Raw genomic sequence first — 57,671 nt, 5'->3', positions numbered from 1 at the left:
AATTACTGCAACGCGAACGGGCCGCCCGGGCCGAAGCCGAAGCCATCAACCGCCTCAAAGACGAGTTTTTAGCGACTCTTTCCCACGAACTGAGGACTCCTTTAAATGCGATTTTGGGCTGGGCTCAGGTGCTTCGCAGTCGCCCCTATAATGCAGCCACCTTAAGCCGTGCCCTGGAAGCGATCGAGCGTCAGGGAAGGGTACAGACCCATTTGGTGGAAGATTTGCTCGACGTTTCCCGGATCATTCAAGGTAAGCTGTCTCTGAAAACTGGCTGGTTAGATATAGTCAAGACGATCGAGGTGGCGATGAATTTAGTCAGTTTTGACGCCCAGGCCAAGTCTGTCACCCTCAACTCACAACTTGACCCCGCACTCGGATTGATCTGGGGAGATCCTCACAGGTTGCAGCAAATAATATCGAATTTGCTGACCAATGCCGTGAACTTTACACCGTCGGGGGGCACTGTGGTATTGCGCTTGTCCAGGGAGTTGGGAGGTTGGATTCCGAATTTGACAGAGTACGGCGAAGTTGCCACGAATTCGCCGCTACCAATGACTAATTACCTGCAAATTCAAGTCATCGACACCGGAAAGGGCATTTCTGCTGAGTTTCTGCCCCATGTGTTCGATCGCTTCCGCCAAGCTGACGGCTCAATTACTAGGGCTAATAATGGTTTGGGACTGGGATTGGCCATCGTCCGCCACTTGGTGGAACTCCACGGCGGGAGTGTCACAGCAGAAAGTCCCGGTCTAGATCTAGGTGCTACATTTACGGTGAAACTGCCACTAAAACAGCCGAAAAGTCAGAAGTCACAGTTGAGAGGGGACAGGAATTCCGGGTTTTTGCCTCCTGGAATTCTGGCGGGTTTGAAGGTTTTGGTGGTTGATGATGAACCTGACAATCGCGAACTTTTGACTGTGATGCTTTCGGAATGGGGCTCCGTGGCGATCGCTGCTGGTTCCGCGGCGGAGGCGATCGAGATTTTAGGCAAGTTCCAGCCCGATATTTTGGTGAGTGACATCGGTATGCCGATCGAGGATGGTTACTCTCTGATCCGCAAAATTCGATCGTCCCCATCTGCTCTCACCAAGCGCTTGCCGGCTATCGCCCTGACAGCCTATGCTAGGGAAGAAGACCGCGCCAAGGCGATCGCCGCCGGCTATGACGAACACTTAACCAAACCCATCGAACCAGCTCAATTCGTGGCAGTTTTAGCCAAATTAGCAGGTTTGAATCTAAACGATTTTCAGTAGCTTAGTTGTTACCAGGGTCTGCCTTTAACTGAATTTTCTCCGTGTAACTGCTCTAGATGGATGACAAAATCCATCTAGATTTTGCATATATAATTATTCTCAACATATTACCAAAAGTCAAGCGGAGAAAAATTGACCAATGGATGCTAACGATGGCGTGACAGAACTAGCAAATTCCTTCAATATAATGACATCCAAAATGCAAAATAATTTTGCAGAGCTCGACTCTGTAAATCAAGCTTTAGGGCTGAGTGAGAGCCAACTCAAACAATTTATTGAAGGTATGCCTGTGGGGGTAGCTATCCATGATGCCACGGGCAAATGTATATATCTCAATCAAATAGCCAAGGATGCCCTCGGTATCGTAACCATCCCCGATATCACTACCGAAAATCTTGCCCAAGCTTATCAAATATATCGTCAAAACCAGCTATATCCCCAGGAACAACTACCAGTTATACGAGCGCTAAAGGGCGAAACAGTATGTCTTGATGATATAGAAATTCATCGAGATGGAAATATTACTTCCTTTGAGGTACGTGCTCGACCAATTTTTGATGAACCAGGACATATCAGCTATGCGATCGTCGCTTTTACTGATATTAGTGAACGCAAACAAACTGAAAAAATATTGAGTGACTACAATCGGACTCTAGAAGCCGAAGTCATTGAACGTAGCACAGCATTAGCTCGTACTCACGAACAATTACAAACTGAAATGAGAGACCGTCAATTACTAGAAGGTAAACTGGATAGTTCTACTCAGCAAATTAATACCATCTTCGACTCCATTGCCGATATTGTACTGATTCTGGATGAACAAAAAAATTTACAAATTATACCGACGAAGGCGACTAGCTTTTACGCCTGCGATATGAATGAGTTTTATTTAATAGTGCTCAATTTTTTTCAAGAAGAAAACGAAGATGTTTGGTTTGCTAAAGTTCTAGAGGCGTTGGCAACCCAAAAAACTGTTAATTTTGATTATAGTCTACGTATTAATCAGCAAGAAGTTTGGTTTTCAGCTAGTATTTCGCCACTCCCAAATCGTTCTGTGGTGTGGGTGGCTCGTGACATTAGCGATCGCAAACGGGTCGAAGCTAACCTGCTGGAAGCTCAAAAGATTGCTCATATTGGCACTTGGGAATACGATTTCGCCACAAAAACAACTATTTGGAGTGAAGAACTTTATCGCATTCACAGAATTGACCCCAGTCAACCCCCACTAGAATTGGATGAATTAGTGAAAGTTATTCATCCTCAAGATCGCCATCGCTATCTCAAACTGGTTAATAAAAAAGCTCTCACTGGACTAGCCTTTGAAACAGATTTGCGGCTGCTTCAAAAAGATGGGTCAATCTCTTATATTGAAGTCAGAGGTGAACCTGTTTTTGATGAAAAAGGGCAGTTGCTCCGTTTGTTTGGTACTGTCTTGGATATTAGCGATCGCAAGCAGGCAGAAGAAGCCTTACAAGATAGCATAGAACGGGAACAAGCCCTCGCTCGCTCCATCGAACGAATGCGCCATTCCTTAGATATTGACACGATCTTTAATACCACCACTTCTGAACTGCGAGCAATCCTCAAGTGCGATCGTGTTGCTATCTATCGCTTTAATCCTGATTGGAGTGGGGAATTTGTTGCCGAGTCTGTGGGGAAGGATTGGATACCTCTGCTTGAGCGAGGGGAAACTGCTAATTTTTCGGGAAATATCATCACCGACCCTAGTTGTCAAGCAAACACCCTCCAACCCTATGGCGAACAAGTCATCGATACCTACATACAACAAAATAAAGACAGTTTGTACAGTCAAGGCCTTCTTTACCGCACAACAGCAGATGTTTACCAAGCTGGGTTTACTCCTTGTTACCTCGAACTTTTAGAGCGGTTTCAAGCCAGAGCCTATTTAATTGTTCCCATCTTTTGTGGCAGTCAAATTTGGGGTTTACTCGCCAGTTATCAAAATTCCATGCCCCGCACTTGGCGCAAAGCAGAAATCCATATTGCGCTGCAAATTAGCACTCAACTTGGAGTTGCGCTGCAACAAGCTCAATTACTCGAAGCTACTCAAAAACAGGCAATACAACTCCAAGAAGCCGCCGTCGCAGCAGAAGCCGCTAACCGGGCAAAAAGCACTTTCTTGGCAAATATGAGTCACGAATTGCGTACACCCCTCAACGCCATTCTTGGCTTCTCCCAATTGATGCAACACTCTACCAATCTCAATCTCCAAGATCAAGAAAATCTCCGCATCATCAACCGCAGCGGAGAACACCTGCTGACTCTGATTAATCAAGTATTAGATTTAGCAAAAATAGAAGTAGGGCGCATTACCCTGAATCCCATAGAGTTTGAATTAAAGAGCTTGTTGAACGAAGTTGAAGAGATGTTCCAACTCCAGGCTCAGGAAAAACAATTGCAGTTAATCTTTCACTGTTCTAGTAATGTCCCCCCATACCTACGAGCTGATGAAGTCAAGTTGCGCCAAGTTTTAATTAATCTGCTTTCTAACGCCATGAAGTTTACGAAAGAAGGAGGAATTTCCCTCAGAATAAGTTCAGTTTTCAGCAATGAAAATCAGCAATTCCTTCCCCCATTCCCTCCAAGGGACGGGCGAGAGGGAGGTAGCGGGTTGCCCAATTCCCCATCACCCAATTCTCCATCACCCAATTCCCCATCATCCATTCCCCCCTTGGGGGGGGCAGGGGGGGGTGGGGGGGCCAGGGGGGGGTTGCCCAATCACCAATTACATTTTGAAATAGAAGACACTGGCTGTGGTATGGCTCCTGATGAGCTAGACAAACTATTTCAAGCCTTTGTACAAACCCAAACAGGGGCATCTTACCAGCAGGGAACGGGTTTAGGATTGGCGATTAGCCAACAGTTTATCAAACTCATGGGGGGTCAAATTGCAGTGCGCAGTCAAGTCGGATGCGGTACTACTTTCACCTTCGATATCCCAGTAACCGTTGTTGATGCTAGTACCGTTAAACCCAAACAGCTATCTCGTCAAGTCATTGGTCTGGAACCCAACCAGCCCACTTATCGTATTCTGATTGTGGACGATCGAGCCGATTTGCGCCAACTGCTAATCAAAATGCTCAACCGTTTTGAGTTTGAACTTCAAGAAGCTAGTAATGGCATAGAAGCCATTGAAGTATGGTCGAGTTTTGAACCCCACTTAATCTTCATGGATATGCGGATGCCCATCATGGATGGGTATGAGGCGACAAAACGTATTAAAGCTAACGTTAAAGGTCAAGCTACCGCCATTGTGGCGGTGAGTGCTAGCACTGCGGAGAAAGGGCGAACCATGGTTCTCTCTGATGATTACGATGACTTTATCCGCAAACCGTTTCGAGAAGCAGAAATCTTTGATGCCCTTCACAAACATCTAGGAGTGCGTTACATTTACGATGAACCTCAGAATGCACAGGAGTTAAATCAAACCGAAGCCTTGACTCCAGAAGCTCTGGCGGGTTTGCCCACGGATTGGCTGATGTCCTTAGAACAAGCTACAATTGAGTGCGATCTAGAGTTAATTCTCACTCAAATCGATCAAATTCGCGATCGTCATGAATCTTTAGCCAACGCTCTTACAGCTTTAGCTAACGAATTTCTGTTCAATCAAATACTAGATCTGATCAAGCCAGACATATAATTAGGCATGAATCATCAGACACCTCATTCTTTTAAAGGAAATATTTTAATTGTTGATGATATTTCCACGAATTTACAACTTTTAGCTCAAATACTATCTGAGCAAGGATACAAAACACGCACTGCCCCTAATGGTCAACTAGCCCTACGTTCCATCGATTTAATTCCTCCAGATTTGATTTTGCTGGACATCATGATGCCCGCCATGGACGGCTATCAAGTTTGCCATGCCTTGAAAGCTTCGCCAAAAACCAAAGACATTCCCGTTATCTTTATTAGTGCTTTAAATGAAGTTTTTGATAAAGTCAAAGCTTTTGAAGTCGGCGGAGTCGATTATATTACCAAACCCTTTCACGATCAAGAGGTTCTGGTCCGTGTCTCCAATCAACTCATTCAACGTCGGTTATTTCAGAAAATTCAACAACAAAATCAAAGCCTGGAATCAGAAATCCTGGAGAGAAAAGTTGCCCAAGAAGAAACCGATTTTTTGCTTCACACTACCTTTGCCATGGCCGAAACTAACGATTTTGAAGAGTCAATATCCGTCATGCTGCGGTTGTGTTGCGACTTCATTAATTGGGAGTTAGCAGAAGCTTGGATACCCAGTCCTGATGGAAGTTGTTTAAATTGCGGTCAAAACTCTTATACCAAAAAAACAAATTTATTCGAGTATATAAACCAAAGTTTGCCCATAAAATTTGCTGCCAATATAGGACTACCAGGGAGAATCTGGTCATCCAAACAACCAGAGTGGCTAGAAGATATTTCCCTAGCACCCGATGAAGTTTTTATCCGCAATAAAATGGCGGATAGAGTTGGTTTAAAAGCCTGTTTTGGTGTGCCAATTTTAGTTGAAGATCGGGTAATTGCGATTTTAAGCTTTTTCAATACAACACCCATTTTGTGTCAAATCCGCATCATGGAATTGATGAAGGCTCTCGCAACTCAACTAGGTTCAATACTTCAGCGAAAAATGGCAGAAGAAAAATTGCAACAGCAATTTCAAAAAGAGCAATTACTTAATCAATTAACTCAATCTATCCGCAGTTCTCTTAATTTAAATACTATTTTTGCTACCGCTGTCCGCGAGATTGCCCTTAGCCTAGGCGTAGACCGTGTTGCTATTGTTAAATATTTCCCGGACAGAAAACTATGGGTCAACATATCAGAGTATTATGATTCTAATCTGTTAGAGACAAGTTTAGGGCTAGAAACTTCCGAGGAAAATAATGAAATTTCCGAGCGGCTTAAGCAATCAGAAATTGTGAAAATTGATGATGTTAATACTTGTTCTGATGAAATTAAACAACGCTTAACTCAACTATCTCTTGGCGCATGGTTATTTGTACCGCTCAAGGTTGACTCACAAGTTTGGGGTAGTATCTGTGTGGTGAAAGAAAATCGATCGTACTACTGGCAAGCTTTTGAAGTAGAATTACTGTGTGCAGTGGCTGACTCGGTAGCAATTGCGATTAAGCAAGCCCAAATTTATGAAGAAATTCAATCCTACGCACAGCAACTTGAAGACACCTTAACGGAACTCAAAAATACTCAATCTCAGTTGGTACAAAAGGCAAAAATGGCTTCTTTAGGTCAGCTAGTGGCTGGGGTTGCTCACGAAATCAATAATCCCGTTAACTTCATCTACGGCAACATTACTGTAGCGATGGACTATGCGCGAGATTTGCTTGATATCGTTACATTGTACCGCAAAACTTATCCCCAACCAGCGGCAGAAATTCTGAAAATATTGGATCATATCGATCCCGATTTCATCGCCGATGATTATCCAAAATTGTTGAAGTCGATGAAAGAGGGTGCATCTCGGATTAGCAAGATTGTGTTGTCTTTACGAAACTTCTCCCGCCTAGATGAAAAAGAGTACAAGTTAGTGGATATTCATGAAGGTATTGATAATACTTTATTGATTTTGCAACACCTAATCAATGGTTCAAATAATGGCAAGGAAATTGAGATAATTAAAGACTACAGTCCCTTGCCAAAGTTTACTTGTTATGCGTCGCAGTTAAATCAGGTATTTATGAACCTGATAGCTAATGCTATTGATGCTGTGGAAACTCAATCCTCACGGCGCAGAATTACCATCAGTACAAAAATGGATAGTTGGCAATCTAATTCACCCATTTCTAATGGCATTGTGATTAGCATTGCTGATAATGGTCATGGGATGAATGAAGAAGTGCGTTCTAAAATATTTGATCCGTTTTTTACTACAAAACCCGTGGGAAGTGGTATAGGTTTAGGGTTATCTATTTGTCACAATATTATAGTGGAAAAACATCGAGGTCAAATTAGTTGTATTTCTGCGCCTGGTGAGGGGACAGAGTTTATTGTGCAGATTCCGATCGATGTCAGTACCTCTCGTTCAAATTGTGTTTCTGCGATGAGTAAGGTATAGTGGGAAGAAATTAGCTAACTATCAGAAATGCCAGGGATGCAAGTTGTAATTGTGGGAGCGGGGCCAACTGGTGCGGCACTTGCCTTGCTGCTGGTGAAACGAGGGATTAGTGTTACCTTTGTTGAGGCTGCAAAAGATTGCTACCGAGTGTTTCGTGGTGAAGGATTGATGCCGAGTGGATTGGATGCGATCGCCCAAATGGGCTTATCCTCCATGCTCCCAAGTGTACCACACCGAAAAATAGATGGTTGGGAGTTTATTGTAGGCGATCGACTATTATTTCGAGTTGATGAGCCCATGGGTTCAAATCAACCTTGTACCCTAGTTTCTCAGCCGCCTTTGCTGGAAGCACTAATTGCCGCAGCTCAATTACATCCAGAGTTTGAATTGATCCAAGGTGTTCCCGTAAAAGATTTAATTTACAGCAACGATCGCATTTCTGGCGTCAAATTAGCAGATGGGCGAGAGATTTATGCGGCACTTGTCATTGGTACTGATGGTAGAAACTCCGTGGTACGACAACGGGCTGGATTGGAGTTGGTGAAACAGCAGAAGAGTATCGATGTGCTGTGGTTTAAACTGGCTGCTCATCCTCGGTTTGTGGCGGATAATGTCTTTTATTCTATCCTTAATGATGGTAGTGCATTCAGTGTTTTTCACGGCGCAGAAGATGGCAAACTGCATCTGGCTTGGGTGTTATCAGCCGAGGACAAAACCGATCGCAAACACACAGATTGGGCGGAAACTTTCGCATCGCGATCGCCTTTATGGATGGCCGAGCATTTCCGTAACCATAAAGATACCATAGAATCTCCCCAGCGACTATCTGTAGTAGTTGGTTGTTGTCCGCGCTGGTATCAGCCAGGAATCCTACTTTTGGGGGATGCCGCCCACCCCATGTCTCCGGTGCGCGCCCAAGGAATTAATATGGGTTTTCGTGATGTAATTGTGGCGGCAAATCACCTTGTACCTTTATTGAAAGCAGGGGCTAATGATGAGGATATTGATTTAGCATTATCGCAGATTCAGGCCCAACGGGAACCAGAAATTAGGCGCGCCCAACAACTGCAAGCACAAGAAGCATGGAAAGGCGAACAATTGCGAAATAATGGATTTGTGCGTTTATTGATGATGCAATTGGCTCCGTTTTTGAGTGAAAGAATTAAACAATTTTGGGTGAAAGGACAGTATGAGTTGCGCCAAGGAGTAACAGAGGTAAAATTGGTTGTTTAAAAACAGGAAGATTAAAATTGAGGAGAAAATTTTATGCGATCGACAATTATTCAAGGACCGATCGGCCCGATTCACATTCAAGAAGCCAGCCCCTCTGTCACCAGTGGGGAGTCGGAAGCGCTACCCGATCGCCCCTACAAAACACCACAGCTCAAGATTGATTGCCAAACATTAAATTTTTGCGGCGGAAACTTGCAATTTAAAGATTTATACTTTACGATCGGGCCATGTAAATAAAAACTCAATCAACAATCCTGCAAACACTAACCTGAAATGGGTCGAAAGTGCCAGAAAGCAGGAACAGTACATTTTTTAACTAACTCAACAACAAAGCATTTGCGGAAAAACTCAGGGATTGACGATCGGCATCTCGGAACGAATGCTTTTCCCACACTACTACAGATGTATCAAAATTTGTTTACCAAAAATTAGCCCCGACAGATACCTGATGCTCAAACGGGCGCTGTCAAAAGTTTCTGCAATTAATTTTGCGGTTTTTGTTGTCTTTAAACTACTTGAGGATTCGATCGAATGGTTTCCATTTCTCAGACTAAATCCGATCGGCTCAGTTTCTCCGACACACGGGAAACAACGGCCGGAACCCAAAACATGGTGGCTACAGCCACAGGAGTATGCGTGACGGTTCACGGTCACTTCTACCAGCCACCACGGGAAAACCCTTACCTAGATGCGATCGAACGCCAAGCCAGCGCCCATCCCTTCCATGACTGGAACGAACGCATCGACAAAGAGTGCTACCGCCCCAACGCCTTTGCGCGCATCCTCAACGATCGCGGCGAAGTCGCGGGGATCGTCAATAACTACGAATATCTCAGCTTCAACATCGGACCGACCCTGATGAGTTGGCTGGAACGCTACGACGAGGAAGTATATCAGCGGATTCTGGAAGCCGATCGCAAAAGCTGTCAAAGACTCAATGGTCATGGTAACGCGATCGCCCAAGTATACAATCACATCATCATGCCGCTGGCCAACGAGCCAGACAAACAAACCCAAATTCGCTGGGGGATCGCAGATTTCCGTTCCCGGTTCGATCGCGCCCCCGAAGGAATGTGGCTGGCCGAAACTGCGGTAGACTACGCCACCCTCGAAGTTTTGGTAGCTGAGGGCATTCGCTTCATCGTCCTCGCCCCCTCCCAAGCCGAACGCTGCCGCCAACTTCCAGGCCATGAGAATAGCGATCCCGAATGGCGCGAAGTCGGGGGAGGTCAAATCGATCCGACTCGCCCCTACCGCTGCTACTTGAAACCAGAACTGCGGCTGGCAGTTTCCCACCAACTCTCCCCCCTTAGCAGTCACAATTTGAGTCGCGCCAACGGGCACAATTCCGAACCGACAACTAATACTCCCTACATCGATATCTTTTTCTACGATGGCCCAATCTCGCGCGATATGGGCTTTAATGATGTTCTCAGCAGCAGCAACCACCTGGCTGGGCGCTTGGGTCAAGCCGTGCGGGGGGACCACCGAAAATCCCAATTAATCTCCGTCGCCACCGACGGCGAAACCTTCGGACACCACAAAAATAGCACCGAAAAATGCCTAGCCTACGCTTTCACAGAAGAGTTTCCCCGCCGCGGCTGGACTGTGACGAATTTTGCTCACTATTTAAGCCAAAATCCTAGCGATTGGGAAGTGGAACTCAAACCAGTGACAGCTTGGAGTTGTTCTCATGGGGTCGATCGCTGGCAAGATGATTGTGGCTGCGGTGGTGGCGGTGGATGGCACCTCAAATGGCGCAGGCCTTTGCGGGATACTCTGAATTGGTTGCGCGATCGACTCATACCAATTTATGAGGAAGCGGGGCGCAAGTTATTTCGCGATCCCTGGGCGGCGCGAGATGAATATATTGATGTTATAGGCGATCGATCGCAGGCTAATGTTGACAATTTCCTGTCCAAACATCAAATTCACCCTCTCAACGCAGCCGAACAGGTAGACGCACTGCGACTGCTGGAAATGCAGCGCCACGCCCTGTTGATGTTCACTAGCTGCGGCTGGTTTTTTGAAGAAATATCTCGCCCTGAAGGTGTGCAGATTTTGCGCTACGCAGCTAGGGCTGTGGAATTAGCCGGGGAAGTGACAGGTATTCAGCTAGAACAGGATTTTGTCGATCGGCTTGACTTAGCACCAAGTAATGTTGAATGCTTCAAAACTGGGGCAGAAGTTTACCGCCAACTCGTTACCACAGCCCAAGTCAGTCTCAAACAAGTTGCAGCCCACTACGCCATCAGTTCCCTGTTTGCCAAATATCCCCGCGAACAACGAGTTTACTGCTATCAGGCCCAGCAGCTAGATTTCCAGATTCAGCGCATGGGATCAATGACTCTGGGTGTGGGTCAATTGCAGTTAACATCGGAAATTACGCGAGAAACAGAACTTTTTGTGTTTGCGGCATTCCACCTCGGCGGCTGGGACTTCCACTGCTGTATTCAGCCTTTTGGTAGCGATCGGTCTTACACTATGCTCAAAGAACGGCTGTTTGGAGTCTTGCAAGAAGCTTCAGCGGCCCACGCCATTCTCGAAATGGTTCGCCTGTTTGGAGATCAGTCTTTTAGTTTACGAGATTTGTTCGCTGAAGAACGTCACCGGATTGTGCGACTGCTAAGTCAGGAAAATTTGACCAGATTGGATCAGCTTTACACTCAGGTTTACCGCGAAAATTACGGGGTGATGATGGCCTTCCACCGTGACGAATTGGTCGTACCTGTGGAGTTGCAAGTCGCGGCTGAAGTGGCTTTGGGACACCGCTGTTTGACGGCGGCAAAGGCCCTGGAACGGGAAACGGCTGACTCGGAGTCACTGCTGGCGGAAATCGAGGCAATTTCGACTGAAGCGAACAACCTCCGCTGTTGGCTGAAAGTTCCTGAAGTCAGGCACATTTTGGAAAAGTTGATTTACCGGTCTCTGAAGGCGCTGCTGCAAGAGGGTTCTGATGTGACGCTGCTGTCTCCTGCCGAGTTAGAACTTGATATTCGCACCATTGAGCGTTTGATTGCTGTGGGTCATCGGCTGGGGCTGGATTTGTGTTTGGATCGATCGCAAGAATTGTATGTTGATTCGATGCACAGTCAAATTGTGCCTCTGTGTTTGGGCTGGCTGCAACGACAAACTGGTTCGACGACCAAAAGCGCGATCGACCTTACCGAATTGGATATCGTTAACTCAGAGAGTGGCTGGGAGTTGCCTGTGATTCGACAGTTGCTGGAGTTGGGTCAAACCCTCGCGGTTGATGTTGAGTGTTGGTTGGATCAATTAGGGCGATCGTTTTCCGATTAACCCCACATCCTGTAGGGGCGGGTTTCACCAACAATATATAAGAAGAATCAACAATCTCAATAAACCCGCCCGCCCCCAACGGTAAATTCAAATGTACCTCTTTCAAGATATAGCAGAAGGAAGAAGGCCCAACGACTGCGTTTATCCTGAGCCGAAGGGCTCAGGAACCGCTTCAGGAAGAAGGAAGAAGGAAGATGCAATACTAGCAATAGTTTCAGCGATTAAGGATGTCCTAACCGTCTTGGCGGTTGCTATACAAGGGGCGGGTTCACCGAAAATAATTGCCTAAAAGCGACAATCTCGTAAACCCGCCCCCACTTGGGTGGCAAATCGCTTTCTTTAAATTTTAGTTCAGCTTCTGTGAGAAGATGAACAAACCGTTCGCAAAGCATACAAGTTTTAAGCACAAGTAAACTTTGCACAGTTGTGAAGAAAGAGCACTAAATTTTATAACCTATGAAAGTTGGCGATCGCGTTTGCATTAAAAACTCTGTTGTTGTCTACCACCATCCTCAAAATCGCAATCAACCATTTGATGTCAAGGATATGGAAGGAGAAGTAGTAGCCATCGTTAAAGAATGGCACGGTAGACCTGTCAGTGCCAATTGGCCGATTTTAGTACAGTTTGACAAAAAATTCAAAGCTCATCTCAGAGAAGATGAGGTTGAATTGGTATCTTCTGAAGTCTAGCTTTAGCATTGTTTTTTTCTGTTAGAACCCCGATTTCTTAAAGAAGTCGGGGTTCTATTTATTATGTTTTTTTCGCTCGCGAAAAACATTCTTCCTTCTTCCTTCTTCCTTCTTCTTTTAACCAGTAGTTTTAAATTCCAAAGAATTGCCGATCAAATTTGTAGGGGAATCTGATTGCTTCAGACGATAGCCCATGCTGTGAACCGTCTCAATTAAATCTTCAGTTACTCCAGCAGCTTTCAGCTTTTGGCGCAGACTTCTGATGTGAACTTTGACGGTATTTTCTTCAGGAGGAGATTCCAACGACCAGACGTGTTCAATCATCACACTTCGACTAAGAACACGCCGACCATTTCGCAAGAGAAGTTCCAGAATTGCGTATTCTTTGGGTGTCAGATGAAGTGGATTGTGTCCATAGCTGACTTCATAGGTACTGGGGTTGAGGCGAATTTCTTCCCATTCTAAAATCGGCGGGGAAGTGCTACTTCCTCGACGTAATAAGGCTCGAATTCGAGCAAACAGCTTTTGCAAATCTACAGGCTTGACAACATAATCATCGGCCCCAGCATCAAGCCCATTAATTTCATCACTGAGGGTGTCACGGGCTGTGATCATGAGGACGGGCATAGTATAGCCATGCGATCGCAATCTATGACACAAACTAATGCCATCGAGTTCTGGTAACATCAAATCTAGCAGCAGCAAATCATAATTGAGCATATTTGCTTGATGCCACCCAGATTCCCCATCGGTAACAATATCAACAACATAGCGCTGGTCTGTCAGGGCTTCTGCCAAGGTTTCTGCAAGGCGCAGATCGTCTTCAACCAAGAGAATCCTCATATGAGAGAGGCTGGGGGAGAGTAAAAAGTCACTTAGTTAGTGACTTTTAGAAAAGATTGAGTGAGCCAACCTCATCAGCTTAATCGAAATAGTGCGATCGGCATCACTCACTTCTCAACATTTTATTAGAATTTGGCACCCAAATTTTACGGATCGTCGATCGAGATGTCAACAAGTTTTGACTCAAGGGAGACTCAGAAACCATCGGCCAACGCTTTCTTAAAAAATATTGCTAAAAATCAAGATTTGTTACTTATTAAGAATCTTTCCGATTTCTTTACCGTTTTCTGACTCATTCCTTTACTTGTGATATGTAATTCTGGGTCGCATAAGCAATTGGATGGGTCAAATTCTCCCACCCTTTTTATTCTTAATTTTGGAGATTACTGTTAAATGGCTTTTGGACCTGCTTCAAGATTGGGAGTCAGCCTGTTTGATGAAACCCCACCGCTCGAATGGGTTACAGGCAACTCAAATGAAGACCTTGAAATCATTATTAAGGCAGTCTACCGACAAGTGTTCGGAAATGCCTACGTGATGGAAAGCGAACGCCTCAGTGTTCCTGAGTCGCAGTTTAAGCGTGGTGAACTGACGGTGCGGGACTTTGTGCGACAGATGGCAAAATCTGAGTTGTATCGATCGCGATTTTTCGACAGTTGTGCGCGTTATCGAGCGATCGAACTCAACTTCAGACATCTGCTGGGTCGTCCTCCCCTAGATCTCGAAGAAATGCGGGGCAAAAGTACGATTCTGGATACCCAGGGCTTCGAGGCTGAGATCGATTCTTATCTCGACAGCGATGAATACCAGAATACGTTTGGAGACGACATTGTTCCCTACATCCGGGGATACAAAACCGAAGCTTGCCAAAGCATGGTGCAGTTTACCCATACCTTCGAGTTGGTGCGAGGTGCTTCTAGCAGTAGCCTGAAGGGCAATCTGGCAGGTAAGAGTCCACGCTTGAATTCCTTGGTGATTCAGGGCACGCCAACCGCCGTCATTTCTCCAGCCAGCAGTGGATCGACATTCCGCAATCCATTGGGTAGTGCCCGGACTCGTCATGGTGCCGGATCGGATGAAAACGGGAAAGTCTACCGCATTGAAGTTACGGGTTATCGCGCCAATGTGGTGAATCGGATTTCCAAATTCCGTCGCAGTAACCAGGTTTACCTAGTGCCATTTAACGATCTATCCCAAGCTTATCAACGGATTCATAAACAGGGTGGCGTGATCGCTAGTATCACTGTTGTTTAATCAAGAGTCGATAGATTTTAGATTTTAGATTTTAGATTTTAGATTGAAGAATTATTCGGGGCTTGTAATGAGAATTCGGAGCTTTGCTTCAATCAACAATCAACAATCAACAATCAATCATCAAAAATCAACAATCATTCCGGTACAAGTTTGGGAAGAGGGCGAAGCATTCCGGCACATAATTTATTAGTTATAAGCAAGGACTTATTGCCGGAATGCTTCGCCCCTACGGATATATTTGCAAAAATGGGATGCTCCCAAATCCACTCTTTGTGGAACAGGCATCTTGCCTGTTCTTGACCGTGCTGCAAGATTTCAGCTACTACCAACTATTTGTAAAGGAGATTAATTGCAATGACAGATTCGACATATGAACTGTGGCCAACCAGCGGTGTAGATGAAGTGCAAGCTGTAATTCGCGCCGTCTATAAGCAGGTTTTGGGCAATCCCCATGTGATGGAAAGCGAACGTTTGGTATCTGCGGAATCTCAATTGAGCGATCGCAGTATATCCGTCCGTGAATTTGTGCGATTAGTGGCTAAATCTGACTTCTATAGCACTCGCTACTTTCAAAAATGCGCTCCTTACCGATTTGTAGAACTCAATTTCCTGCACATACTAGGCCGTGCGCCCCAAGATCAAACTGAAATTTCCGAGCACATTATCCGCTGTGTTGAACAAGGCTACGCTGCCGAAATAGACTCCTATATCGACAGTGATGAGTATCAATCTGCGTTTGGTGAAAACGTTGTTCCTTACTACCGAGGCAGAAGCAGCGAGGCAAATACCAAGCAAGTGGGCTACAACCGGATGTTTGCTCTCGATCGCGGTTTTGCTCAAATCGACAGTGCCGTCAAAGCATCTCAGTTAGTCTACGCCGTTGCCACCAACAGCGCCAACACGATTAAGCCTGCAACCAGTCGAGGAGGGGCTTATGTCGCAACTGAAAAGATGTTCAAGATTGTGGTAACAGGGTCTAAGTTCGATCGACCTCGGCGCCGCAGTACCACGACATACATTGTGCAAGGCAATCATATGAGCTCGCAAATTCAGCGGATTAATCGCACTTCTGGAAAAATTGCGAGCATCACGGAGATCAACTAAATCAAACCAAAACAAGAGGTGTAATAGATTTAATCCATCTAAAGCTATTACACCTCGATCGATAAACTGACTTGACAAAATCCAATCTGAAATCCTCATCACCTTTTGCCGTTCAACCATGAGTCTCACGCTCAACCGCATTAGAATGTTGCCACCACAAGCCCAAAAAAAATTGCAATGCTGGATTCGCAGCCGTCATTTAATTTGTTCTGGCAACTTTTATCTCTTTGAGACTATCGACTATAGCGCGATTGAGCGATTTACCGAGTCTATTAGGGCTTTAGGAGGAACATTAATTTCGGTTGATGCGATCGACAAAATTTGGATGGGCGATCATCGTCAAGTCATTCTATATCGTGCCAAAGCCAGTTTGCATACGCCTTGTCATAACCTCAAGCAATACTGGTTTAAATATGGCAGTTTTCATACTCGATTCGATCCAAGTTGTTGATCTAGGAGATAGCACAATCGGAATGTTTTCGAGATGAAGCTTGCACAATCAATCCACTTTGTCTAAATTTAAAACACAGGAAATTTCATGGCTCTTCCCCTTTTAAGCTATTCACCATCCTCTCAAAATCAGCGCGTCGCAGGCTACGAAGTTCCTGGTGATGAACAACCGAGAATTTACACCACCGAAAATACGCTCTCACCGGGTGAGATGGATACTCTCATTCATGTGGCCTACCGCCAGATATGTAACGAACAACAGATGCTTGCTAGCAATCGGCAACGGTTTTTGGAGTCTCAACTAAGAGTTGGTCAAATTACAGTCAAAGATTTCATTCGAGGACTGGCTGTTTCTGATTCATTTCGGCGGCTCGTCTACAATAGCAATAATAACTATCGCTTTGTGCAGATATGTATCCAGCGGATTTTGGGTCGTGAAGTGTATAACGATCGCGAAAAGATGGCTTGGTCGATCGTTCTGGCAACCAAAGGATTGCCAGGATTCATTGATGATTTGCTCAATAGCGAAGAATACTCGATTAACTTTGGCGAAGACATCGTTCCCTATCAACGGCGACGGATTTTGCCTCAGCGCAGTCAAGGCGACTTGCCCTTTGAGCGCATGGCTCGTTATGGCATAGATTATCGCAACAAACTCCCCAAATCCAGTCTCAGTGGTCCTTGGGGTCCTATTCAGAGAGCCGATGGTTTGTTTACTCAAAATGAACGATTTGATTTTGCGACTTTCGTTGAACGTGCAAACGGGCCAATGGTTGCAGCATTATTGTTGCCTGTTTGTGGCATCGTAATTGTCATGTTAGCCATTGCGATCGGCAATCAGTAACTGGTAGCATTGGTGACAACTTAAGTTTAAACCCATTCATAGACTTGCTGTTTAACTATTAAATTTAGATCCCCCCTAACCCCCCTTAATAAGGGGGGAACAAGATTCTACTCAAAGTCCCCCTTCTTAAGGGGGATGCGAGGGGGATCTAGACTCGACTAAAAGCGACATTTATTATGGGTTTCAGTCTTAATTTGTCACCAATAAGCTGGTAGTAAGAATGCGATCGGTTCCCTTATTCCTATTCCCATGCTGAATGGCACTTTTCTCGTTGCGATCGGCGTTTTATTTCTGGTAGTAATTTGCTTCTACTTCAAGCAGGAAGTAGCCCGACGGCGACGGGCAGAAGGGGTGCTGCGACAACAAACCGATCGCGAACGGTTAGTCAATCAAATTGCTCAACACATTCGGCAATCTCTGGATTTGGATGAAGTGCTAGAAACCACGGTGGCAGATGTGCAGCGCTTTCTGGAAGCCGATCGCGTTCTCATTTACCGTATATGGCCAGATGGAACGGGTAGCGCCATCAACGAAACAGTGTTACCCCCTTACCCCGTCATTTTAGGAACATCTTTTCCAGAAGAAGTATTTCCGAGGGAGTACCATCAGGCTTACTCTCTGGGGAAAACCCGCCTGATTACCAATGTTGAACAAGCCGATGTCGAACCTTGTCTGACGGATTTTGTCCAACAATTTGGAGTCAAAGCAAAATTGGTTGTACCCATCCTCCAAGAAAATCGGGAGGTTGAAGGGAGTCATTCCGTCCCTGATCTTTGGGGGTTATTGATTGCTCATCAATGCGATCGCCCCCGTACCTGGGAAACTTGGGAAGTCCAGTTAATGCAGCAACTAGCGACGCAAGTGGCGATCGCCATTCAACAATCTGAATTATACCAACAACTTCAACAACTCAATGCCGAACTCGAACAGCGTGTCCAGCAACGCACCGAAGAATTAGCTGAAGCCAACGTCGCCCTGCGGGGCGAAATTGCCGAACGACAGCGCACCGAAGTAGAACTGCGCCACACCAACCACACCCTGCAAACCCTGATTACCGCATCTCCTCGCGCTATTTTCACGTTGGATGTAGAGGGGTACGTGAAGATTTGGAATCCCGCCGCCGAACAGATGTTTGGCTGGACTGAAGCAGAAGTTATCAACCATCCCAACCCTATTTTTCTCGACGATCCATTAGAAGACTATTCCACACTCCGCACCAATCTCCTGCAAGGAACCACCTATAGCAGAGTCGAACTGCGTCGTCATAAAAAAGATGGAAGTGCGATCGATATTATCTTCTCCGCTGCCCCTTTAAAGAATAGTGAGAATCAGATTGACGGCATTGTGGCAGTGATTGCCGACATTACCGAACAAAAGCAACAAGCAGAACAAGTGCGACTTCTCCAGTCAGTTGTCGTCAACACAAACGATGCCGTTGTCATTACCGAAGCGGAACCCATTAATGAACCTGGCCCTCGTATTATCTATGTCAACGAAGCATTTACCCAGATTACAGGATATAGCCCAGAGGAAGTGTTGGGAAAAACACCTCGGATTTTGCAGGGAACAAAAACCGATCGCGTAGAATTAGACAAGATTCGGACTGCACTTTCGCGCTGGGAACCAGTCACCGTTGAAGTGATTAACTACCGTAAAAATGGCTCGGAATTTTGGAATGAATTCAGCATCGTCCCTGTTGCCGATCAAAGAGGTTGGTATACGCACTGGATCGCCATCCAGCGAGACACAACCGGACGAAAACAAGCAGAACAAGCATTACGACAAAGCGAAGAAAGATTTCGATCGCTAATTGAAAATGCTCTCGATATCATTATGATTTTAAATACAGAAGGCACTATCCGCTACGTCAGTCCTTCTGTAGAAAAAGTCTTAGGATATTTAGTATCTGAACTCGTGGGTAAGAAAATATTTGAGCCAATTCACCCAGATGATTTTACCACTACTTACTACAGTTTTACCAATACCCTGCAAAGTGCAGAAATAAACCGTCCGATTGAGTTCCGCTATCGGCACAAAGATAATTCTTGGCGAACCTTAGAAGCGATTAGCCAGCCTTTTATCGACAATGCAGCCACGACACAAATTATAGTCAATGCTCGTGACATTACCGAGCGAAAACGACTGGACGAAATTCGGTTAGCCCTAGAGCGTGAACAAGAACTCAGTATTCTGAAAACCCGCTTTTTTTCAATGGCATCCCATGAATTTCGCACCCCACTCAGCACCGCTTTGGCAGCAGCTCAAATCCTAGAAAACAGTCCAGACGAATGGAATGATTCCCAAAAGCGACTGAGAAATCTGCACCGAATTCAGGATTCTGTGAGGAATATGGTGCAGTTGCTGGATGATATTTTAACCATCAATCGCGCCGAAACAGGGAAACTAGAATTTAATCCAAAACTTCTGATTTTGGACAATTTTTGCTATCAATTTGTGGAGGAAATGCGACTCAGTGCTGGCAGTCAGTATACCCTCACGTTTACCTGTGAGGGAAATCCAATTCCCGTTTGTTTGGATGAAAAGTTGTTGCGTTCTATTCTATCGAATGTGTTATCGAATGCGATCAAGTATTCGCCCAATGGAGGTAATGTTCATCTTGGTTTAGAGTTTCAGCCATATGCTGTTATCCTCCGGGTTCGCGATCGAGGAATTGGCATTTTCCCTGAAGATATAAAGCAGTTGTTTGAGCCATTTCAGCGAGGTAAGAATGTCCGAACTATCCCTGGTACGGGATTGGGGTTGATCGTGGTCAAAAAGTGCGTGGACTTACATCAAGGTAGCATTCAGATTACCAGTGAAGTTGGTATTGGTACAAATTGTGTCGTGACACTTCCGTTGGTATAGCCGAAGTTCGGCAACGGATTGTGTAGTGACAATTTTGAGGGGATCGAAACTCTAAAGATAGACCGTAATGTTTACTTGGGGAAGCAGGAAAATGCTTTTAATTCTTATGCCGTCGCCGACAAAACCAACCAAAAATGTTCAAATCTCCCTGCATTTTTTGCACTTCCTGCTGGTGCTGCTTGGCTGTAGCATAGTACCATTGACAGTGTTGTTCTAGTTCTTGACGGTACTTAACTTCGGAATAAAAATCCCGAACAATTTGGTTTTGTTGTAAACTTTCGGCCGCGGGAGTGGATTCTGGGACAATACCTTGCAACTCGTGAGGCAACATAATTGTTTGGGGCGATTATGCCAAAGATTGGCTGTAATTACTCTAAACTAACACACTTTCTTCCTTCGTGTCCTTAGCGCCTTCGCGGTTCAATTAATCTTAAATCCAAAATCCAAAATCTAAAATTCCCCTAAAGCCATCCTAGCAGGCGATATACAATTAAGCCAATATATTCTTTCAACGCTGTGGTTGACTGGTGTAACTGATAGGAATCCGGTAGACAATTGAGTATCACTGCTTGCCAATTGCTTTGAGAAGTTGCCATATCCTGTTGAGTAATATGAAAATCTGTGGGTGCAGCAATTGCTTTTATTCCCTGACGCTGAAAAATTAAAAGCGATCGAGTCATGTGCATCGCCGATGTTACTAACAAAATTGACCCTTTGATATTTTTAGCATCTAAAATTTTTCGCACATTTACCGCATTTTGATAAGTGTTATTTGAATCGGGATCTTGCAGAATTGCTGATGCAGGTACGCCGGAAGTTTGGGCGATTTCTGCCATGTCTGCCGATTCGGGAGATCCGCCACCTTTCCACTCTACTCTACCGCCACTGAGAATTAGCAGAGGGGCTTTTCCTTGACGATACAGTCGGGAAGCGTAAATAATGCGATCGCCAGCTTCGCCCAATTCCACCCAAGGCCGTGGCGGTAAAGCAGCTTTGACACCACCACCCAAGACAATAATAGCATCAGCTTGGGGCAATTCTGTTGTTGGTAAATTTTGCCATTCGAGGGATTTAACTAGAGACTTGGAAACCCAACCGCTACTTCCCAAGAGTAAAATAATTACAGCTACAGCCATTGGCAAAGCCGACCATTTCCGACGCTGCAACACCATGATTAAAGCCGCCATCATTAACAAGCAACTCAACCCCAAAGGATAGATAAAAAGTGGTAGTAGCTTTGACAAAAATACAAACATTAAACTTCTCCAATCATGCTTGTGGAACAGGCCATCCAGCCTGTTCAAGACAAGCTTTTTGGGGAATGTCTATCAGTGTCACAACCATAAGTAAGGTGTTCTACTATCGACAAACCATGGATAATTCGTTCATCCTCAAATTAGTAGAACACCCTAAGAATCGATAGTCCTGTGCCACTTAGCATCAGTCCTAAACTTGTATTAAAAATCAAAATTTATCCTCTGGTGCTGACAACCAGCCTAGTAATGTAGAAGCTTGACGGGTAGACCCTTTACCGTATTTGCCCTCGGTTTCTACTACTTCTTTATTCAGGATAGCATCAGAGGGTTTGTCCTTGGGACGTTTATTGGGGTTGAGTACCAGTTCATTATGCCACCAAGCTACGACCAAACCCACGGCTCCACCTCCCACCAGGCCGAAGATAATACTTATGGGCAAAGTAGAGCCTATTAAGCGAAAGCCCACAGTAAATAACACAAACCAAATCAATGCGGGGTTAAACCCCTTGGTATCTCTACTAAATTTTGGCATGGGCTTCCAAGTCCTTTTTCTAATATAACGGAAAGATATTTACCAGATTAGCATCAAATTAAAATCAACGGGATATATTAGACTTCAGCAGAAACGCAATATTTAAACAGACATCCTGCTGGTTCCACAATAATTATTGGAGATTGCTATTATAGCTCAAAGTCTGACATTGTATCTATAATTTTTACATAACTTTGCTCAACTTCTGTGAATGGTTCAAAGGCTGTTTGCTGGGCATTCAATAGTTCTGCTGTGGCGTCAGTAATATCGCCCTTGCGCCGTTGCAGACGTTCTCGCAATACTTCTGTTGGCGCAGTGCAGTAAAGGATTTCCAGTGGCAAATTGTGAGATTGAGTCAGATCGATCGCGTCTGTTCTCCAGGAAGCGCGATCGAACTTGGCATCCAAAATCACTTTCCAACCTCTGTCTGCCAACATTACCCCCAACTCTAACAATCTACCATAGGTCTTGGCAGTCATTTCATCCGAGTACAAATCTTGCCCGCCCCGCTCATGTACAGGAATTCCACCTAAATGTTTGCGAACAGCATCGGAACGAAGGTGAATTGCACCGGTGTGACGAGCCAAATATCGACCCACTGTACTCTTACCAGCACCGGATAAACCTGACATTAAAGTTAACTTTCCTTGACGCGGTTTTGTATATTCCCAAGCTAATGTATAGTAATGAGCTGCTGTTTGTGAAATCTGCGTTTTGTCAGCAGTTGAAATACTAGCATCATCCAACATCAACGAAGTTACTTTGGCTCTCACATAAGCTTGACGACTTAAGTATAGTGGCAGCACTTGCAGTCCTTCCCAATCCCCTGTTTCTTCAATATAAGTATTGAGAAAAGCATTGCCTAATTCTCGGCAGTCCCGCGATTCCAAATCCATCACGGTGAAGGCAATATCGTACATCACATCCACAAACCGAAAAGGCTCGTTAAATTCAATACAATCAAATAGCAATATTTTATCTTGCCACAAGGCGATGTTTCGCAAGTGCAAATCTCCGTGGCATTCGCGAATTTTATGATTGGCTATGCGGCGGTTAAATAACTCTTGATTTTCGGCAAAAAATGAGTCTGTATAATTTTGGGTTTCCTGATATTGTGCTTGAGTCTGCGGCCCACCGATATATTTTTGCGAAATCAGGTAATTATTATCTATTGCCTTGCGAATTTGGTTGACTTCGCCAAATTTGCTGATATACTTATTGGTAAGTGTAGTGCCGTGAAATTTGGCAACTTCCCGCCCTAAATCTGCCATCAGTTCCTCCGTCAACTCTCCCCGTTCCAATAAACTCAGAAACAGCGAAGTTTGGGGAAATTCACGCATTTTCAAGACGTATTCCACAGGAATTTCAGCCGAATTTGTCGCTCCTGCATCCTTGGCAAATTGAAAGCGATCGCCTATTTGAACAATGGGCAAAACTTCCAGGTAAATTTCCGCTGCTGTTCGCTGATTCATTTGCAATTCTTGATGGCAAAAATGCTTTCTTTTCTCTAAGGTTGAATAATCCAAAAAGCCAAAATTGACTGGTTTTTTGATTTTGTAAACATATTCTCCGGTCAGGAATACAAAGGAAATGTGAGTCTGAATTAACAGGACCGGTTCTGTGACTGTGTGGGGATAAAATCCTGGCTGCAACATTTGCTGAATCAAAGGGGGAAAAGTCATATTGATTTGGGATTTTAGATGGGGATGAGAGAAATTTTTTAGTTTTGATTCAAGTTAAAGAAAATCTATGTTGACTTGAAGCCGATTTATTATAAAGTTGATAATTAGTGTCAACCAAAATTTAGCGATGACTGAAAACAATCAAGATTTGGGTTCCGTGGATGTGTTCGGCGTGGGCAATGCCCTCGTAGACATCTTAGCATTAGTGGAAGATGATTTTGTCCTGAAACACGGACTGAATCGTGGCGGGATGACGCTGATGGATTCGGAAATCCAGGGGGGGATTTTGCACGATTTGGAACACACTTCGCTGCAAATGCGATCGGGGGGTTCTGCCGCGAATACGATGATTGGTGTGGCTCAGAGCGGTGGTAAAGGCTATTATTCAGGGAAGGTTGCTAAGGATACTAATGGCGAATTTTATCGGCAAGATTTGCTGGAGGCGGGGATTGATTTTAACGTCCATCCTGCTGAGTCTAACGGACCTACTGGTACTTGTGTGGTGCTGACTACTCCTGATGCGGAACGCACTTTGTGTACTAATTTGGGGGTTTCTACTACTCTGGCGGCGACGGATATTGATGTCGATCGACTATCTCATTGCAAGTATAGTTATGTTGAGGGCTATCTGTGGGATGCTCCCGATCCGCGAAAGGCTAGCATTGAAACGATGGAACAGTCTAAGCGCCTGGGCGTGAAGGTGGCTTTTACTTTTTCTGATGGCTTTTTGGTCGATCGATTTGCGGATGATTTTCACAAGGTGGTTTCGGAATATTGCGATGTCATCTTTTGCAATGCTGATGAAGTTCGCAGCTTTTTTAAGGAGGAATCTTTGGAGGAGTGTGCTCGGAAAATGAGCGAAATTTCGGACTTGGCTTTTATTACTAATGGGGATAAGGGCTGCGTTGTTGTGGAAAATAAACAGATTGTTGATGTGGCTGGATTTCCGGTAAAGGCGATCGATACTGTGGGTGCTGGCGATGCTTTTGCGGGCGGTGTTTTGTTTGGGATTACTAATGGTTTGAACTCTGTACAAGCGGCTCGTTGGGGCAATTTTTTAGCTTCTCTGGTGGTGCAGGTTTATGGGCCTCGTCTTGAGGGTTCTCAGGCTCATCTTTTGAGTCAGGTGATTTCTGGTTAGGAATTGAAAAGGGCGATCGCACTTTTTGTCATCAAGGGCGATCGCACTTTTTGAAATCTATAGCAGTCCTTGCAGGAGTCGTAAAGTTTTTTACCCCACCCCAACCCGGACCTTAGTAAGGTCCGGGAGTAAGAAATTCACAAATGATTTAGGATTGCTATATCCACTGTGGCACTGGCTTTTTGGCCCGTGCCACAGTGGATAGGAGTCACTTCCCAAGCACAGGCTATTTTGCCAGTACCACAGTGGCAGCAGATGAAAAAAGGATATGTTAAAATAAATAAAATCCTAACTAATTGTAGCTCAAATGGTAACAACCACATTGACTCCTCCTCTACAAAGTAGCGAGGAAAAATTAATTACCTTGACCGCCATTAAATGGCAAACATTTAAAGCGATAATGTCCGATGTCGGCGATGGTAGAGCGTGGAGAATTGCTTATGCTGAAGGAGTCTTAGAAATCAGAATGCCACTAACTGAACATGAAGAACCAGTAGGAATGATAGAACACTTTGTTGGTGTTATAGTAGATGAAATGGAAATTGAAATGAGGCAGATCGGTGCATTGACTTTAGAACGGGAAGATTTAAATCGTGCTATTGAACCGGATAGTTGTTTTTACATTCAAAATGAATCGGTAGTCCGAGGTAAAAGCATCAGTTTACCCGCCGATCCGCCACCGGATTTAGTGGTAGAATCAGACTACACGAGTTCTTCTTTGAATAAGTTCTCAATTTATGCCGCTCTGGGAGTTCCTGAAATCTGGAGATATCGCAATCAATCTCTTGTAGTGTATCAATTGGTTGAGGGAAGTTATCAGGAGAGGGAGAATAGTTTGGCTTTTGGGTTTTTGCCGATCGCCGAAATTCCAGCTTTTATTGAGCAAAGTAAAACCATCGGGCCAAGGGCGGCGGTGCGTTTGTTTCGGCAAAAAGTTAGGGAATTTTTGAACCGTAGATGAAGACAGCGATACTTGGAATAACAAAGTTTTATTGAAACTTCAAAGCATCCCTGTTTAAATTGCCATAGTTTGCAGCAGTTTTCCCTGTGAGAGGCGATCGCCCTCAGCCTTTATTGAAGATTTATTAAAATATATAAAATTATATAACAGATCGATCCAGTAATCTATCGGTAGATTATAATTTTTATTGATTTTTGATTTTTAGGAAGCAAGTTAGATTATGGGAATTTCTTTGGGCAAAGGACAGGGCCTCTCACTTAGCAAAACCAACCCCGGTCTTTCGGAAGTCTTTTTCGGTTTAGGATGGGACGTTCCATCTAATAGCGATACTAATTACGATTTAGATGCCTTTGCATTACTTTTAGACGCTAACGAAAAGCTAATTTCTGACGATCATGTAATTTTTTACAATAATCTCACCAGCCCCGATCCAAGTCAATCAGTTCAGCACATGGGGGATAACTCCACAGGTGAAGGTGAGGGGGATGATGAAGTCATTAAAGTTAATTTAAAAAGAGTGCCTGCTGAGGTAACAAAAATTATTTTTACTGTAATGATTTGTGACGGAGAAGAACGCAATCAAAATTTTGGACAAGTAGAAAATGTGTTTGTGCGCTTAGTTAACGCTCAGACCCAAGAAGAAGTTCTACGCTGCAATCTTGCAGATAATTACTCTGTTGAAACAGCAGTGATCCTGGCTGAATTATACCGCCAAGATGGAGGATGGACGGTTAAGTCTGCAAGCAAAGCCTATAATGGTGGCGCTCAAGAATTAATTGATAGTTACACTGCTCCTCCTCAAGAAGCTGCAAATAATGTGCGTAAGCCGGTTGTCAACTGGCGCTATCGTCTACAGCATCAAAACAATAATTGATATGCTGTTTCTTAACTTTCATCAAGTCTAGAATCAGCTCGGTGGTGATATTCTGGCGAGTTTATTTGTGTTAGGATAGTTAGGTTTTTATGCACCCACTTACTCGTCTAGAAGAACAGCGATCGAGGGCAGGGGTTTGTTTTAGAGGGCGATCGCACTTTTTGTCGTAAGGGCGATCGCACTGGGAGCATCCCGATTTTGTAGTAGGGGCGAAGCATTCCGGCAGATCAGATTATGACTGTTATTGAACAAATTTACGCAATCGTCAAAACTCTTCCCCAAAATCAAGCTAGCGAAATTCTCACTTTCGCTGAGTTTATTCGTGCTAAGTACCTGAATGCAAACCAATCCACCGACACAGTAGATGCTTTAACTCCTTGGCAGGAAGTGGTTTATTTCCTCGCTGGAACCTGGGCAGAAGACTTTCCTACTCTGGAAGAGATTCGTGCCGAGTCGGGGGAAGACATTTTGCGGGATAGCTTTTAGATGTATATTTTGGATACAAATACATTAATCTACTACTTCAAAGAATGCTGGTTTTTGTCAATTTTCCAAAATGTATTGACTGATAATATTTTTGAGTTCTTGAGGAGCTTCTTTGGCGATCGCAGCTCCTAAATCGGGACGCACAACCCACCACCAAACCAGTTGTTCTAAACGATCGGGTAGATTTTCATTAGGACACAATTCGATCGTACTTTCATTGACACCAATAATGTTAGCACAAAGGTCATTAGCAATGGCAACGCGATCGTCTAGCTTTTCAAACTGTACGATATCTTGCCAGCTAATTTCATTGGGAATAGAATTGAGAATTGATTGGATATCTAGAGTCAGCATTAAACTGTTCCTCCGAAAGCTATAATAACTCTAATGCCAAAGTCTTGTTGTTATGCAAAAGATTGAGTGCTGAGCCATCCTCTAACTGTTATACAGTCCGTACCTGTGAGTTCAGGTTGGAGGGAGTTGTAGAAATTGGTAATTTCTTGATGAATTGACCCCGTACTTTAAGGGTGAGGCGTAATTGCAATAACTGTGATTACACCTTTCCCCGGGCCATAATACCAGAAGACTCGAAATGCTGCTGGGGTTTTATTTTCGACGTAAGCCTCAAATACTTCCTCTTCATTAGGGCCAGATAATGTATCGTATTTATGAGTTTTCAAGCTGGGATGGCGTAAATTAGTTGCCATTAATCCAAGTGTTTTAAGCACTTTATTGTATTTTTTAGCATCTAATTCCTGAAGATTAACCAAGCTATCTCTAGCTGATGAAGAAAATTCTATCCGAAAATTCATTCCTCTTCAATCTCCAAATCAGCATACTCAGAGAAGTCACCCAAATCGTGTACTTCACCTTTAGCTGCTTGGGCGAGGCCGCACTTAACGGTGGCTAATGCTTGGGGGTTTTGCCACAACCACTGTTCGCGATCGGGTATGTTGGTTATTGGGTCTAATAGAATTTGTCCGGCTTCGTTGACGAGAACGCGATACTCTGTTGACTTGGGTTCGAGGTTTAAACTTAGGTGTCCTTGAGTATCTGTGCTGATTAAGTTTTTCAGAATCCAAAACATATTTTTCAGCTATTATAAAATTAGGTAAAACTCTCTAGGGTAGAGTTTCACTCAATTATAACAAATTAGATGTTGTTTGTCTATTATGAATTTAAGGGCGATCGCCGCAGGTCGTCGCGGACTTGTATCCCTGTAGGATGAGCCATAATAGACAAAGCTGCAACCCTTGTAGTGCGATCGATTAACCAGCAACTATTGGAGTGTTTGATTTATGCTAATTCAGAAGATCGTTCAAGAACTACAAGACATCCCCGAAGACAAACTCGCAGAAATCTATGACTTGATTCACTACTTTCGCCTCGGATTAGGACGAGAACAGCCACAGCCTCGCACCCCTGGTTTACTGACGGGAAAACTCGGTGATGCTTTTTTTGAACCCCTACCATTCGAGGAACTCGAACAATGGGAATAAGCTACCTCATTTCGCGCTTACTTGACAAAAGAAATTAGCTTAGCTAAGATAAAACTTAGTTGAAATTATCTATAGCATATGCACATAATCAGCTACCGACGGATGCGTGAATATAGCGAAAGTCATGCTGATTGTCTGGAAGCCCTGGATAACTGGTTTAAAATTTCTAGCAAAGCTAAATGGTCACATTTAGTTGAAGTGCAATCTGTTTTCCCTAAAGCTGAAGCCGTGGGAGGTTTTACGGTTTTCAATATCAAAGGTAACAACTATCGATTGATAGTTAGTATCGATTATGAAAGCCAGTTAATTTATATCAAATACATTCTTACTCATGCTGAATATGATAAGGAAAAATGGAAAAATGACCCTTATTTTTAATCCAGATAAATACAAAGAGTTATTGTCTCAGTATCAGCCAAAAATAATTAGAAATGAAGCTGAGAATGAAAAGGCTTTGGTGATGGTGGAAGAGTTGATGCACCGTCGCGATCGCACTCCTGAAGAAGATGAGTTATATGAATTGTTGATTGCATTGATTGAAAAATTTGAGGAAGAATACTACGCACCGGGAGCAACGGCTACACCTCGTTCACTGTTATTGTTTTTGATGGAACAGCGATCGCTAAAACCTGCGGATTTAGTGGGAATTATTGGCTCTGAAGAAGGAGTATATCAACTGGTTAACGGTGAGGGATATTTCAGCAAAGAGCAGGCGTTGATTCTGGGTAGTTTGTTTCATGTAGAGCCGAGTTTATTTACTAACTAACACATAGGGCCCAGAAACCGGGTTTTTGTGAAAATACTTCGCCGCAGCCAACAGATTCGGTAAAAACCCGGTTTCTTTAGTCGGAGTGCGTATCGATCGCCCTATTATGAACTAGAGAGCGAGCGCCTGCGTTCGGCCAGTCGCTCATCGCTGTTAAGCTGTAGCAAATTGACAGTTGTGCGGCCTTCTGGGGTTAACCCAATAATCCTGCCATTATCTAAGGTAAAATGTTCGGGCCAGTTCTGCGTCCGGGGGTTGAACAGGAAACTAAAAGCGCTAGTCTGGGGATCGAAAGAACCGAGGTCTGTCCCTTTATATCGGTTGCACCGCCAGCAAGCCAAGGCGAGATTATCCGCATCAGTTGTACCTCCGTGCTTTAGAGCAATTATGTGGTCAACTTCGTGAGGGAAAAAACTCAAAGAAATTCCCAGCAGACAATACTCGCAGCCGTAGGAAGCGCGTTCTTCAATATATCGGCGAAGGGTGGCAGAAATATAAGTCACAAATCAAGATTGGCGGGTGATATAAGGTAGGTTGCCCATTTTGAGCATGATTACTAGATGTTCAATCCGCTCGTATTCATCTAGTTCTAGTTGTTCTGCGTTCGTGAGTTCACCGGCTTTGCTGCGGGCTACCAATATCCGCAGGCGTTCTTGCATTTCAGGAGTGGGACGGAAGGCTGCGATTTCTGCTGCTGTGGGCGCGCTAGCAAGAAAGTTTAAAATATAGCGGTAGGTGCGGGACGGCAATACTGGCTGCTCGACGCACAGGCGCAAGAGTTCTGGCAGTTGTTCGCCCAAGAGTGCGAGTTGCTCTGAGAGCTCGTCGGGAACTTCAATGGTGATGGTTGTCACTGGTAAAACCCTCAAATTGCAGGAGCTATTACTTATTCTAAGGCTTTTTGTCGAAAGGGCGATCGCACTTTTTGTCGTAAGGGCGATCGCACTTTTTTTAATCGCAGATGAACAAGGATGGATGTGGAGGGATTAAGGGCGATCGCGCTTTTTTTCGTAAAGGGCGATCGCCTGTGGAACTAAACCGATTATAATTGCTAAAATAAAACTGAACTGCTCTTTATCTATAATCAGATTATGACTGTTATTGAACAGATTTATGCGATCGTAAAAACTCTTCCCCAAAATCAAGCTAGCGAAATTCTCACTTTCGCACAGTTTATTCGTGCCAAGTACCTGAATGCGAACGAATCCACCGACACAGTAGATGCTTTAACTCCTTGGCAGGAAGTGGTTTATTCCCTAGCTGGAACTTGGGCAGAAGACTTTCCTACTCTGGAAGAGATTCGTGCTGAGTCGGGGGAAGACATCTTGCAGGAGAGCTTTTAGATGTATATTTTGGATACAAACACATTAATCTACTACTTTAAAGGACAAGGACAAGTTGCCCAAAACCTTCTGTCAGAGTGAAAACAGCTTTATGGTGGAAAGTAGCGATAGATATCTTTCCGGTGAAGCACCCTGGCAAAAGTAACAGTTTCGCCATCAAAATAAAAACCTATTCGATAGTCGCCAACCCGAAGCCGATACGCATTATCATCACCTTTCAATTTTTTTAAGTTAACAATTGTCTGTAAATCATTACTATTTGAAATTTCCGCAAAAGCAAAATCCTTGATTTGCTCAAAGACAGGCGTACTTTTAAGAGCTTTTAAATCCTTTAAAAAACTGGGCAGATATTCGACTTTCATTCTGTTTCCAGTTCGGCAAGTGCTTGCTGTAAATTTAAGGGGGTTTCATTTTTTACTGCGCCCATAGCCAATAGAAGTCCTCTATCTTCCATCGCTTCTAGGAAATACTGATAGTCGTTATAATCTAGAATGACTTGACTGATGTTGCCCTCGGCATCGAATATCAATTCTTTAGCCAGTGGATAGTCTTCTATTTTCATACACTTTTATGGTGAGATGAGTTGGAAGGGAATGATGCTTTTATTATAGCTGACAACCTTGGGGCGATCGCACTTCGTCTGTTTTTGCTAAAATTAAATAGCTCTAAACATTACCAATTAGGAGCCTTTGACGCTTTATGTCTAAGCAATCAGTCATCACAAAGTATATTGAAATTACACCGGGAGTGCTTGGTGGTAAACCACGCATTGCCGGTCATCGAATTTCTGTAGCACACATCGCTGAAATGTATCTGAAGATGGGAGAGTCAATAGAAGAAATCGCTAGGGATTATAATTTGTCACCTGCTTCGGTTCATGCAGCCATGACTTACTATTACGATAATCGAGAAGAAATTGACCGCCGCACTGCTGAATCAGATGCTTTTGTCGAAGAGTTGAAGCGCAAGAGTCCACCTTCTCGTTTGCAGGAAAAGCTGAGGGAAATTAGAGGTGAGTGAACGCATCCGCTTTCATTTAGATGAGAATGTTAAATCGGCTGTGGCGCGAGAATTGCGCCGACGATTAATTGATGTTACAACAACTATTGAGGCGGGGTTACTTGCTCGGAGTGATGAATCACAGTTAGCATTTATCTGCGAACAAAAGCGAGTGATTATGACTCACGATGATGATTTTTTAACGATTGCTAGTCTTAGCAGCGAGCATCCAGGTATTGCTTATTGTAAGCAAGGTACTCGTTCGATCGGACAAATCATTGAAGCTCTGGTTTTGATTTATGAAGTGTACACGCCTGAAGAAATGCTTGGGCGTGTTGAGTTTTTGTGAGAAATGGCAAAGGGCGATCGCGCTTTTTGTCGTCAAGGGCGATCGCCTGTGGAACTAAACCGATTATAATTGCTAAAATAAAACTAAACTGCTCTTTATCTATAATCAGATTAAGTCTTACGCATGGAGCCCAGAAACCGGGTTTTTGCGAAATACTTCGTTGTCACCCGCAGATTCGGTAAAAAACCCGGTTTCTTTGTCGGAGCGCATCAGTCCTGCAATACTTATTCTAGGGCTTTAATGCGTTACTGACATCCCCGAATATTCCTTCTAATTCCTGACCATTCATTTGCTAAACTAGATTGAGAACTAGAAATTTTCCGACCCAACATTTGAGGATTTCTTTCATAAAAAATCAGGTCGGCTTTATAGTCACATATTTTTACTCTGTCGTTGGTGTTTGAAGGTGTACCATAGTTAGATATTTCGGCTAGTTTTTCAATAGACATCATGCCCTCATTCGTGCGACCACCAATTACCCATGCAGGATAGCTATAAACTCCTGCTCTTTGGCACTGCGAATTAAATTCACCATTTCTACCATTAGGGTAGCATTCAATGTATTGAACTTGGCTGAAAACATCTCCGAACAATTGCGCCTGTCTTCGAGTGTAAGGACACCAAGAAGCACCGTACAGCTTAGCACCTGCTTGTTTGAGATGATAGGCTAGGGATGCGGCGGTTTGTGCGGTGGCTGGTTTGACTAGACTGGTACAATCTATGCCAATTGCACTGATTAGGGCTAGTGCTCCTAATATCTTGAATTTTAGTTTAATCATGATTCAATCTCTATGAGAGGGTTGGGATTTAAGGACGGTGGTTGTGGGGATGTGTGGGTGTTGGGGATTGTTTTAGAGGGCGATCGCACTTTTTGTCGTAAAGGGCGATCGCTCTTGATATGGCGAACCAATATTTTCTAGACAATCTTGAAGTTGTCTAGAAAATTCAAATCACTCTTAGTGAACTTACCGTTGATAATTATTGCTAGAAACTCACCATTAGCTTTGAGAACGGTTTGTCCGCCAAACGGCCCAAATCCTCCCTCGTCTACTACCTCAACCATATTCGAGTTTAAGCCGCCTGCTAACCCAATCCTATCAGCACCGCCTGTCCCAAAAAAACCAGTGCCAAAGTCTGTAATAATATCAGCCTCCTCTCTACTAGCAGCACCATCGCCGGGTGAAAATACAAATATATCGCTACCCAAACCTCCAGTTAGAGTGTCTTTACCTTTCCCACCAATTAGGGTATCGTCTTCTTTCCCACCCCATATTATATCGTCATCTGCATCACCAAAAAGGATGTCATTGTCCTTTTGGCCATTGATGCTATCGTTACCTTGATCGCCGCGAATGGTATCATTGCCCGAACCACCAAACAGTAGATCACCTTCTGCCTTACCGTAAATTATGTCGTTACCCAGACCGCTATTATAACGTAAGCTACCCTGAGAATTAATTCCAACATCATCAAAAACATCTAGAACAATAGTATCCTTTTTGTTGGTACCGTATACAATGTCATCAAGATTGCCACCATCCTTATTTTTTACAGTCAAAAATAGTGGCTTGGGCAAATCTTTATCATCTTTGAGATTCTTTGTTTCAATCGTGGGAGTATTAAATGCCAGAATTCCCGCATGGCGATTATCATAAGCCTTCTCTTTGCCTTTGAGATCGGTCAAAATAGGACTGGGGTTCACTAACTTCCCAATATCTGCCAACTCGTTTTTTTGGATAATCAGATTTTTGAACGCTTCGACAACCCACAGATGCTCTTGCCCTGTGTCATTACGATCTCGATCTCGATCGCTAAAACTCATTTGGAATGACTCGTCTGCTTGTGCTGCAAAAATTTGATTTCCAGCCAGACTGTTTTTGCCAACAAAAGCTCTAGAAAAATTTGATACTTCTTTGAAGTTAGGCAGATAGATTTGTTGATCTCCTGACTCAGGAGATATAAAATCCATTACTGGTGTTCTCCCATCTATATCATATCCAAATCCAGGCTGTTCGAGCGATAAGACGCTAAGGCTCAGTTGAGATGGTGGATCGAGGACAAATATGGTATTGACACCTCTCCCTTTACCATTTTGATCTATACCTTGTTTTGCTTTTGTTTGCTTTTCTTGCCATACGCGAGCAATTTCATTACTCAGTAATGAACCCAGGCTATGACCAATTAAATTAAGATTTTTACTGGCATACTCAGCATCAACTCCAAACTCTTTTTCCAGCTTCTCTACTACCCACTCAGCAATGGGTCTAATCCACTTAGCAGCAGTGTAATTGCCAAGCCTTAATAGAGCAAGTGCACCAAGTGGATCAGATTCTTTATCATTCAGCTTACCGCCAGCCGCTGCTTCCTTCCAGTCTAGAAGTAGAACTCGATCGTCTGGATTTGCCTGAGCAACTGCTTTTCCTAAATCAGAAAAATCTCCTGCATATGAAGGATCGTCGTCAGCACTAACATTCCAACCATGAATGACGATCCATGTTTTATTTGCCTGAGTTGAGCTTTCTGGAACGAATTTAAGATTGACATTTCGTTGAGAAGGATCGAGCTTTCCCAAATCATCTTTGATTAGCAAATCATCCGGTAAATATCCGTAGGGGAATTTATCAGATGCTTCTTGTAGTCTAGCATTGACATCAGGTATAGGAATTTTTATATTTACGGCTGACAAAGCATTAGTTAAAGCTGTAATTCCCGTTGGCACCGCAGACACGTTCGGCGTCGCGATATTACGTTTTAGTTTTTGATCGGTTATCGAGTCAACAAAGTCAGCCTTGACTGCGCCTTTTGCATTAGCAGGAATTATACGCAATGTTTGTCCGACAGCACTGATTGAGCTACCTGTACCAGTATTGAGAACCAGTTTTAAAGGATAGTTACCTGGAGAAAGATTGTTGGGTATGGTTATTTGTGTGTCAAATTGAACTGGATTTGAGCCAACAGAAATACTAACTAAACTTACTGGTATGGGATTGTCTCCCAAAAAGGCTTTCAGGTTATTAAGGAGAAAACCAGTTGGATCGGAACTGGCATTATTGATGCCTGTCGCTAAACCATTGACTAAAATTGTGCCGCCTGGAATAAGTGTTTTATCGCCATCTGCCAAATCTGAGGCACTGGCGATCGAGATTGAGCTACTGTTAGTGCTTGGCTGTTGTGTGTTATTTGAAGTTGGTTTTGGAATTGGAATAGTCAGGGGTGTCGGAGTTGGAGTTGGAGTTGGAATAGTTATGGGAGTTGGTGTCGGAGTCGGAGTTAGGGGTGTTGGAGTTGGAGTTGGAGTTAGGGGAGTTGGAGTCGGAGTCGGAGTTAGGGGTGTTGGAGTTGGAGTCGGAGTTAGGGGTGTTGGAGTTGGAGTCGGAGTTAGCGGAGTTGGAGTCGGAGTTGGTGTTGGAGTCGGAGTTAGGGGTGTTGGAGTTGGAGTTGTGGTTCGAGTCGCAGATGGGATAGATGATGCTCCTATCACTGAATAACTAGCAAAAGAACCAGCAGCAGCAGGAACAGTTAAGCCTCCATCAGGCGTAACTGAACCCGTAACTGGATTGATAACGACTCGTTGAGTTTTACTAGCAAAATTGTTGTTGTCAAAAGCATTAAATCCAAAAAGAGTATTAGACTCATCAAAATACAACCCGCGAATGTCACGAAAACGAGAAGTATCAGTCTTGAAGTCCAGGTCAATAATTTTAGTGACCTCCCCAGTCAAAGAAATAGAGAAGAGACTGTCTTTCAACAAAGATGAGTTTGAAGAGAATCCTATTATAGGTGTCCCTAGAGCTATAAATTGATTCCTTTTTGGATCAAACGTTAGATTGGAAATACTAAACTTAGGATCAAGTTTAGCTACTAATGATGCCTGAGCTGTATCGGGATCAATTGTGTATAAACTAAAATCATTGGAGAAGACAGAAGAAGAGCGACTACCTAAGCCATATAGTACATTATTTGGAGCAAATTCTAATGAATCCCACCTAATATCTTTGCCAAGGTTTCCAACAACTGAAGTGGATTGTGACTTCGGCTCTATCCTGTACAACAAATCATTACCAAAATCACTCTTGATACCAAAAATTTGGCTATTACTCGATATAGCTATATCCTTCAATTTTTCATCAGTAAACCCAATCCGTGTAAACTTCCCTAATGCATCAACTGTTCCTAATGTGTCACCATATGGTGAGCTGTCTTGTAGATTAATGACTAATGATGCCGAGCCTAGCGAGTTAGTATTGATTGTATAATCACCGCCGAAACCGGAACCTATAGTGACTGCTTCAAGCTTATAATCAACACCAGGATAAACAGTAAATGCTATTTTAACGGGTGGTTGGACTTTGGTAAGATAGAAGGTACTTGTCTTACTATCAATTACTTTATCAGTAGAACCATTAATCAGTCGCAATCCAGGGGCATCTTTTAATGTAGAAGGATTTAAGCTCACTTCAACTTGCTGCCAATTACTCAAGCCAGTGAAGTCATATTTATCAACAAAATAAGTACTGATTTCCCTGATATCTTGAGAATCATTATCCGTAAAACTTCCATCAATCGTTTGCCCTAAGCTAATATTCGTCATAATCCCATCTCCTCAAAAATATAGTTGCGTCAAAACCAGCAAAGCCCGCCTAGCAAGCTTTCCTAAATACTTATCAGGGCCTTCATCTGCTTTTTATGCAAATCGCCCTGTTTTTGTAACAAAACTTTACATTAGTCCCGATCGCAGATAAGCCGTATCCCCGATCGCCCAACCGATGCACCGTCAAACGTAGCTGACAGCCAGACTCATCACTTCACAATACTCCACAATCCTGAATCTGCATAGGCTAAACGGCTCACCATTTGGCTCAGCAAAAAAGGCTCATTTAGCTCATTTGTCTCATTTGGCTCACTTTTTGGCTCACCAAATCGTGTAACATTCTTGACTAAAGCAGAGTTTCCGTAGAGGAGTCGCAATGGCTGGTTTGCTCAGAGCATCTGAAGAAGGGCTAAAAATCATTGACATGGTGCGACGCAATCTCGGATGGAATAAAACTGAGGATACCTGGTGTGTTGCGGCTTTAGTTTCAACAGCTACCTTAAAGCGGTTTTGGGCGCAAATAGGAATTAGACGAGAGAACTTTATCAATATTTGCCAAGCAGTAGAAATAGAAAACTGGGAATACATTGCTGAAGGTTACAAAAATATCAAAACAGAACCACTCTTTGCCGCCGCGATCGCAGATATCCCCCTCGACAACCAAACCGATCGCACTTTCCCCCTCCCAGAAAACTTACCCCCCGTCAGAAATTGGGTACAGCGCACCAAAGAAATCGACACCTTAAAAACCCTGATCGCTCCTCCCCCCCTTACCAATGAATCGCCTACTCTTGCTCCCCCCCTTACCAAGGGGGGGCTGGGGGGGGTTCCCATTGCCATCTCAATAGTCGGATTACCCGGAATCGGAAAAACCACCCTCGTCAGCCAACTAATTCGCCAACTCCACACCGAAAAAACCCCCTTCACCAGCGCCGCTTGGCAATCCTTGCAATCCGCAACAGGCAAAGCACCCCCGTGCGATCGCACAATTGACTCCCTGCTATTCACCCTCTCCAACGGCGAGATTACCGCAGCCGTCAACGCTGAAAATGACTGTGGCAAAAAAACCGAAAATCTGCTCAAAATCCTCAGAGATAAACCTTGCTTGCTCGTATTCGATCGCGCCGACACACTTTTGAAAGCAGGAGAAGCAAAAGCCGCCGGTTATTTCGCCGAAGATTGTGCAGAATATGCTTGGTTATTCAAACAACTATTAGAAACAGAACATCAAAGCAAAATCCTCTTCACCAGTCGCGAAAGCTTAGCCGAATTGCCGCCAACTGTCACCCGCGAAATCCAGCTCAACGGATTGGATCGAGATGCGGCAATTTCCCTGTTGCAATCTTTTAATCTGACTGCAAATGCAGAGGAATTAGCGGAAATGGGCGATCGCTATTCAGGACATCCCAAAGCCTTACAACTCGTAGCAACCTTGATTCGAGACGATACCGAGTTTCAAGGAAATGTCGGGAATTTTTTACACCAGAGAGACTGGTTGCTGATTCGAGATATTGAAAGTGCGATCGATGAAATGATAGCGCGTCTCAGCGACGGTGAACAAACTTGTCTCAGCCGAATTTCTGTCTATCAAACCTCAGAATATCCCCTATCTTTTGCAGGAATTAGTGCTCAAATGCCAGAAGTTAGCAAGTATGAGCTTAAAGAAAATATTATCCTTGCACTGAAGCGCCGACAATTGCTATATTACGATTACCAACGAGAATCCTATCAGTTGCATCCGCTAGTTCGAGAAAAGGGCGAGTACCTACTAAGTCAACATCCCGAAAATCTCCGTAACGCCCACAGCCAAGCCTATAATTATTATATCAATATTCCCCTCAAACCCGAATCGGAATGGCAAGATATTGAGGATATTCAGCCGTTAATCAGAGCGCATTATCACGCGCATCAGGCTGGAATTTCAGATGCAGCAAATGCGATTATTTCTGAAGTTTGCGAGTATTTGCAACAGTGGAATTGTGCAGAGTTGGTATGTGGAAATCTACCTTTACCATTGTTAACGGAAGCACGGAAATAATATCAGTTCCGGTTGTATTGGAATGATTTAACCGCGAAGGCGCGAAGGACGCGAAGGAAGAGAAGGAAGAGAAGAGAGGATTTTATATAATTGGGAATTGGGAATAGGTCATTGGTGACAAATTAAGACTGAAACCCATAATAAATGTCGCTTTTATGCGAAGTCTAGATCCCCCTAAATCCCCCTTAAGAAGGGGGACTTTGAGAAATACTCTTGTCCTCCCCTTATTAAGGTAACAAGGGGGGGACGAAAGACAAATACTCTTGTCCTCCCCTTATTAAGGTAACAAGGGGGGGACGAAAGAGAAATACTCTTGTCCTCCCCTTATTAAGGTAACAAGGGGGGACGAAAGACAAATACTCTTGTCCTCCCCTTATTAAGGTAACAAGGGGGGACGAAAGACAAATACTCTTGTCCTCCCCTTATTAAGGTAACAAGGGGGGGACGAAAGACAAATACTCTTGTCCTCCCCTTATTAAGGTAACAAGGGGGGGACGAAAGACAAATACTCTTGTCCCCCCCTTATTAAGGGGGGTTAGGGGGGATCTAGACTTCGATACAAACAAAAAAGACTGTCGGCTTGACATTATAATGTTAAAATTATCAATAGCGATCGCACTCCAACGCTAAAATAAATACAAAGCCTCTTAACCCCAACCCAAGAGTCATGACAGCAGTTCAAGAGCTACCCCCTTCCCAAGACATCCAAGAAAATGTTATCTTTCCCCCAGGTGACTTATATAGTGACGAACCTCCTGTGGAAACCGAACTTCATCTCCGACAAATCATCCTATTGCTGCAATGCTTAGAATGGCTGTGGCAAGACAGAAATGACTTCTATGCTGTTGGCAATCTTACCATCTACTACAGTCCCCGCCAGCTTAAATCTGAATTGTGTCGAGGCCCAGACTTTTTTGTAGTTTTGGGAACCGAACGAAAAGCTCGTAAAAGTTGGGCTGTTTGGGAAGAAGATGGCAAATATCCTAATGTAATTGTCGAAATTCTGTCGCCAACAACAGCGGCAACTGACAGAAATTTCAAGAAACTACTTTATCAAAATACGTTTCGCACCCATGATTATTTCTGGTTCGATCCGTATACTTTAGAATTTGCTGGGTTTCATTTAATCGATGGCGAATACCAACCGCTAGAACCAAATTCCCAAGGACATTTGTTCAGTCAACAACTAGATTTATATCTGGGAATACATGACCAAAAATTGCGTTTGTTCACAACAGCAGGAGAACTGATTCCCAGCCCGGAAGAGGTGGCTCAAACAGAGACACAACGTGCTGAACAACAGACACAACGTGCCGATCGCCTAGCGGCAAAACTGCGAGAATTAAATATTGACCCTGATACAATTTAGCAATTTTTCTTGAGAGAGTAGCGAGGTTGATATGAGTCAAATAAATCCCGATCGCATTACTGGTACAATTGCGATCGAAGTTTTGCCTCAATCAAACGGGCCGAAGAGCCCGTTTCTCTAGTCCGCGCAGGCGGACATTGTTTGTGTAGACGCGGTTTCAACCGCCGAGTTTCTAGGTTTCAACTTATTGACTTCAACTACTAGAATATATCCCTCTTTCTTGCAGTTGCTGCATAAAAAACTCTTCCAAACTAGGCTTAGCCAAATTCATGCCAATCAACTGCCCTCCCGTAGCACTCAGACTAGACATAAACTGCTTCGTATCGCCCTGCAAATGACCGTACCACACATCATTATCAACTTCCAGATCCGGTATCCATTTTTTCAGAATATTCAAATGGCCTCCCCTACCTTCAACCCGGTAAGTTTTAGTATTACCCAATAGTTCATCGATCGCCCCAATACAGATTAACTCACCTCTGGCCAAAATTGCCACGCGATCGCAAATCTTCTCCACATCTGAAAGTATATGAGAATTAAAGAAAATCGTTTTTCCTTGACTTTTCAGCGATAAAATGATCTCCCGCATCTGATAGCGTCCCATCGGATCTAAACCCGACATCGGCTCATCTAAAAATACCACCTCTGGATTATTAATTAAAGCTTGAGCCATACCAATTCTTTGCAGCATACCCTTAGAATACTGCCGCAATTGCTTTTTGATTGCCGCCGATTGAGCTAGGCCAACTAAGTCTAGCAAATGCGGAATTCGCTGTCGCTGAATCGACGGCGGAATTTGAAACAAACCCGCTGCAAATTGCAGAAATTCCCAGCCCGTGAGATAATCGTAAAAATAGGGATTTTCTGGCAAATAGCCGACTCGTTGCTTCACCGCGCGATCGCCCAAAGGCCTCCCCAACAACAGCGCCCTACCAGAAGTAGGCCGTACTATACCCAGCAAAGTTTTCAGCAGGGTAGTTTTCCCCGCCCCATTTTGTCCTAACAGCCCGAAAGTTTCGCCCTCAGAGATAGTCAGAGTACAATTCTTCAGCGATTCAATTTTTTGGTTCATCCAGAAGCCAGTACGGTAGAACTTCCCCAGATTAAATGTTTCCACTACTGGTGGCGCGGTGGGCATCTCGATAGTCATTGGCGCATCTATAAGAGGTTCCATTTTCGTCATATAAATAAGTAGCACCTGATTATATTCTATTCCATAAGTCCTGTAATCATTACTCCCTTTAATGTTAAGCTTATATTAGCTGTACCTAATTATTACTGAATATGGAACGTTCAAAAATTATTGCTATTATCACAGGCGTGTTTTCTATAGTATTAGCACTGGGCTATCTGCTGCTCGTCACTCTCCTGGACTTCCGAGGCGAAATGGTTCCCGCACCCCAAAGTCAATTGCCAGTATCAGTGGAAATTCAGCAATTAGCGACTGCTAACCCTACTTGGCTAGGGTAGTCATTGGTTATTGGTTATTTGTGAATACAGAGCCATTAGGAAAGCGCATCAAGAGCATTTGCAGTTCTTATAATTGGCAATGGGAATTGGAACCACTGACTAGAAACAACAAAATCAATAACCACTAATAACAAATAACCAATAACCCTTCGACTACGCTCAGGGCACCGCAAATAACTAACAACTAATATAAATGAATTGCTTTAATCATGTGATAAGCAATCAAAAGTTGAGTCAAAGCTAACGGGTAACTTTGCAAAACTTCGCCAGTTGTACCCACAAGTTTACCAATTTCAGAATTGCCTTCGGTCGAGCAAAAGCCTCGCAAATGTGGCATTTCGTTACACAAAATCTTTTCCAATTCGTTTACCTGTTCGCTAGTAGCGTGGGAGTCTACTTCCAAGACATCAACGGGTTTTCCCATATCCCGATCGAGCTCTAAGCGAATTGCCGGTTTAAAATTATCACTACCTTGGCTTAAAATCTCAGTAAAATCTGGGTGAGGAATGGTCGGTCTCAGCACTAAACGGACGCTCAAATTTACTTCATTGTCCTCTTCTGGTAAGTAAAAAGTAACGACAACATCAGCAAACTTGCGCTGGGGACGAATAAAGTCTTCCGAATCATTTTCCCGCTTTTTCATTTCGGCGAGTACCTGTTCTTCAGTATAGCCACGCTTCATAATATCGCGCTTAACTTTCCACTGAGTTCGCAGTTCTTCTGGGGGAGCAAGATACACTTTTACGTCATAGGAATCGCGGATTGCACGAGTTGAATAACCCAGCAAACCTTCCACTATCACAAATTTGCTGGGCTTGATGTATTCCGGGGGGTCAAATGTACCTGTGCTGTGATTATAAATGGGTTTGAGAATAGCTTGACCGGTACGTAACAGACTTAGGTGCTGTTGCATGATATCTAGGTAATTGCAGTCAGGATGCAATGCTGTGAGCCCTATTTGGGCCCGCTGCGTCCTGTCGTAGCGGTGATAGTCATCGGTACAAATAATGGTGACATTTTCTGGTCCCAATACTTGTGCAATTCCCTTGGTCAGGGTGGTTTTGCCTGCTGCGCTGTCTCCGACAATACCCAGAATGATTGGTCGATCGCTCATGTTTTTCCCCCGCCAAACAATACTAATTTTTGTTGTAAACTTTAAATCTTATCAAAATTGTGTTCGATGCGATCGCTTAAGAAAGGAAGAAGGAAGAAGGAAGAAGTCACCCCCCCCAGCCCCCCCCCAAGGGGGGAAATTTAGGAAGAAGCAAGAAGGAAGAAGTCACCCCCCCCAGCCCCCCCAAGGGGGGAAATTTAGGAAGAAGGAAGAAGACCCTTCGACTTCGCTCAGGGAAAAAACTTCCTGTGCCCCATGCCTCATGCCCTTCCCCCATCCCCCTTGGGGGCAGGCAGGGTGGGGGGGTCAGGGGGGGTTCCCCATGCCCCATTGGTGTCAACTTAAGCCTGAGACCCTTGAGAAATCTGGGTTTTACGCCAAGTCTAGATCCCCCTAAATCCCCACCCCCCCAAGGGGGGAAGGGGGACGAAAGAGAAGACTCCTGTCCCCCCCTTCTTAAGGGGGGCTAGGGGGGATCTGGCCTTAATAGTCAAACAGCAGTCTCTGACTGGGTTTGACGTTAAGTTGACACCAATGCCCATGCCCCATACCCAACTACCAATGCCCAATTACCACTCATCCTTTTGTTTGTTACTGTAAGTTTCCCAATCTTCATATTCCTGGGAACGATACAAGGGTTCCGGTTCTATTTTTGATTCTAATTCTGGTACTATTTCTAATTCTGATTCTTCTGACTTTTGATAAATATTCAAAGGTTCGACGACGCGGGCGATCGCATCTTTAACAAAAGCCTTCACAAACTCATCTTTCCGATTTAATTGAAACTGCCTTTGCACTACTTCCGCAATCCCACCGTCACCCCAATCTTGGTCATGGCGAAAATATTCAATAAAACTTTTACCCGCAATTCTAGTTAAATAAGCTGCACTAACTGCTTGAATAGCCTTGCCAAGTACAAACCCAGCTACACTTAACTGAAGTGCCCTTGACACTATTTGAATTACACCTTCAACTATCCCCAAACTAGCTAATGTCTTTGCCAGAGAGAATGCCAATTCTTTAGCACGATCGATATTTAATTCACAACCATAAATCTTGCTAATTTCTACTACCATTTGAGCGTTAACTGCTGCTGTTGCCAGTAAATCTACCACTGGCAAAGGCGTGACTGCAATGACTCCTGCCCCAATCCACTGAAATCGCTCTACTACCTTATCAGCTTGCCGGCGCCTTTGAGCATCAATTAACTTGCGAGCTTGGTCTCCCAAGTGCTGAGATTGCAACAAAATATTATCAGCAATTAAATCTTCTCCTTCCGCTCGCAAAATCGCAGCAACGCGCCGAATTAATGGCATAATATCCGGGTCAGGCTGAAAAATTGTGCCGTTTTCCAGCCTGACTGGTTGAGGATTAGCGCTAATTTCTACCACATCCATTGCCGCTACCAAACCCTTAACTCGTTCCCGGAGTCTAGAGAGAATTTCATCTCTGTCGCTGTCGAGATAAAGGTCTATTTTATTAAAAACTACGATCGACCTTTTGCCAATTTCCGCCAAATTCCGCAGGGGTTCATATTCAGATTTTCGCAAATCGCCATCCAAAACAAATAAGATCAAATCAGCCCTCGCCGCCAACTGTCTTGCCAACTCCTCCCTGTAGGTGCCCGCTACTCCCGCTTCTAAGATGCCTGGGGTATCAGTAATTGCTAATTCTCGATCGATCCCTTTCAATTTGAGAGTGTAAGTTGCTTCAACTTCCGTAGTTCCCATCGGCGCGCCTACCTGTCCCGCCATCCTTCCCACCAGGGCATTCACCGCAGAAGTTTTGCCCGCAGAACCAGTACCGAACACGACTATCCGAATGCTACCACGAGCCATACTAGCTTCTATTTCTCGCGCTCTCAACAGCAAAGCTTGCCGTGCTACTTCATCTTGAATGCGATCGACTTGTTGCCGAATTGCTTTCAAATTTTCTGTAGCAGCTTCACTTTTTATCACCGGAACCTTGGGCTTAATCACCCGTTTTCCCTTAGTTTTTTGAGGAATTTTTAGCAGATTCAAGTAATAAACAATCGCAAATATTAGCGTACCCAAAAGTACCACGATCGCCAAAATCAGCAAATTAGCCAGCAGTGGAGACGCAGACCACGCAACTTGAGTATAAAGTCCAGTTAAGGAACTGACCAGCCCAATAACCAGCCCCAGGGTGAGGCAGATAGTCGCGATTAATGTTAACAGACGTGGCAAAGACATGAGCGAGAGCGACCAATAAAAAGCTTGATGCTTTGATTTTTACATTTTATTTTCTATAGTTGAGTAATCATAGTAAGGAACCAAAATTATGGGACTATTTGACCAAATTTTAAGTGCGATCGACAATCCCAACCAACAAGCAAGTCCCAATCAGTTGGGCGGTATTCTGAGTGCTGTAGAACAGTTGAGCGGCAACCAGGGCGTCGATGCGGGCACGACTGAGTTAGCAATGTCGGTTTTGGGCGGCTACGTGCGATCGGCTTTACAAGACGTGCGATCGCAATCTGGAGATGCACAAGCACAGCAAGTTGTCAACCAATTTAGCGGCACAAATCCCAATCCGCAAGCAGTACAAAGTTTATTCGGAAACAACCAGTTAACCCAAATAGTTCAGGATATCGCTCAAAGAACCGGCTTGAATAACTCCACAGTCCAAGCGATGATACCGGTTTTAGTACCCCTAGTGCTCAATTTGTTGCAAACCGGCAGCAACACCCAGAATCCTGCCTCTGGGGGAAATTCGGTTTTGAATGCGTTTTTAGATGCAGATGGAGACGGCGATGTAGATATTACAGACACAATTTCCATGGCTAGTCGCTTCTTAACTCACCGCAGTTAATTTGCGAATAGGGAATGGGGGAATGGGGAATTGGGAATTCGGCATTGTGAATTGGGCATTGTGAAGTCGAAGGACTTTCTTCCCTATTCCCAATTCCCTATTCCCAATTCCCTATTCCCTATTCCCTATTCCCTATTCCTTCTTTAACCCAAACCTAAATCAGTAACAGCACCAATACTGCTAGAAGAAACCAACTTAGCGTATTTAGCCAAAACTCCCCTGGTATAACGCGGCCCAGGAGCTTGCCAAGCAGTCCGTCGTTGCTCCAATTCGGCCTCAGAAACATTGAGTTGCAACAAGCGATTTTGAGCATCTATTGTGATTGAATCACCCTCTGCTACCAGAGCAATTGTGCCACCAACTTGTGCTTCCGGTGCAACGTGACCGACAACCATGCCGTAAGTCCCGCCAGAAAAACGGCCGTCCGTAATTAACCCTACGGAATCACCCAAACCAGCGCCAATAATTGCAGAAGTTGGTGCTAGCATTTCCCGCATTCCAGGCCCGCCTTTTGGCCCTTCGTAGCGGATCACAATCACATCTCCCGCTTGAATCTTGCCTGCCAAAATAGCATCCAGACAATTTTCTTCAGATTCAAATACTCGCGCCGGGCCGGTAATTGTCGGTTTTTTGACTCCGGTAATTTTAGCAACGGCTCCTTCTGTTGCCAAATTTCCTTTGAGAATTGCCAGGTGTCCTTGAGCGTAAAGTGGATTGTTCCAAGGACGAATCACATCTTGGTCGGTGCGAGGTTCCGCAGGAATATTTGCTAATACTTCGGCAACTGTTTTTCCTGTGATTGTGAGCGCATCTGGGTGGAGTAAACCTTTTTCTAGCAGCATTTTCATTACTTGGGGAATGCCGCCGGCTTTGTGCAAATCTGTCGCTACATATTTACCGCTGGGTTTGAGGTCGCACAGCACGGGAACTTTGGCTCGAATTGTTTCAAAATCGTCGAGGCACAGTTCAACACCCATCGCATTGGAAATAGCTAATAAATGGAGCACAGCATTGGTTGAACCGCCTACTGCCATGATCACCGCGATCGCATTTTCAAAGGCTTTACGAGTCAAAATTTGGCTAGGTAGCAACTGTTGGCGAATCGCTTCCACCAAAACGGTTGCCGATTCTGCCGCGCTGTCAGCCTTTTCAGCATCCTCAGCAGCCATTGTCGAAGAATAAGGCAAACTCATCCCCATCGCCTCAAAGGCGCTCGACATGGTATTTGCTGTGAACATTCCACCGCAGGAACCAGCGCCCGGACAAGCTTTTTGTTCTACTGCGGTGAGTTCCTCTTCGTCAATCTTGCCGGCGCTGAATTGACCGACAGCTTCAAAAGCGCTGACCACAGTTAAATCCCGTCCGTTGTGGTGTCCTGGTTTAATGGTGCCACCGTAGACAAAAATAGCAGGAATGTTCATGCGGGCGATCGCAATCATCGCCCCCGGCATATTCTTATCGCAACCGCCCACAGCCAGCACACCGTCCATACTTTGACCATTGCAAACAGTTTCGATAGAATCAGCAATCACGTCTCTCGACACCAGAGAATATTTCATCCCTTCAGTTCCCATCGAGATCCCGTCGCTGATCGTAATCGTACCAAACATCTGTGGCATCGCGCCCGCTTCCTTTGTAGCCGCAATCGCCCGCATAGCCAGTTCGTTCAATCCCATATTGCAGGGTGTAATCGTACTGTACCCGTTAGCAATTCCCACAATCGGTTTAGTGAAATCGCCATCACCAAAACCAACAGCCCGCAGCATCGCCCGGTTGGGCGCACGCTGTACGCCTCCAGTCACAGCTTGGCTTCTCAAATTTTCAGGCATTGTGACATACTCCTACATTCATCATGCTTCACTTGACAGTGATACTTTTAATTGGGACAATCTCCGACATTCCGAAACAATCCCAAGATAGCACACTCAATAAAATTCCCAATTCATCATCGCTCTTGCTGATTTAGAGTCGATCTTTCTACTACCTTTTGCCACTATTTGAGATTTTTCCAACTCTCAAATACCTTTCCAAAGCATTCGAGCCAGATGCGAAACTGATATCAAGATGCGTCGTTAATAGACTTAGCCAGACAGGGATTATTAGCCATATTTTTAATTCTCAAATCGACCTAGGCTATCTTCTCGTTTGACGCTCACTACGCACCTTGCAAGTTTGATTGCATGGTACAATACGATTGCCTATTTATTTTGAGGTGGCGGTTACTTAAAATCTGTCTGGCTTTGCCGCTATTTTTTGAACCTTTTATTTTTCTAGATATCCGACGTTGACATAGCGCAGTATTTGTTTAAGTTGTATTTACCCACCTTTTTGTTGTCCATCCAATAGCGTATGCAGCTATTGCCGACAAACTCGGTGGTACGAATTGCTTCATCTACTGCCGTCAACTGACTAGATTTTCCCTAGGCTTTGAATTCAAAAACTAGCATTATTCTACCTCCCACATTATGCTACAAGTTCTAGCGTATAAGAGTTGGTGGCGTAACAAAGCTTTACAATTCAAGGCTTCCTATCGGGCGATGTGCTGCCCTTTGGCGGAGCGGGCCAACCGCGTAGCCGAAGTAACGGGGTTTTAAACCCCATTTCCCCATCGAGGTACACAATACTTTGAGCCTTGCAAAAATTTTACCGATACTGATACTACAGTGTACAGGGTGAATACCCTGGTTATCTGGGATGATGTGTATGGTATGACCCATCACTCTCAAACGTTTGAAACAAAAAATTGCGAGGCGAATCACATGGAGGCCGATCTAATTCTGAGGCAATATGCGGCCGGAGAAAGAATTTTTCGAGAGATTAACCTCGCGGGGGCTGACCTCAAAGGGGTAGACCTCAGCGAGGCTAACTTTACCAGAGCCAATTTCCAGCAGGCGAATCTCAAAGGTGCTAACCTCACCGGAGCCAACCTGCGCGAGGTGAAACTGGCTGGGGTGGACTTGACTGAAGCTAACCTCTGCGAAGCAAATTTGATTGGAACTGATTTGAGTCGCGCTAATCTGAGTGGTGCCAACCTTACTGGAGCGAACCTGCGTGGCTCAATGGCGAGGGAAGTCAACATGAGCAAGGCTAACTTGACGGAAGCTAATTTGACCGAAGCCAACTTTACTGAAGCGAATTTGTTTGCAGCCAACTTAACGGACGCTAGCATGATCCGCACTAATTTGATGAAAGCCAATTTGAGTTGGTCAACTCTCAAAGCGGTAAACCTGACAAATGCTATCCTGAGCGAGTCGGTTTTGGAAAGAGCTAATCTGACAAAGGCAATTCTCAGCGGGGCAATTCTCACCGGAGCCAACCTGACTGGTGCAGACTTGCGCGAAGTAAAAATGATTGGTGCTAATCTCAGCGAAGCTAATCTTAATAATGCTAATTTGAGAGTAGCTAATATCAGTTGGTCTAGCCTCCGGGGAGCTAACTTGAGCGGTGCTAATTTGTATCGCGCACAACTTTGTTGGTCTAATTTGAGCGGAGCGGTACTCGTAGAAACTGTTTTGATTGATGCTAACCTCAATCGAGCTAACTTCCGGGATGCAGATTTAAGACGGGCGATTATGCCTGACGGCACAACTAATGATGCTTAAAAAGTTGTAAGTTGAGTGTTAAACATTAACCGTTGACAAATGTTATTGGTTATTAGTTATTGGTGATTAGCATCCCCAAGCGAATCACAAATAACAAATAACAAATAACAAATAACTACTAACTACTAACTAATGACTGTCAGCGAATTATTGATTCTGGGTGCGGCTGGACTTTTGGCAGGAATTCTAGCAGGATTTTTGGGCATCGGCGGTGGCACGATGCTCGTACCTTTGTTGGTTGCTCTCAACTACGCGCCGGTGGAAGCTGTGGCTACGAGCGGTTATTCCATCGTAATTACAGCTATTTCTGGCAGTTTCCAGAATTGGCGCATGGGTTACTTCAGTTTGAGTCAGGTAGCAGGAATTGGTTTTCCTGCGGTAATAACAGCACAAATCGGTGTTTATTTGGCGGGAATATTTCCGCCTTACTTGTTGTTAATTGCTTTTGGGATGTTGCTGTTACTGAATATTTATTTAATTCAAGTTCGCAAATATCTGACAGAAGCAAAAAAAATGCCAGAGGGACAACAGGGTATGGGAGGAGAAACGGGACAAGGGGAAAATTCCCCATTGCCGATTTCTGATTCCCGAATCCCGAATCATCCCCATTTTTTGTTTAATCGAACTTTGGCCAAAGTTACCACTGGTGGTTTGGCTGGTTTATTAGCAGGGTTGTTCGGTGTAGGCGGGGGTGTGATTATGGTGCCACTGCAAATTTTGCTCTTAGGAGAAAGTATTAAAACAGCTATTCAAACGAGCTTGGGCGTAATTGTGATCACTGCTATTTCAGCGACTTTGGGACACGCGGCGCGTGGGAATGTTTTGTGGAATGTGGGTTTGATTCTGGGCGCTGGTGGATTGTTGGGTGCCCAGGTTAGCACTCGGTTTTTGCCAAAATTATCCGATCGTCTAGTTAGTTTAGCCTTTCGATCGCTCTTGGCGCTTTTATCGGTTTATGTTTTTTGGCAAGCTTGGCAAAAATTTACTCACACTTAACTTTTCACTGATAGCTGCTTCACGGCGCGAGTCAGGCGCTGCAAATAAGGCTTGACAATTTGTTGATTTTGTCGCTGCAATTGGGAAACTTGCTCTTGCAATTGCTGAATCTCGGTTTGCAGTGTCGCTACATCTATGGTGGGTCGATCGAGCAAAACTTGCAATTGGCCCAGGGAACTTTGGATTTGATTAAAGTCTATCTCCTCCGATCGCTGCTGCAACTCTGCTGTCATATTTTTAACTTCCGTTAACTTTTCGTCCATCAACAAAAACCGGACATTCACATTTTCCCAATCTAATTCTCTCAGGGCGCTATTTTCCAAACGGACGAGTTTTTGCTGCAACTCTCCGAGGATAGTGTCTATTTCCTCAGAGTCAGCCGGATGCGCCTGCATTTGCTGTTGCAGGGAAGTCAGGGTGGCCTGTATATCAGGGATGGCGTGGGATTCTAAACTGCGAAGTTGCTGCTGCAAGTCAGAGAAGGTGGTATGGAGTTCCTTCGATTCTCCCGGAAGTGTCTGAACTTGCTGTTGGAGGGACTTTACTGTCAATTCTACGCCTGCGATCGCAGAATTTGCCTTTTGCTGCATTTTTTGCTCGAAACGTTGGCGATTGAGGAAATTCAGCGACAGTGCAGCGGTTAAAGGAGCCGCAGCGTAGATAATTTGCCCTGACAATGCTGCGACAATCGTGCCAATAGCTGAACCGGCTATGGATGCGTATTCTGCGACTTCTACCCAGTCTCGCTGGTTTGAGGAGCTTCTGAGGGCTGGGAATGATACGTCGTTCATTTTCTGCATAGTTGCGGATTAACCTTTTAGTCGTGTGGTAGATTGCGATCGGGATTAGGTTAAACTCAAGAGCTTGTACCAAAAATCCTACATCCAAATCCTACATCCAAAATCAGAAATCAGTTTGTCAGCCACCAGTCAGGAGGTATAAAAAAAATGGGTCTCAAAATTATTGAAAGCTATGACGGCAGTTTTGTCCTCGAACCGAGTGCTAAAGCTGTACTGTTGAGTTTATTAACCGCTGAAAGTTTCCAGACACAAGTAGCACAACAATTGCACTGCTCGCGCATTGAGTTTACCAACTTACTTTTTCAGCCAGTCCCTTACAGCACCGAGACTCCCAAGGGAATGCCTGCGGAGTTTGAAAAGTATCACAATCACAGCGATTTTGCGATCGTGAATGTGCCACCTAATTTCATGTTCCAAGCCAAAGTCTTTAAGCCCAGTCGGCTCTGTGCCATTTATCGAGTATTTAATACTTAGCTACAAACAGTTTACCAATTAGCTCAAACCTAGTTAATCTCTGATTTAACTATCAAATATTACATCTAAAATCTCAAATAGAATGACAGAAGACATTCCCACATTAGCTAGCTTAGAATTCTTTCCCTACATCGATGCTGAGGGAAAATTACCAGAATTTGTACATGGAAAAATAGGCGTTTGCGCGATTTTCGACAGCGATAAAGTCCTCCAATTTGTGGGATATTCTCGCGATATTTACCTCAGCCTGAAACAATATCTAGTGCGCCAACACCAACACTGCTACTGGCTGAAAGTCCAAATAATCGATCGACCAAACCGCACTATTCTAGAAAATATCCGACAAAGTTGGATTGCCGAAAACGGTTCGGAGCCTGCGGGTAATGGTGTCGATGCTGGGAAGTGGAACGATCCCATCGATACCAAAACTGTAATGACAGTCGAAGAAATAGCAAATTATGAAGCTATTATTATCGATGAACTTGCCAAAGATAAATTGTTGAAAAATGTAGCGCGACGGGTAGAAAATGAAATCTTATCCCAACTCAAATCCCGTGGTGTTACGGAAGAAATTCGATTTAATCCTAAACTGAAAACTAGCGGATTGCTAGATTTGAAGTAAATTTGAAGTAAAGCAGAACCCCCTTTCAATTATCCCTTAAATACCCGACTGCTTCTGTGTAGTTGGGTATTTGGTTTTAGGCGAATTTTTAAGATAGTTAGGGACACCAGACTGGTCTGAAAGCGCGTTGTTACCAAGTTTTTGGGATGCAATAAGTAAATCCACTAGACATCTCCTAAAAAGCGAGTCTTGAACAGGCAGGCGGTGTCAGCCAGCGTAGTCGAAGGGTCGAAGGGATGCCTGTTCCACAATAATTATGGGAGATGTCTAATTAATTAGCGGTTTCTGCCCTTCTTCCCGGTTCCCCTGAGCCCTTCGGCTACGCTCAGGATAAACTCCGTCGAAGCGCCTTCTTCCTTCTCCCATACAAAAAACATTGATTCTCAAGTTGGGCTGATCGGGGCCAAAATATTATGAATGTAAATCGTATTGCTATTGTTGCATCTGCCTTCTGCCTTCTTCCTGGAACATCTGCTTGACATTCAAAATACCCAATGGATATGAAACCAACTCTTTTGAACAACCGCTATCGCATTATTGCCAAACTCGGCACTGGGGGTTTTGGGGAAACTTTTCTAGCCCAAGATACTCAAATGCCTTCAGCTCGCTGCTGTGTACTCAAGCAGTTAAAGCCTACTGCTAAAAATCCTCAAATTTTACATTTAGTTCAACAGCGGTTTAAACGGGAAGCTGCCATTTTGGAACTACTCAACGAACGGAAATATAGAATTCCCCAACTTTACGCTTATTTTGAAGAGTCTGGGCAATTTTATTTAGTTCAAGAATGGATTGACGGGGAAAATCTGGCGCGTAAGATACAAGAACAAGGACTGTGCAGCGAGGGAACTGTAAAATCCATATTAATCAGTGTATTGGAAATTCTTGATTATATTCACGCTCATGGCATTATTCACAGGGATATTAAGCCTGACAATATTTTGTTGAGAAAGCGAGATGGACAGCCAGTGCTGATTGATTTTGGAGCGGTGAAAGAAACGATGGCAACCGCGGAGAACTCTGCGGAAAATTCCCGCTCTATCCTGATAGGTACTCCTGGATTTATGGCATCGGAACAGGCAAACGGACGACCCATTTATGCTAGTGATTTATTTAGCTTGGGATTGACTGCGATTTATTTACTAACTGGGAAGATTCCTCAAGAATTAGAAGTAGATGCGGAAACAGGAGAGTTTGTTTGGCGGCATTTGGCTGGCAATATTAGTTATAGTTTGGCAGCAATTTTGGATAAGGCAATTCGGTTTCACCCGCGCGATCGCTATGCAACTGCTAGGGAAATGTTAGCAGAAATACAAGGAGCGCTCAGTGCGATTCCTGACACAGAATTTTCCCTGCCATTGCCCACAGTTGCCGAATTCAAATTCCATAGTCAGCAAGCTTTTTGGGCAGATTTAATTGATTTCAAAAAAATTACTTTACTGGGGGGATTACTGGGAGCTTTAGCAAGTTTTGCTTTTGTGCTTAAAAGTCCAGAAACCAATCTCAATTATTCCATGGAAAAACTGATTCCTCTTGCCAAACAAGAACAGCTAATTCCCAATAAGTAAGAGAGGTAGATCCTTGAGATGACAACACTTGACTTAGGCCCTGGTTATCAATTAATTAGCAAATGCCCACTCCGGGCGATCGCAATTCACCACCAAATTCCCTGTCCCAACCCGTTTTTTCCATAAATCCACAAGCTATGATTTGGTGTTGGGAACCTTTCAGAAATCTCAATGCTGAACACAAAAACAATTCTTTCGAGTCTACTGCTATTTATCCCGATTTCCATTGCCGGACACTTCCTGGAATGGGAATCCTCCACAATCTTCATCACATCGGCCCTAGCCATCATCCCCCTAGCGGCCTGGATGGGTACTGCCACCGAAGAAATCGCCGTCGTCCTAGGCGAAAACTTGGGGGGTTTGCTCAATGCTACCTTCGGAAATGCCACTGAACTGATTATCGGCATCGTCGCCTTGAATGCCGGACTGATCGATGTGGTCAAAGCCAGCATCACCGGTTCGATTATCGGCAACCTGCTGCTAGTAATGGGACTTGCCATGCTCCTGGGTGGCTTGCGCTACAAAGAACAAGAATTTCAGCCCGTAGTCGCCCGTTTGAACGCTTCGGCGATGAACTTAGCCGTAATTGCAATTTTGGTGCCGACAGCAGTTGATGTCACCTCGAAAGGCATCGATCCAGAGACGATGCAAACACTCTCTAGCGCCGTGGCGGTAGTCCTGATCCTAGTTTACGTGCTGACACTGCTGTTTTCCATGAAAACTCACACCTATCTCTACGATGCCGGGGTAGCTGAGAGCGAAATCCTGGAAGGACTAGCCGACAGCAATTTAGCAGGAGACAATCCCGAACACAAAGTCAATCTACCACTGTGGATTGGGGTGCTGTTGGTGTGTACCCTGATGGTAGCTGCGGAGTCCGAACTGCTAGTCGGTACTCTAGAAGAAGCAACGGCCCGTTTGGGACTGAGTGCATTGTTTACTGGGGTGATTGTAGTTCCGATTATTGGTAACGCGGCTGAACACGCTACAGCAGTCACGGTGGCGATGAAAAATAAAATGGATTTGTCGGTTTCTGTGGCGGTTGGTTCGAGTTTGCAAATTGCTCTGTTTGTTGCTCCAGTGTTGGTTTTGGCAGGTTTTGTCCTGGGAAAACCGATGGACTTGAACTTTAATCCGTTTGAGCTTGTAGCGGTGATGGTAGCGGTGCTGATTGCTAATTCGATCAGTTCTGACGGTAAGTCTAACTGGCTCGAAGGTACTTTGCTGCTGGCAGCTTATGCAGTTTTAGCCCTAGCGTTCTATTTTCACCCGGTAATTGACGGACTTGCCTAGATGCAAAAGGAGGGGGGAAGGGGCAGGGCTGTTTTATTCTCAGCAAGCATGGGGGGGTAGGCAAAGAAAGGCGCTACCCCTAAACAATCATCGTTTTCTTGAGAATGAAACCGCCGAGTCCCTCTCCCCCTCTCCCTCTCTCCCCCTCTCCCTCTGTGCCCCTCTTCCCTCTCTTCCAGCTTCGTTTTTCCGTCTTCCTTTGCAAGTGGTCGTTGCGATCGTACAATGGAAGAGTAAGTGCGATCCGTTCACAGGTCTCAACTGACCATGACAGCGTTAATTACCAGCAAATAGAAGCGTGCCTAATTAATAAGCCTAGTCTTCAATTTTTGCCGGTGTCTTCAACAAAAACAAACACAAAGCGCTGTCGTTGTGCGATCGCAATGTTAGATACCATGCTCAAAGATATTTCTGAAGAGTGTGTCATATTTGGATTCTCTCCAGATGTCAGAGAAAATCTGAATTGAAAGTATCAAGATGTTAAAGTAAACATTGATAAAGCAACCTCAACTAGGGTTATGTGGCTTCTGTGAGTTATTGCCTCAATCCCAAATGCCCGAATCCCTCCGATCCTGCCAATGCTGGTAAGTCCGCGTGTCTTCACTGCGGTTCAGAACTTTTGTTGCAAGGTAGATATCGCTTGGTCGCCCCTCTCGGAGGCGGGGGTTTTGGTAAAACTTTTGAAGTGGACGACAACGGCACCCGAAAAGTGCTCAAAGTCCTCCTCAAAGAACATCCCAAAGCTGTAGAACTTTTTAAGCAAGAAGCCGACGTATTGGTCAGGCTGAGACATCCGGGCATTCCGAAAGTAGACCGCGACGGTTATTTTATATTTTCCCCTGCTAACACCACGGAGTCTTTTCACTGTCTGATCATGGAGAAAATTGCCGGTGCTAATTTGCAGGACTGGCTGAAACATCGGGGTCGCCCGATTACTCAAGAACTGGCTGTTAATTGGTTGAAACAACTGTCGGAAATTTTAGATCTGGTTCACAGACTGAATTATTTTCACAGGGACATCAAGCCGCACAATATTATGTGCAAGCCAAACGGTCAGTTGGTGCTGATTGACTTCGGGACTGCTAGGGAAGTGTCGGCGACTTATTTCGCCAAAGTGGGTCAGGGCGGAAATGTGACGGGTATTGTTTCTCCTGGTTACACACCGCCGGAACAAACCAATGGTAAGGCCGTTCCGCAGTCAGATTTTTTTGCTCTGGGACGCACTTTTGTTTATTTACTGACGGGGAAACCACCGACGGCTTTTCCTGAGAATCCACGCACGGGTAAATTGATGTGGCGCAAAGGGGCTCCTCAAGTTTCCGATCCTGTGGCGAATGTGATTGACTATTTGATGGCGCCTTTTCCGGGAAATCGACCTCAAAGTCCACAGGTTGTTTTACAGTGCTTGGAAGAAATTAATCTGGATGAGGGGGAGCCTGAGTTGCCAACTCAGTTACCGACGACTGGTCAAACTAAAATTCGGGCGAATCCTGGCGTGTCTGGGATGACTAAGCAGAGTTCGGGAAATCGGCTCAGACCGCTGAGCTCTGGCTTGAAGAAGTCTGGTTCAGACAGGTTTGAGTGGAAAAACAAGTTGCTGGCTGGCGCTGCTGTGTTACTGGTGGCTGTGGGCGGGTCTCAAATTTACGGTTCTCTGCGTTATAAGGTATTTCCGGCAAATCCCATGTGGCTGCTTTCTAGTTTGCCTAGCAGTCAGTTTTTGGAAAATAGTTTGGATAATGTCGGGAGTGTAAATAACATCGCCCTTTCTGCGGATGGTAAAACTTTGGTCAGTGCCAGTTTTGGCACGATTAGAATTTGGAATCTGACGACGGGAGAGGTGGTGAAGACGCTCAATCAAGTGCATTCTAAAAAATCGGTGAATGCTCTGGCAGTGAGTCCCAATGGCGAAATTTTAGCTAGTGGTGGCGACGATAATAATGTGATTTTGTGGGATTTAAAAAACGGTCGGCGGATGCTGACAATTCCCGCTCACAGCCGCGGGGTGAATGCGATCGCTTTCAGCCGAGACGGTCAGACTATGGCTAGTGCTAGTGATGATAAAACTGTTCGCTTGTGGAATGTCAGAACGGGAAGTAAGTTGTTGACTTTGATGGGTCACGGGGGAGGAGTAAATGCGATCGCCTTTAGCCCAGACGGTCAAACTTTGGCTAGTGGCAGCGAAGACAAGACTGTACGTTTGTGGAATGTCAAAAGCGGAGATGTCAGAAGAATTCTCGCCGGTCATGGGCGGGCTGTGAATGCGGTGGCTTTTAGCCCCAATGGGCAAGTTGTGGCTAGTGGTAGCAGTGACAATACTATCCGTTTGTGGAACGCACAAAATGGCAAACGGACTCGCACGCTGGAAGGGCATGGAAGTTGGGTCAGGGCGATCGCTTTTAGCCCGGATAACCGCTCTTTAATCAGTGGTGGTGCGGATATTATAGTTTGGGATGTCAAGACCGGACAAGAAAGAAGCACTCTTTCTGGTCACAGTCAGTTTGTGAATTCTATTGCGATTAGTAAAAATAGCAAAAACTTAGTCAGTGGTAGTCCCGATCGCACGATTAAGATTTGGCGAATTCCTTAGAACGAGATTACGAAACAATTCCGCGCCCATTTTTCGCAAATTCATCAACAGTTTGCTGTGACAATTCATGAAGGGCGATCGCCTGCAATACATCCAAAGGCAATGTCAAATGATGTGCTCCAGCTAATAAAGTCTGCACTGCTTCTTCCGGCGATTTAATGCTAGCTGCTAAAATTTCAGTATTAGTTTTTTTCAAGACATTTGCCATATCCCTGACTAGGGCAAAACCGTCTCCCAAAAGTCTGGTGGCGCGATTCACATAGGCGATCGCATATTTTGCCCCCGCGGCTGCTGACACAACTGCTTGGGAGGGGCTGTAAATAGCTGTAACCGCGCAAGGAATTTCCGGTGATAGGTGTGCTACTGCTTGGAAACCGGGGATGGTGGCGGGAATTTTTAAGACTGTTTGCTGTCCAATTAATTCAAAAGCTGCTTTTCCTTCTGCTACCATCCCATCAAAATCAGATGCTGTTAGCTGATAATACAATTCCCCTGGAATGATTTGTGCC

At 44.5% G+C, this 57,671-nt stretch carries 55 protein-coding genes (1 of these 55 running past the window's edge); 35 read left to right on the top strand and 20 right to left on the bottom strand.

All coding sequences use genetic code 11. The features are described 5' to 3' along the window. The 7 genes from AAFP11_RS04280 to AAFP11_RS04250 form a co-directional block, all read left to right on the top strand. Window positions 1-1,256 carry the end of a PAS domain S-box protein gene (locus tag AAFP11_RS04280; RefSeq protein WP_341735912.1) on the top strand. Its footprint begins 3,139 nt before the window's first position, so only the last 1,256 of its 4,395 coding nucleotides appear in the window; the start codon falls outside the window, past its left edge; it ends in the stop codon at window positions 1,254-1,256. 139 nt (window positions 1,257-1,395) lie between these two features. Beyond that, window positions 1,396-4,917: an ATP-binding protein gene (locus AAFP11_RS04275; protein ID WP_341735911.1), complete on the top strand. Its 3,522-nt coding sequence runs from the start codon at window positions 1,396-1,398 to the stop codon at window positions 4,915-4,917. Window positions 4,918-4,923: 6 nt separating this feature from the next. Further along, window positions 4,924-7,335, top strand: a complete 2,412-nt coding sequence (locus AAFP11_RS04270) for a response regulator (RefSeq protein ID WP_341735910.1) — start codon at window positions 4,924-4,926, stop codon at window positions 7,333-7,335. Window positions 7,336-7,371: 36 nt separating this feature from the next. Further along, a complete protein-coding gene (locus tag AAFP11_RS04265) occupies window positions 7,372-8,568 on the top strand; it encodes an FAD-dependent monooxygenase (RefSeq protein ID WP_341735909.1) in 1,197 nt (398 codons plus the stop codon). 33 nt (window positions 8,569-8,601) lie between these two features. After that, on the top strand, window positions 8,602-8,805 hold the full coding sequence (locus tag AAFP11_RS04260) for a hypothetical protein (protein ID WP_341735908.1): 204 nt from the start codon (window positions 8,602-8,604) through the stop codon (window positions 8,803-8,805). Window positions 8,806-9,099: 294 nt separating this feature from the next. Then, window positions 9,100-11,868, top strand: coding sequence for a DUF3536 domain-containing protein (locus tag AAFP11_RS04255; protein WP_341735907.1), 2,769 nt, complete (start codon window positions 9,100-9,102; stop codon window positions 11,866-11,868). Between the two features lie 456 nt (window positions 11,869-12,324). After that, window positions 12,325-12,558 (top strand): ferredoxin-thioredoxin reductase variable chain, encoded by a 234-nt coding sequence (locus AAFP11_RS04250; RefSeq protein ID WP_341735906.1) that lies wholly within the window; start codon window positions 12,325-12,327, stop codon window positions 12,556-12,558. A gap of 117 nt (window positions 12,559-12,675) precedes the next feature. Here AAFP11_RS04250 and AAFP11_RS04245 read toward each other — a convergent pair whose 3' ends face one another. Beyond that, a complete protein-coding gene (locus AAFP11_RS04245; RefSeq protein ID WP_341735905.1) occupies window positions 12,676-13,389 on the bottom strand; it encodes a response regulator transcription factor in 714 nt (237 codons plus the stop codon). A 405-nt stretch (window positions 13,390-13,794) separates the two neighbouring features. Here AAFP11_RS04245 and AAFP11_RS04240 point away from each other — a divergent pair, with 405 nt between their 5' ends. From AAFP11_RS04240 to AAFP11_RS04220, 5 genes are all read left to right on the top strand, one after another. Next, window positions 13,795-14,655 carry a phycobilisome linker polypeptide gene (locus tag AAFP11_RS04240; protein WP_341735904.1) on the top strand — a complete coding sequence of 287 codons (861 nt, stop codon included), beginning with the start codon at window positions 13,795-13,797 and terminating at the stop codon, window positions 14,653-14,655. Between the two features lie 354 nt (window positions 14,656-15,009). After that, window positions 15,010-15,759 carry a phycobilisome rod-core linker polypeptide gene (locus AAFP11_RS04235; RefSeq protein ID WP_341735903.1) on the top strand — a complete coding sequence of 250 codons (750 nt, stop codon included), beginning with the start codon at window positions 15,010-15,012 and terminating at the stop codon, window positions 15,757-15,759. A 118-nt stretch (window positions 15,760-15,877) separates the two neighbouring features. Continuing rightward, window positions 15,878-16,210 carry a CpeR family transcriptional regulator gene (locus AAFP11_RS04230; protein ID WP_341735902.1) on the top strand — a complete coding sequence of 111 codons (333 nt, stop codon included), beginning with the start codon at window positions 15,878-15,880 and terminating at the stop codon, window positions 16,208-16,210. An 87-nt stretch (window positions 16,211-16,297) separates the two neighbouring features. Further along, window positions 16,298-17,053 (top strand): phycobilisome rod-core linker polypeptide, encoded by a 756-nt coding sequence (locus tag AAFP11_RS04225; protein WP_341735901.1) that lies wholly within the window; start codon window positions 16,298-16,300, stop codon window positions 17,051-17,053. A 249-nt stretch (window positions 17,054-17,302) separates the two neighbouring features. Next, window positions 17,303-19,918, top strand: coding sequence for a PAS domain S-box protein (locus AAFP11_RS04220; RefSeq protein WP_341735900.1), 2,616 nt, complete (start codon window positions 17,303-17,305; stop codon window positions 19,916-19,918). Window positions 19,919-20,015: 97 nt separating this feature from the next. Here the strand turns inward: AAFP11_RS04220 and AAFP11_RS04215 are convergent, their stop codons facing one another. The 4 genes from AAFP11_RS04215 to AAFP11_RS04200 all read right to left on the bottom strand — a co-directional run bounded on the left by AAFP11_RS04215 (window position 20,016) and on the right by AAFP11_RS04200 (window position 23,388). Then, window positions 20,016-20,249, bottom strand: coding sequence for a hypothetical protein (locus AAFP11_RS04215; RefSeq protein ID WP_341735899.1), 234 nt, complete (start codon window positions 20,247-20,249; stop codon window positions 20,016-20,018). 130 nt (window positions 20,250-20,379) lie between these two features. Then, window positions 20,380-21,174 carry a YdcF family protein gene (locus AAFP11_RS04210; protein ID WP_341735898.1) on the bottom strand — a complete coding sequence of 265 codons (795 nt, stop codon included), beginning with the start codon at window positions 21,172-21,174 and terminating at the stop codon, window positions 20,380-20,382. Between the two features lie 208 nt (window positions 21,175-21,382). After that, a complete protein-coding gene (locus tag AAFP11_RS04205; protein ID WP_341735897.1) occupies window positions 21,383-21,706 on the bottom strand; it encodes a hypothetical protein in 324 nt (107 codons plus the stop codon). A gap of 149 nt (window positions 21,707-21,855) precedes the next feature. Beyond that, a complete protein-coding gene (locus AAFP11_RS04200) occupies window positions 21,856-23,388 on the bottom strand; it encodes an AAA family ATPase (RefSeq protein WP_341735896.1) in 1,533 nt (510 codons plus the stop codon). A 127-nt stretch (window positions 23,389-23,515) separates the two neighbouring features. Here AAFP11_RS04200 and AAFP11_RS04195 point away from each other — a divergent pair, with 127 nt between their 5' ends. The 4 genes from AAFP11_RS04195 to AAFP11_RS04180 all read left to right on the top strand — a co-directional run bounded on the left by AAFP11_RS04195 (window position 23,516) and on the right by AAFP11_RS04180 (window position 26,850). Next, window positions 23,516-24,529: an adenosine kinase gene (locus tag AAFP11_RS04195; RefSeq protein WP_341735895.1), complete on the top strand. Its 1,014-nt coding sequence runs from the start codon at window positions 23,516-23,518 to the stop codon at window positions 24,527-24,529. Between the two features lie 307 nt (window positions 24,530-24,836). Beyond that, on the top strand, window positions 24,837-25,490 hold the full coding sequence (locus tag AAFP11_RS04190) for a Uma2 family endonuclease (protein WP_341735894.1): 654 nt from the start codon (window positions 24,837-24,839) through the stop codon (window positions 25,488-25,490). A 220-nt stretch (window positions 25,491-25,710) separates the two neighbouring features. Further along, window positions 25,711-26,364, top strand: coding sequence for a TerD family protein (locus tag AAFP11_RS04185; protein ID WP_341735893.1), 654 nt, complete (start codon window positions 25,711-25,713; stop codon window positions 26,362-26,364). 234 nt (window positions 26,365-26,598) lie between these two features. Next, entirely contained in the window at window positions 26,599-26,850 is a 252-nt protein-coding gene (locus tag AAFP11_RS04180; protein WP_341735892.1) for a DUF2281 domain-containing protein, read from the top strand. Window positions 26,851-26,907: 57 nt separating this feature from the next. On the opposite strand, the gene AAFP11_RS04175 is transcribed toward AAFP11_RS04180, so the two are convergent. From AAFP11_RS04175 to AAFP11_RS04165, 3 genes are all read right to left on the bottom strand, one after another. After that, complete coding sequence (locus AAFP11_RS04175; protein ID WP_341735891.1) at window positions 26,908-27,204, bottom strand: hypothetical protein; 297 nt, start codon at window positions 27,202-27,204, stop codon at window positions 26,908-26,910. A gap of 167 nt (window positions 27,205-27,371) precedes the next feature. After that, complete coding sequence (locus AAFP11_RS04170; protein ID WP_341735890.1) at window positions 27,372-27,662, bottom strand: hypothetical protein; 291 nt, start codon at window positions 27,660-27,662, stop codon at window positions 27,372-27,374. Further along, window positions 27,659-27,937, bottom strand: coding sequence for a hypothetical protein (locus AAFP11_RS04165; protein ID WP_341735889.1), 279 nt, complete (start codon window positions 27,935-27,937; stop codon window positions 27,659-27,661). Before AAFP11_RS04165 ends, AAFP11_RS04170 begins: the two co-directional genes overlap by 4 nt. A gap of 211 nt (window positions 27,938-28,148) precedes the next feature. Between AAFP11_RS04165 and AAFP11_RS04160 the strand changes: the two genes are divergently transcribed. From AAFP11_RS04160 to AAFP11_RS04150, 3 genes are all read left to right on the top strand, one after another. Then, entirely contained in the window at window positions 28,149-28,349 is a 201-nt protein-coding gene (locus AAFP11_RS04160) for a hypothetical protein (protein WP_341735888.1), read from the top strand. A gap of 78 nt (window positions 28,350-28,427) precedes the next feature. After that, entirely contained in the window at window positions 28,428-28,727 is a 300-nt protein-coding gene (locus AAFP11_RS04155) for a type II toxin-antitoxin system HigB family toxin (protein ID WP_341735887.1), read from the top strand. Further along, complete coding sequence (locus AAFP11_RS04150) at window positions 28,711-29,115, top strand: transcriptional regulator (protein ID WP_341735886.1); 405 nt, start codon at window positions 28,711-28,713, stop codon at window positions 29,113-29,115. The genes AAFP11_RS04155 and AAFP11_RS04150 overlap by 17 nt, the downstream gene beginning before the upstream one ends. 104 nt (window positions 29,116-29,219) lie before the next feature. Here the strand turns inward: AAFP11_RS04150 and AAFP11_RS04145 are convergent, their stop codons facing one another. Both AAFP11_RS04145 and AAFP11_RS04140 read right to left on the bottom strand, forming a co-directional pair. Then, complete coding sequence (locus AAFP11_RS04145) at window positions 29,220-29,618, bottom strand: HNH endonuclease signature motif containing protein (RefSeq protein WP_341735885.1); 399 nt, start codon at window positions 29,616-29,618, stop codon at window positions 29,220-29,222. Between the two features lie 3 nt (window positions 29,619-29,621). Continuing rightward, window positions 29,622-29,969, bottom strand: coding sequence for a hypothetical protein (locus tag AAFP11_RS04140; protein WP_341735884.1), 348 nt, complete (start codon window positions 29,967-29,969; stop codon window positions 29,622-29,624). Here AAFP11_RS04140 and AAFP11_RS04135 point away from each other — a divergent pair. Together AAFP11_RS04135 and AAFP11_RS04130 are read left to right on the top strand one after the other, a co-directional pair. Next, the gene (locus tag AAFP11_RS04135) at window positions 29,953-30,105 is read left to right on the top strand and encodes a hypothetical protein (RefSeq protein WP_341735883.1); all 153 of its coding nucleotides are present in this window, start codon (window positions 29,953-29,955) and stop codon (window positions 30,103-30,105) included. The two genes, AAFP11_RS04140 and AAFP11_RS04135, sit on opposite strands and share 17 nt — an antisense overlap. 101 nt (window positions 30,106-30,206) lie before the next feature. Further along, window positions 30,207-30,458: a DUF2281 domain-containing protein gene (locus AAFP11_RS04130; protein ID WP_341735882.1), complete on the top strand. Its 252-nt coding sequence runs from the start codon at window positions 30,207-30,209 to the stop codon at window positions 30,456-30,458. An 89-nt stretch (window positions 30,459-30,547) separates the two neighbouring features. On the opposite strand, the gene AAFP11_RS04125 is transcribed toward AAFP11_RS04130, so the two are convergent. Together AAFP11_RS04125 and AAFP11_RS04120 are read right to left on the bottom strand one after the other, a co-directional pair. Continuing rightward, the gene (locus AAFP11_RS04125) at window positions 30,548-30,820 is read right to left on the bottom strand and encodes a type II toxin-antitoxin system RelE/ParE family toxin (protein WP_106332100.1); all 273 of its coding nucleotides are present in this window, start codon (window positions 30,818-30,820) and stop codon (window positions 30,548-30,550) included. Further along, window positions 30,817-31,020: a hypothetical protein gene (locus AAFP11_RS04120; protein ID WP_341735881.1), complete on the bottom strand. Its 204-nt coding sequence runs from the start codon at window positions 31,018-31,020 to the stop codon at window positions 30,817-30,819. Before AAFP11_RS04120 ends, AAFP11_RS04125 begins: the two co-directional genes overlap by 4 nt. Before the next feature lie 137 nt (window positions 31,021-31,157). Here AAFP11_RS04120 and AAFP11_RS04115 point away from each other — a divergent pair, with 137 nt between their 5' ends. Further along, window positions 31,158-31,478, top strand: a complete 321-nt coding sequence (locus tag AAFP11_RS04115) for a DUF433 domain-containing protein (protein ID WP_341735880.1) — start codon at window positions 31,158-31,160, stop codon at window positions 31,476-31,478. Continuing rightward, complete coding sequence (locus AAFP11_RS04110) at window positions 31,471-31,806, top strand: DUF5615 family PIN-like protein (RefSeq protein ID WP_341735879.1); 336 nt, start codon at window positions 31,471-31,473, stop codon at window positions 31,804-31,806. Before AAFP11_RS04115 ends, AAFP11_RS04110 begins: the two co-directional genes overlap by 8 nt. Window positions 31,807-32,051: 245 nt before the next feature. Here the strand turns inward: AAFP11_RS04110 and AAFP11_RS04105 are convergent, their stop codons facing one another. After that, a complete protein-coding gene (locus AAFP11_RS04105; RefSeq protein WP_341735878.1) occupies window positions 32,052-32,585 on the bottom strand; it encodes a hypothetical protein in 534 nt (177 codons plus the stop codon). Between the two features lie 12 nt (window positions 32,586-32,597). Between AAFP11_RS04105 and AAFP11_RS04100 the strand changes: the two genes are divergently transcribed. Next, complete coding sequence (locus AAFP11_RS04100) at window positions 32,598-32,726, top strand: hypothetical protein (protein ID WP_341735877.1); 129 nt, start codon at window positions 32,598-32,600, stop codon at window positions 32,724-32,726. On the opposite strand, the gene AAFP11_RS04095 is transcribed toward AAFP11_RS04100, so the two are convergent. After that, entirely contained in the window at window positions 32,723-36,397 is a 3,675-nt protein-coding gene (locus AAFP11_RS04095; RefSeq protein WP_341735876.1) for a hypothetical protein, read from the bottom strand. The two genes, AAFP11_RS04100 and AAFP11_RS04095, sit on opposite strands and share 4 nt — an antisense overlap. A gap of 376 nt (window positions 36,398-36,773) precedes the next feature. Between AAFP11_RS04095 and AAFP11_RS04090 the strand changes: the two genes are divergently transcribed. Further along, window positions 36,774-38,435, top strand: coding sequence for an NB-ARC domain-containing protein (locus AAFP11_RS04090; protein ID WP_341735875.1), 1,662 nt, complete (start codon window positions 36,774-36,776; stop codon window positions 38,433-38,435). Between the two features lie 667 nt (window positions 38,436-39,102). Further along, the gene (locus tag AAFP11_RS04085; RefSeq protein WP_341735874.1) at window positions 39,103-39,804 is read left to right on the top strand and encodes a Uma2 family endonuclease; all 702 of its coding nucleotides are present in this window, start codon (window positions 39,103-39,105) and stop codon (window positions 39,802-39,804) included. A gap of 193 nt (window positions 39,805-39,997) precedes the next feature. Here AAFP11_RS04085 and AAFP11_RS04080 read toward each other — a convergent pair whose 3' ends face one another. Continuing rightward, complete coding sequence (locus AAFP11_RS04080) at window positions 39,998-40,954, bottom strand: ABC transporter ATP-binding protein (protein WP_341735873.1); 957 nt, start codon at window positions 40,952-40,954, stop codon at window positions 39,998-40,000. Between the two features lie 134 nt (window positions 40,955-41,088). Here AAFP11_RS04080 and AAFP11_RS04075 point away from each other — a divergent pair, with 134 nt between their 5' ends. Next, a complete protein-coding gene (locus AAFP11_RS04075) occupies window positions 41,089-41,274 on the top strand; it encodes a hypothetical protein (RefSeq protein WP_340525833.1) in 186 nt (61 codons plus the stop codon). 184 nt (window positions 41,275-41,458) lie between these two features. Here AAFP11_RS04075 and AAFP11_RS04070 read toward each other — a convergent pair whose 3' ends face one another. Then, the gene (locus tag AAFP11_RS04070; RefSeq protein ID WP_341735872.1) at window positions 41,459-42,388 is read right to left on the bottom strand and encodes a phosphoribulokinase; all 930 of its coding nucleotides are present in this window, start codon (window positions 42,386-42,388) and stop codon (window positions 41,459-41,461) included. Between the two features lie 569 nt (window positions 42,389-42,957). After that, window positions 42,958-44,601, bottom strand: a complete 1,644-nt coding sequence (locus AAFP11_RS04065; protein ID WP_341735871.1) for a GTP-binding protein — start codon at window positions 44,599-44,601, stop codon at window positions 42,958-42,960. Between the two features lie 88 nt (window positions 44,602-44,689). Here AAFP11_RS04065 and AAFP11_RS04060 point away from each other — a divergent pair, with 88 nt between their 5' ends. Beyond that, window positions 44,690-45,220 carry a hypothetical protein gene (locus AAFP11_RS04060; protein ID WP_341735870.1) on the top strand — a complete coding sequence of 177 codons (531 nt, stop codon included), beginning with the start codon at window positions 44,690-44,692 and terminating at the stop codon, window positions 45,218-45,220. Window positions 45,221-45,363: 143 nt separating this feature from the next. Here the strand turns inward: AAFP11_RS04060 and ilvD are convergent, their stop codons facing one another. Then, the gene (ilvD, locus tag AAFP11_RS04055) at window positions 45,364-47,049 is read right to left on the bottom strand and encodes a dihydroxy-acid dehydratase (protein ID WP_341735869.1); all 1,686 of its coding nucleotides are present in this window, start codon (window positions 47,047-47,049) and stop codon (window positions 45,364-45,366) included. Between the two features lie 930 nt (window positions 47,050-47,979). Here ilvD and AAFP11_RS04050 point away from each other — a divergent pair. After that, window positions 47,980-48,822, top strand: a complete 843-nt coding sequence (locus AAFP11_RS04050) for a pentapeptide repeat-containing protein (protein WP_340517451.1) — start codon at window positions 47,980-47,982, stop codon at window positions 48,820-48,822. A gap of 132 nt (window positions 48,823-48,954) precedes the next feature. Next, window positions 48,955-49,818 (top strand): sulfite exporter TauE/SafE family protein, encoded by an 864-nt coding sequence (locus AAFP11_RS04045; protein ID WP_341735868.1) that lies wholly within the window; start codon window positions 48,955-48,957, stop codon window positions 49,816-49,818. Here AAFP11_RS04045 and AAFP11_RS04040 read toward each other — a convergent pair. Further along, a complete protein-coding gene (locus AAFP11_RS04040; protein ID WP_341735867.1) occupies window positions 49,815-50,609 on the bottom strand; it encodes a hypothetical protein in 795 nt (264 codons plus the stop codon). The genes AAFP11_RS04045 and AAFP11_RS04040 overlap by 4 nt on opposite strands. Window positions 50,610-50,765: 156 nt before the next feature. Here AAFP11_RS04040 and AAFP11_RS04035 point away from each other — a divergent pair, with 156 nt between their 5' ends. The 5 genes from AAFP11_RS04035 to AAFP11_RS04015 all read left to right on the top strand — a co-directional run bounded on the left by AAFP11_RS04035 (window position 50,766) and on the right by AAFP11_RS04015 (window position 57,162). Continuing rightward, window positions 50,766-51,092: a hypothetical protein gene (locus tag AAFP11_RS04035; RefSeq protein WP_341735866.1), complete on the top strand. Its 327-nt coding sequence runs from the start codon at window positions 50,766-50,768 to the stop codon at window positions 51,090-51,092. 82 nt (window positions 51,093-51,174) lie between these two features. Continuing rightward, window positions 51,175-51,714: a GIY-YIG nuclease family protein gene (locus AAFP11_RS04030; RefSeq protein ID WP_341735865.1), complete on the top strand. Its 540-nt coding sequence runs from the start codon at window positions 51,175-51,177 to the stop codon at window positions 51,712-51,714. Between the two features lie 500 nt (window positions 51,715-52,214). Next, on the top strand, window positions 52,215-53,279 hold the full coding sequence (locus AAFP11_RS04025) for a serine/threonine-protein kinase (protein WP_341735864.1): 1,065 nt from the start codon (window positions 52,215-52,217) through the stop codon (window positions 53,277-53,279). 171 nt (window positions 53,280-53,450) lie between these two features. Continuing rightward, window positions 53,451-54,572: a calcium/proton exchanger gene (cax, locus tag AAFP11_RS04020; RefSeq protein WP_341735863.1), complete on the top strand. Its 1,122-nt coding sequence runs from the start codon at window positions 53,451-53,453 to the stop codon at window positions 54,570-54,572. Between the two features lie 520 nt (window positions 54,573-55,092). Beyond that, window positions 55,093-57,162 (top strand): serine/threonine-protein kinase, encoded by a 2,070-nt coding sequence (locus tag AAFP11_RS04015; protein ID WP_341735862.1) that lies wholly within the window; start codon window positions 55,093-55,095, stop codon window positions 57,160-57,162. Between the two features lie 7 nt (window positions 57,163-57,169). Here the strand turns inward: AAFP11_RS04015 and AAFP11_RS04010 are convergent. Then, on the bottom strand, window positions 57,170-57,671 hold a 502-nt coding region (locus AAFP11_RS04010; protein ID WP_341735861.1), incomplete at its 5' end, for a transaldolase family protein.

The organism is Microcoleus sp. CAWBG640 (assembly GCF_020883015.1).
In the GTDB taxonomy this organism is placed as follows: domain Bacteria; phylum Cyanobacteriota; class Cyanobacteriia; order Cyanobacteriales; family Microcoleaceae; genus Microcoleus; species Microcoleus anatoxicus.
Note: the sequence above shows the minus strand (reverse complement) of the source record. Positions and strands in the feature narration are given on the sequence as shown.

Excerpts from the sequence above, each read along its gene's own strand:
- cax (WP_341735863.1), top strand. The coding sequence starts at position 53,451 with ATGCTGAACACAAAAACAATTCTTTCGAGTCTACTGCTATTTATCCCG.
- AAFP11_RS04060 (WP_341735870.1), top strand. The coding sequence starts at position 44,690 with ATGGGACTATTTGACCAAATTTTAAGTGCGATCGACAATCCCAACCAA.
- AAFP11_RS04125 (WP_106332100.1), bottom strand. The coding sequence starts at position 30,820 with ATGAAAGTCGAATATCTGCCCAGTTTTTTAAAGGATTTAAAAGCTCTT.
- AAFP11_RS04100 (WP_341735877.1), top strand. The coding sequence starts at position 32,598 with ATGAGAGGGTTGGGATTTAAGGACGGTGGTTGTGGGGATGTGTGGGTG.
- AAFP11_RS04105 (WP_341735878.1), bottom strand. The coding sequence starts at position 32,585 with ATGATTAAACTAAAATTCAAGATATTAGGAGCACTAGCCCTAATCAGT.
- AAFP11_RS04220 (WP_341735900.1), top strand. The coding sequence starts at position 17,303 with ATGCTGAATGGCACTTTTCTCGTTGCGATCGGCGTTTTATTTCTGGTA.
- AAFP11_RS04210 (WP_341735898.1), bottom strand. The coding sequence starts at position 21,174 with ATGTTTGTATTTTTGTCAAAGCTACTACCACTTTTTATCTATCCTTTG.
- AAFP11_RS04045 (WP_341735868.1), top strand. The coding sequence starts at position 48,955 with ATGACTGTCAGCGAATTATTGATTCTGGGTGCGGCTGGACTTTTGGCA.
- AAFP11_RS04090 (WP_341735875.1), top strand. The coding sequence starts at position 36,774 with ATGGCTGGTTTGCTCAGAGCATCTGAAGAAGGGCTAAAAATCATTGAC.
- AAFP11_RS04080 (WP_341735873.1), bottom strand. The coding sequence starts at position 40,954 with ATGACTATCGAGATGCCCACCGCGCCACCAGTAGTGGAAACATTTAAT.
- AAFP11_RS04030 (WP_341735865.1), top strand. The coding sequence starts at position 51,175 with ATGACAGAAGACATTCCCACATTAGCTAGCTTAGAATTCTTTCCCTAC.
- AAFP11_RS04085 (WP_341735874.1), top strand. The coding sequence starts at position 39,103 with ATGACAGCAGTTCAAGAGCTACCCCCTTCCCAAGACATCCAAGAAAAT.
- AAFP11_RS04190 (WP_341735894.1), top strand. The coding sequence starts at position 24,837 with ATGGTAACAACCACATTGACTCCTCCTCTACAAAGTAGCGAGGAAAAA.
- AAFP11_RS04050 (WP_340517451.1), top strand. The coding sequence starts at position 47,980 with ATGGAGGCCGATCTAATTCTGAGGCAATATGCGGCCGGAGAAAGAATT.
- AAFP11_RS04160 (WP_341735888.1), top strand. The coding sequence starts at position 28,149 with ATGCTAATTCAGAAGATCGTTCAAGAACTACAAGACATCCCCGAAGAC.
- AAFP11_RS04155 (WP_341735887.1), top strand. The coding sequence starts at position 28,428 with ATGCACATAATCAGCTACCGACGGATGCGTGAATATAGCGAAAGTCAT.
- AAFP11_RS04035 (WP_341735866.1), top strand. The coding sequence starts at position 50,766 with ATGGGTCTCAAAATTATTGAAAGCTATGACGGCAGTTTTGTCCTCGAA.
- AAFP11_RS04185 (WP_341735893.1), top strand. The coding sequence starts at position 25,711 with ATGGGAATTTCTTTGGGCAAAGGACAGGGCCTCTCACTTAGCAAAACC.
- AAFP11_RS04175 (WP_341735891.1), bottom strand. The coding sequence starts at position 27,204 with ATGCTGACTCTAGATATCCAATCAATTCTCAATTCTATTCCCAATGAA.
- AAFP11_RS04205 (WP_341735897.1), bottom strand. The coding sequence starts at position 21,706 with ATGCCAAAATTTAGTAGAGATACCAAGGGGTTTAACCCCGCATTGATT.
- AAFP11_RS04095 (WP_341735876.1), bottom strand. The coding sequence starts at position 36,397 with ATGACGAATATTAGCTTAGGGCAAACGATTGATGGAAGTTTTACGGAT.
- ilvD (WP_341735869.1), bottom strand. The coding sequence starts at position 47,049 with ATGCCTGAAAATTTGAGAAGCCAAGCTGTGACTGGAGGCGTACAGCGT.
- AAFP11_RS04115 (WP_341735880.1), top strand. The coding sequence starts at position 31,158 with ATGTCTAAGCAATCAGTCATCACAAAGTATATTGAAATTACACCGGGA.
- AAFP11_RS04170 (WP_341735890.1), bottom strand. The coding sequence starts at position 27,662 with ATGAATTTTCGGATAGAATTTTCTTCATCAGCTAGAGATAGCTTGGTT.
- AAFP11_RS04270 (WP_341735910.1), top strand. The coding sequence starts at position 4,924 with ATGAATCATCAGACACCTCATTCTTTTAAAGGAAATATTTTAATTGTT.
- AAFP11_RS04165 (WP_341735889.1), bottom strand. The coding sequence starts at position 27,937 with ATGTTTTGGATTCTGAAAAACTTAATCAGCACAGATACTCAAGGACAC.
- AAFP11_RS04065 (WP_341735871.1), bottom strand. The coding sequence starts at position 44,601 with ATGTCTTTGCCACGTCTGTTAACATTAATCGCGACTATCTGCCTCACC.
- AAFP11_RS04195 (WP_341735895.1), top strand. The coding sequence starts at position 23,516 with ATGACTGAAAACAATCAAGATTTGGGTTCCGTGGATGTGTTCGGCGTG.
- AAFP11_RS04260 (WP_341735908.1), top strand. The coding sequence starts at position 8,602 with ATGCGATCGACAATTATTCAAGGACCGATCGGCCCGATTCACATTCAA.
- AAFP11_RS04120 (WP_341735881.1), bottom strand. The coding sequence starts at position 31,020 with ATGAAAATAGAAGACTATCCACTGGCTAAAGAATTGATATTCGATGCC.
- AAFP11_RS04180 (WP_341735892.1), top strand. The coding sequence starts at position 26,599 with ATGACTGTTATTGAACAAATTTACGCAATCGTCAAAACTCTTCCCCAA.
- AAFP11_RS04275 (WP_341735911.1), top strand. The coding sequence starts at position 1,396 with ATGGATGCTAACGATGGCGTGACAGAACTAGCAAATTCCTTCAATATA.
- AAFP11_RS04130 (WP_341735882.1), top strand. The coding sequence starts at position 30,207 with ATGACTGTTATTGAACAGATTTATGCGATCGTAAAAACTCTTCCCCAA.
- AAFP11_RS04025 (WP_341735864.1), top strand. The coding sequence starts at position 52,215 with ATGAAACCAACTCTTTTGAACAACCGCTATCGCATTATTGCCAAACTC.
- AAFP11_RS04235 (WP_341735903.1), top strand. The coding sequence starts at position 15,010 with ATGACAGATTCGACATATGAACTGTGGCCAACCAGCGGTGTAGATGAA.
- AAFP11_RS04150 (WP_341735886.1), top strand. The coding sequence starts at position 28,711 with ATGACCCTTATTTTTAATCCAGATAAATACAAAGAGTTATTGTCTCAG.
- AAFP11_RS04250 (WP_341735906.1), top strand. The coding sequence starts at position 12,325 with ATGAAAGTTGGCGATCGCGTTTGCATTAAAAACTCTGTTGTTGTCTAC.
- AAFP11_RS04070 (WP_341735872.1), bottom strand. The coding sequence starts at position 42,388 with ATGAGCGATCGACCAATCATTCTGGGTATTGTCGGAGACAGCGCAGCA.
- AAFP11_RS04265 (WP_341735909.1), top strand. The coding sequence starts at position 7,372 with ATGCAAGTTGTAATTGTGGGAGCGGGGCCAACTGGTGCGGCACTTGCC.
- AAFP11_RS04215 (WP_341735899.1), bottom strand. The coding sequence starts at position 20,249 with ATGTTGCCTCACGAGTTGCAAGGTATTGTCCCAGAATCCACTCCCGCG.
- AAFP11_RS04075 (WP_340525833.1), top strand. The coding sequence starts at position 41,089 with ATGGAACGTTCAAAAATTATTGCTATTATCACAGGCGTGTTTTCTATA.
- AAFP11_RS04240 (WP_341735904.1), top strand. The coding sequence starts at position 13,795 with ATGGCTTTTGGACCTGCTTCAAGATTGGGAGTCAGCCTGTTTGATGAA.
- AAFP11_RS04230 (WP_341735902.1), top strand. The coding sequence starts at position 15,878 with ATGAGTCTCACGCTCAACCGCATTAGAATGTTGCCACCACAAGCCCAA.
- AAFP11_RS04040 (WP_341735867.1), bottom strand. The coding sequence starts at position 50,609 with ATGAACGACGTATCATTCCCAGCCCTCAGAAGCTCCTCAAACCAGCGA.
- AAFP11_RS04200 (WP_341735896.1), bottom strand. The coding sequence starts at position 23,388 with ATGACTTTTCCCCCTTTGATTCAGCAAATGTTGCAGCCAGGATTTTAT.
- AAFP11_RS04255 (WP_341735907.1), top strand. The coding sequence starts at position 9,100 with ATGGTTTCCATTTCTCAGACTAAATCCGATCGGCTCAGTTTCTCCGAC.
- AAFP11_RS04225 (WP_341735901.1), top strand. The coding sequence starts at position 16,298 with ATGGCTCTTCCCCTTTTAAGCTATTCACCATCCTCTCAAAATCAGCGC.
- AAFP11_RS04135 (WP_341735883.1), top strand. The coding sequence starts at position 29,953 with ATGGTGATGGTTGTCACTGGTAAAACCCTCAAATTGCAGGAGCTATTA.